This is a genomic window from Dictyoglomus thermophilum H-6-12 (assembly GCF_000020965.1).
In the GTDB taxonomy this organism is placed as follows: Bacteria; Dictyoglomota; Dictyoglomia; order Dictyoglomales; family Dictyoglomaceae; genus Dictyoglomus; species Dictyoglomus thermophilum.
Genome location: NC_011297.1, coordinates 1,384,117 through 1,441,787, shown reverse-complemented (window position 1 = coordinate 1,441,787; position 57,671 = coordinate 1,384,117). Strand labels below are relative to the sequence as shown.

General features: G+C 34.0%; 48 protein-coding genes and 1 tRNA gene (2 of these 49 only partly in view). 37 read left to right on the top strand and 12 right to left on the bottom strand.

Annotated elements, in window-relative coordinates; genetic code table 11:
• The 7 genes in view from DICTH_RS07230 to recJ are tightly spaced (at most 24 nt apart) and all read left to right on the top strand, a layout consistent with a single transcriptional unit that may run on beyond the window.
• Nucleotides 1-906: the 3' portion of a SpoIID/LytB domain-containing protein gene (locus DICTH_RS07230; RefSeq protein WP_012548008.1), read on the top strand. Its footprint begins 186 nt before the window's first position; the window shows 906 of its 1,092 coding nt (coding positions 187-1,092); the start codon falls outside the window, past its left edge; the stop codon is at nucleotides 904-906.
• On the top strand, nucleotides 897-1,916 hold the full coding sequence (gene queA, locus DICTH_RS07225; protein WP_012548608.1) for a tRNA preQ1(34) S-adenosylmethionine ribosyltransferase-isomerase QueA: 1,020 nt from the start codon (nucleotides 897-899) through the stop codon (nucleotides 1,914-1,916). The genes DICTH_RS07230 and queA overlap by 10 nt, the downstream gene beginning before the upstream one ends.
• Before the next feature lie 8 nt (nucleotides 1,917-1,924).
• Nucleotides 1,925-3,091 carry a tRNA guanosine(34) transglycosylase Tgt gene (gene tgt / locus DICTH_RS07220; protein ID WP_012547762.1) on the top strand — a complete coding sequence of 389 codons (1,167 nt, stop codon included), beginning with the start codon at nucleotides 1,925-1,927 and terminating at the stop codon, nucleotides 3,089-3,091.
• Nucleotides 3,070-3,348: a preprotein translocase subunit YajC gene (yajC, locus tag DICTH_RS07215; protein WP_012548322.1), complete on the top strand. Its 279-nt coding sequence runs from the start codon at nucleotides 3,070-3,072 to the stop codon at nucleotides 3,346-3,348. The genes tgt and yajC overlap by 22 nt, the downstream gene beginning before the upstream one ends.
• Nucleotides 3,349-3,372: 24 nt before the next feature.
• Nucleotides 3,373-4,572: a protein translocase subunit SecD gene (gene secD / locus DICTH_RS07210; protein WP_012547569.1), complete on the top strand. Its 1,200-nt coding sequence runs from the start codon at nucleotides 3,373-3,375 to the stop codon at nucleotides 4,570-4,572.
• Nucleotides 4,573-4,589: 17 nt separating this feature from the next.
• Nucleotides 4,590-5,462 (top strand): protein translocase subunit SecF, encoded by an 873-nt coding sequence (gene secF, locus DICTH_RS07205; protein ID WP_012547233.1) that lies wholly within the window; start codon nucleotides 4,590-4,592, stop codon nucleotides 5,460-5,462.
• Between the two features lie 3 nt (nucleotides 5,463-5,465).
• Nucleotides 5,466-7,940 (top strand): single-stranded-DNA-specific exonuclease RecJ, encoded by a 2,475-nt coding sequence (gene recJ / locus DICTH_RS07200; RefSeq protein ID WP_012548309.1) that lies wholly within the window; start codon nucleotides 5,466-5,468, stop codon nucleotides 7,938-7,940.
• On the opposite strand, the gene DICTH_RS07195 is transcribed toward recJ, so the two are convergent.
• The 3 genes from DICTH_RS07195 to DICTH_RS07185 are packed head-to-tail and all read right to left on the bottom strand — an operon-like array spanning nucleotide 7,867 to nucleotide 11,218.
• Entirely contained in the window at nucleotides 7,867-8,721 is an 855-nt protein-coding gene (locus DICTH_RS07195; protein ID WP_041723296.1) for a tRNA (adenine-N1)-methyltransferase, read from the bottom strand. The genes recJ and DICTH_RS07195 overlap by 74 nt on opposite strands.
• The gene (gene polX, locus DICTH_RS07190; protein ID WP_012547901.1) at nucleotides 8,718-10,460 is read right to left on the bottom strand and encodes a DNA polymerase/3'-5' exonuclease PolX; all 1,743 of its coding nucleotides are present in this window, start codon (nucleotides 10,458-10,460) and stop codon (nucleotides 8,718-8,720) included. The genes DICTH_RS07195 and polX overlap by 4 nt, the downstream gene beginning before the upstream one ends.
• A 26-nt stretch (nucleotides 10,461-10,486) precedes the next feature.
• Nucleotides 10,487-11,218 carry an MBL fold metallo-hydrolase gene (locus DICTH_RS07185; protein ID WP_012546993.1) on the bottom strand — a complete coding sequence of 244 codons (732 nt, stop codon included), beginning with the start codon at nucleotides 11,216-11,218 and terminating at the stop codon, nucleotides 10,487-10,489.
• Nucleotides 11,219-11,338: 120 nt separating this feature from the next.
• Here DICTH_RS07185 and DICTH_RS07180 point away from each other — a divergent pair, with 120 nt between their 5' ends.
• Both DICTH_RS07180 and DICTH_RS07175 read left to right on the top strand, forming a co-directional pair.
• Nucleotides 11,339-11,758 (top strand): Clp protease N-terminal domain-containing protein, encoded by a 420-nt coding sequence (locus DICTH_RS07180; RefSeq protein ID WP_012548081.1) that lies wholly within the window; start codon nucleotides 11,339-11,341, stop codon nucleotides 11,756-11,758.
• Nucleotides 11,759-11,800: 42 nt separating this feature from the next.
• Nucleotides 11,801-11,895: transfer RNA gene (locus tag DICTH_RS07175), tRNA-Ser, on the top strand.
• Nucleotides 11,896-11,898: 3 nt separating this feature from the next.
• On the opposite strand, the gene DICTH_RS07170 is transcribed toward DICTH_RS07175, so the two are convergent.
• Nucleotides 11,899-12,519 carry a histidine phosphatase family protein gene (locus DICTH_RS07170; RefSeq protein ID WP_012547655.1) on the bottom strand — a complete coding sequence of 207 codons (621 nt, stop codon included), beginning with the start codon at nucleotides 12,517-12,519 and terminating at the stop codon, nucleotides 11,899-11,901.
• Between the two features lie 51 nt (nucleotides 12,520-12,570).
• On the opposite strand from DICTH_RS07170, the gene DICTH_RS07165 reads away from it, so the two are divergent.
• From DICTH_RS07165 to DICTH_RS07110, 12 genes are all read left to right on the top strand, one after another.
• Nucleotides 12,571-13,434 (top strand): AraC family transcriptional regulator, encoded by an 864-nt coding sequence (locus tag DICTH_RS07165; protein ID WP_012547678.1) that lies wholly within the window; start codon nucleotides 12,571-12,573, stop codon nucleotides 13,432-13,434.
• Nucleotides 13,435-13,574: 140 nt separating this feature from the next.
• On the top strand, nucleotides 13,575-14,897 hold the full coding sequence (locus DICTH_RS07160; protein ID WP_012548756.1) for an ABC transporter substrate-binding protein: 1,323 nt from the start codon (nucleotides 13,575-13,577) through the stop codon (nucleotides 14,895-14,897).
• Between the two features lie 189 nt (nucleotides 14,898-15,086).
• Nucleotides 15,087-17,975 (top strand): extracellular solute-binding protein, encoded by a 2,889-nt coding sequence (locus DICTH_RS07155; RefSeq protein ID WP_012547460.1) that lies wholly within the window; start codon nucleotides 15,087-15,089, stop codon nucleotides 17,973-17,975.
• Nucleotides 17,976-17,995: 20 nt separating this feature from the next.
• Complete coding sequence (locus DICTH_RS07150) at nucleotides 17,996-18,895, top strand: carbohydrate ABC transporter permease (protein WP_012548688.1); 900 nt, start codon at nucleotides 17,996-17,998, stop codon at nucleotides 18,893-18,895.
• Nucleotides 18,896-18,918: 23 nt separating this feature from the next.
• Entirely contained in the window at nucleotides 18,919-19,767 is an 849-nt protein-coding gene (locus DICTH_RS07145) for a carbohydrate ABC transporter permease (protein ID WP_012547083.1), read from the top strand.
• Between the two features lie 5 nt (nucleotides 19,768-19,772).
• Nucleotides 19,773-21,839 (top strand): YIP1 family protein, encoded by a 2,067-nt coding sequence (locus DICTH_RS07140; protein ID WP_012547683.1) that lies wholly within the window; start codon nucleotides 19,773-19,775, stop codon nucleotides 21,837-21,839.
• A 13-nt stretch (nucleotides 21,840-21,852) separates the two neighbouring features.
• A complete protein-coding gene (locus DICTH_RS07135; RefSeq protein WP_012547545.1) occupies nucleotides 21,853-24,045 on the top strand; it encodes a DUF5696 domain-containing protein in 2,193 nt (730 codons plus the stop codon).
• Nucleotides 24,046-24,061: 16 nt separating this feature from the next.
• Nucleotides 24,062-24,979 (top strand): carbohydrate ABC transporter permease, encoded by a 918-nt coding sequence (locus DICTH_RS07130; protein WP_012548393.1) that lies wholly within the window; start codon nucleotides 24,062-24,064, stop codon nucleotides 24,977-24,979.
• Nucleotides 24,980-24,993: 14 nt separating this feature from the next.
• Complete coding sequence (locus DICTH_RS07125) at nucleotides 24,994-25,956, top strand: carbohydrate ABC transporter permease (RefSeq protein WP_012548392.1); 963 nt, start codon at nucleotides 24,994-24,996, stop codon at nucleotides 25,954-25,956.
• A gap of 25 nt (nucleotides 25,957-25,981) precedes the next feature.
• On the top strand, nucleotides 25,982-26,563 hold the full coding sequence (locus DICTH_RS07120) for a hypothetical protein (RefSeq protein ID WP_012547830.1): 582 nt from the start codon (nucleotides 25,982-25,984) through the stop codon (nucleotides 26,561-26,563).
• Nucleotides 26,550-28,211, top strand: coding sequence for a cellulase family glycosylhydrolase (locus DICTH_RS07115; protein WP_236608258.1), 1,662 nt, complete (start codon nucleotides 26,550-26,552; stop codon nucleotides 28,209-28,211). Before DICTH_RS07120 ends, DICTH_RS07115 begins: the two co-directional genes overlap by 14 nt.
• Nucleotides 28,212-28,318: 107 nt before the next feature.
• Nucleotides 28,319-29,647 (top strand): extracellular solute-binding protein, encoded by a 1,329-nt coding sequence (locus DICTH_RS07110; protein WP_012547854.1) that lies wholly within the window; start codon nucleotides 28,319-28,321, stop codon nucleotides 29,645-29,647.
• 37 nt (nucleotides 29,648-29,684) lie between these two features.
• Here the strand turns inward: DICTH_RS07110 and DICTH_RS07105 are convergent, their stop codons facing one another.
• Entirely contained in the window at nucleotides 29,685-31,037 is a 1,353-nt protein-coding gene (locus DICTH_RS07105) for an FGGY-family carbohydrate kinase (protein ID WP_012547447.1), read from the bottom strand.
• Between DICTH_RS07105 and DICTH_RS07100 the strand changes: the two genes are divergently transcribed.
• The 3 genes from DICTH_RS07100 to DICTH_RS09845 all read left to right on the top strand — a co-directional run bounded on the left by DICTH_RS07100 (nucleotide 31,020) and on the right by DICTH_RS09845 (nucleotide 34,212).
• Nucleotides 31,020-31,604 (top strand): nucleoside-triphosphatase, encoded by a 585-nt coding sequence (locus tag DICTH_RS07100; protein ID WP_316246436.1) that lies wholly within the window; start codon nucleotides 31,020-31,022, stop codon nucleotides 31,602-31,604. The two genes, DICTH_RS07105 and DICTH_RS07100, sit on opposite strands and share 18 nt — an antisense overlap.
• 61 nt (nucleotides 31,605-31,665) lie before the next feature.
• On the top strand, nucleotides 31,666-34,050 hold the full coding sequence (locus DICTH_RS07095; RefSeq protein ID WP_012547220.1) for a heavy metal translocating P-type ATPase: 2,385 nt from the start codon (nucleotides 31,666-31,668) through the stop codon (nucleotides 34,048-34,050).
• 15 nt (nucleotides 34,051-34,065) lie between these two features.
• On the top strand, nucleotides 34,066-34,212 hold the full coding sequence (locus tag DICTH_RS09845) for a YHS domain-containing protein (RefSeq protein ID WP_081428034.1): 147 nt from the start codon (nucleotides 34,066-34,068) through the stop codon (nucleotides 34,210-34,212).
• Nucleotides 34,213-34,258: 46 nt separating this feature from the next.
• Here DICTH_RS09845 and DICTH_RS07090 read toward each other — a convergent pair whose 3' ends face one another.
• On the bottom strand, nucleotides 34,259-35,029 hold the full coding sequence (locus DICTH_RS07090; RefSeq protein ID WP_012548346.1) for an alpha/beta hydrolase family protein: 771 nt from the start codon (nucleotides 35,027-35,029) through the stop codon (nucleotides 34,259-34,261).
• Nucleotides 35,030-35,081: 52 nt separating this feature from the next.
• Here DICTH_RS07090 and trmB point away from each other — a divergent pair, with 52 nt between their 5' ends.
• From trmB to pyrF, 7 genes are all read left to right on the top strand, one after another.
• The gene (gene trmB / locus DICTH_RS07085) at nucleotides 35,082-36,119 is read left to right on the top strand and encodes a tRNA (guanosine(46)-N7)-methyltransferase TrmB (RefSeq protein WP_012547439.1); all 1,038 of its coding nucleotides are present in this window, start codon (nucleotides 35,082-35,084) and stop codon (nucleotides 36,117-36,119) included.
• A 164-nt stretch (nucleotides 36,120-36,283) separates the two neighbouring features.
• Nucleotides 36,284-36,835 carry a bifunctional pyr operon transcriptional regulator/uracil phosphoribosyltransferase PyrR gene (pyrR, locus tag DICTH_RS07080; protein ID WP_012548078.1) on the top strand — a complete coding sequence of 184 codons (552 nt, stop codon included), beginning with the start codon at nucleotides 36,284-36,286 and terminating at the stop codon, nucleotides 36,833-36,835.
• Nucleotides 36,836-36,837: 2 nt separating this feature from the next.
• Entirely contained in the window at nucleotides 36,838-37,773 is a 936-nt protein-coding gene (locus DICTH_RS07075) for an aspartate carbamoyltransferase catalytic subunit (protein WP_012547696.1), read from the top strand.
• Nucleotides 37,757-39,055, top strand: coding sequence for a dihydroorotase (locus DICTH_RS07070; RefSeq protein WP_012548254.1), 1,299 nt, complete (start codon nucleotides 37,757-37,759; stop codon nucleotides 39,053-39,055). The genes DICTH_RS07075 and DICTH_RS07070 overlap by 17 nt, the downstream gene beginning before the upstream one ends.
• Nucleotides 39,049-39,807 carry an iron-sulfur cluster-binding protein gene (locus tag DICTH_RS07065; protein ID WP_012546897.1) on the top strand — a complete coding sequence of 253 codons (759 nt, stop codon included), beginning with the start codon at nucleotides 39,049-39,051 and terminating at the stop codon, nucleotides 39,805-39,807. Before DICTH_RS07070 ends, DICTH_RS07065 begins: the two co-directional genes overlap by 7 nt.
• Nucleotides 39,800-40,720, top strand: a complete 921-nt coding sequence (locus tag DICTH_RS07060; protein ID WP_012547957.1) for a dihydroorotate dehydrogenase — start codon at nucleotides 39,800-39,802, stop codon at nucleotides 40,718-40,720. Before DICTH_RS07065 ends, DICTH_RS07060 begins: the two co-directional genes overlap by 8 nt.
• The gene (gene pyrF, locus DICTH_RS07055) at nucleotides 40,720-41,454 is read left to right on the top strand and encodes an orotidine-5'-phosphate decarboxylase (RefSeq protein ID WP_012547010.1); all 735 of its coding nucleotides are present in this window, start codon (nucleotides 40,720-40,722) and stop codon (nucleotides 41,452-41,454) included. Before DICTH_RS07060 ends, pyrF begins: the two co-directional genes overlap by 1 nt.
• A 187-nt stretch (nucleotides 41,455-41,641) precedes the next feature.
• Here pyrF and feoB read toward each other — a convergent pair whose 3' ends face one another.
• The 3 genes from feoB to DICTH_RS07040 are packed head-to-tail and all read right to left on the bottom strand — an operon-like array spanning nucleotide 41,642 to nucleotide 44,278.
• The gene (gene feoB / locus DICTH_RS07050; protein ID WP_012548142.1) at nucleotides 41,642-43,621 is read right to left on the bottom strand and encodes a ferrous iron transport protein B; all 1,980 of its coding nucleotides are present in this window, start codon (nucleotides 43,619-43,621) and stop codon (nucleotides 41,642-41,644) included.
• Nucleotides 43,608-43,847, bottom strand: a complete 240-nt coding sequence (locus DICTH_RS07045; RefSeq protein WP_012547334.1) for a FeoA family protein — start codon at nucleotides 43,845-43,847, stop codon at nucleotides 43,608-43,610. Before DICTH_RS07045 ends, feoB begins: the two co-directional genes overlap by 14 nt.
• Entirely contained in the window at nucleotides 43,844-44,278 is a 435-nt protein-coding gene (locus DICTH_RS07040; protein WP_236608257.1) for a Fur family transcriptional regulator, read from the bottom strand. The genes DICTH_RS07045 and DICTH_RS07040 overlap by 4 nt, the downstream gene beginning before the upstream one ends.
• Nucleotides 44,279-44,494: 216 nt before the next feature.
• On the opposite strand from DICTH_RS07040, the gene DICTH_RS07035 reads away from it, so the two are divergent.
• From DICTH_RS07035 to gap, 5 genes are all read left to right on the top strand, one after another.
• Nucleotides 44,495-45,217: an ABC transporter ATP-binding protein gene (locus DICTH_RS07035; protein WP_012548154.1), complete on the top strand. Its 723-nt coding sequence runs from the start codon at nucleotides 44,495-44,497 to the stop codon at nucleotides 45,215-45,217.
• Complete coding sequence (locus DICTH_RS07030) at nucleotides 45,214-46,518, top strand: ABC transporter permease (RefSeq protein WP_012548695.1); 1,305 nt, start codon at nucleotides 45,214-45,216, stop codon at nucleotides 46,516-46,518. Before DICTH_RS07035 ends, DICTH_RS07030 begins: the two co-directional genes overlap by 4 nt.
• Nucleotides 46,515-49,283, top strand: coding sequence for a M1 family aminopeptidase (locus DICTH_RS07025; RefSeq protein ID WP_012547384.1), 2,769 nt, complete (start codon nucleotides 46,515-46,517; stop codon nucleotides 49,281-49,283). The genes DICTH_RS07030 and DICTH_RS07025 overlap by 4 nt, the downstream gene beginning before the upstream one ends.
• A gap of 149 nt (nucleotides 49,284-49,432) precedes the next feature.
• On the top strand, nucleotides 49,433-51,865 hold the full coding sequence (leuS, locus tag DICTH_RS07020) for a leucine--tRNA ligase (RefSeq protein ID WP_041723288.1): 2,433 nt from the start codon (nucleotides 49,433-49,435) through the stop codon (nucleotides 51,863-51,865).
• 101 nt (nucleotides 51,866-51,966) lie between these two features.
• Nucleotides 51,967-52,980, top strand: coding sequence for a type I glyceraldehyde-3-phosphate dehydrogenase (gene gap, locus DICTH_RS07015; protein ID WP_012548715.1), 1,014 nt, complete (start codon nucleotides 51,967-51,969; stop codon nucleotides 52,978-52,980).
• Between the two features lie 62 nt (nucleotides 52,981-53,042).
• Here gap and DICTH_RS07010 read toward each other — a convergent pair whose 3' ends face one another.
• Genes DICTH_RS07010 through DICTH_RS07000 form a run of 3 tightly spaced genes read right to left on the bottom strand, consistent with a single transcriptional unit; the run spans nucleotide 53,043 to nucleotide 56,911 of the window.
• Complete coding sequence (locus DICTH_RS07010) at nucleotides 53,043-54,152, bottom strand: baeRF10 domain-containing protein (RefSeq protein ID WP_012548230.1); 1,110 nt, start codon at nucleotides 54,150-54,152, stop codon at nucleotides 53,043-53,045.
• Nucleotides 54,118-56,496, bottom strand: a complete 2,379-nt coding sequence (lon, locus tag DICTH_RS07005) for an endopeptidase La (RefSeq protein ID WP_012546944.1) — start codon at nucleotides 56,494-56,496, stop codon at nucleotides 54,118-54,120. The genes DICTH_RS07010 and lon overlap by 35 nt, the downstream gene beginning before the upstream one ends.
• Before the next feature lie 16 nt (nucleotides 56,497-56,512).
• Nucleotides 56,513-56,911: an Hsp20/alpha crystallin family protein gene (locus DICTH_RS07000; protein WP_012547284.1), complete on the bottom strand. Its 399-nt coding sequence runs from the start codon at nucleotides 56,909-56,911 to the stop codon at nucleotides 56,513-56,515.
• A gap of 154 nt (nucleotides 56,912-57,065) precedes the next feature.
• On the opposite strand from DICTH_RS07000, the gene DICTH_RS06995 reads away from it, so the two are divergent.
• On the top strand, nucleotides 57,066-57,671 hold the 5' portion of the coding sequence (locus DICTH_RS06995) for a hypothetical protein (RefSeq protein WP_041723580.1). The gene runs 603 nt beyond the window's last position; the window shows 606 of its 1,209 coding nt (coding positions 1-606); the start codon lies at nucleotides 57,066-57,068; its stop codon lies beyond the right edge, outside the window.

Sequence of the window (57,671 nt, the reverse complement as noted above, 5' to 3'; positions counted from 1 at the left end):
GTTAAGATTAAAGTGAAGAATGGATCTGGTTTTATAGAGACAAATAATGGGATTTTAGGAGTAACTTTACCTTTGAGAATTTATCCTGATGGCTATTATGTAAACTATAATTCCAATTATTATAGAGGATATTTTGAGATTCTTCCTTCAGGGTGGCTAGTAAATGTTTTGAACATAGAAGAATATCTAATGTCGGTAGTTCCTTCAGAAATGCCAGCATCTTATCCTTTAGAGGCTTTAAAAGCCCAGGCAGTAGCATCTAGAACTTATGCTTTAGTGAATAAAAGGAAGCATGGAGAATTTGATCTTTGTAACACTACCCATTGTCAAGTTTATAAAGGGATGAGGGTGGAAAATGAGAGAAGTACCAGAGCTGTTATGGAAACTATAGGTGAAGTAGTTGTTTATAATAATCAACCTATAAAGGCTTTTTTTCATTCTTCTTCTGGGGGATTCACAGAAGATTGCAAATACGTTTGGGGAGAAGATCTTCCTTATCTAAAGGGTGTTAAGGACTCCGAGGAATTACTGAATGATACTTGGAGTAGGACGGTAAATTTCTCTGAATTTATTAATAAGTTAAGTTCTGCGGATATAAACATTGGTGGAAATTTTTCTATAGAGCTTGAAAAGACAAGCTCAGGTAGGATATATATGATGTACTTTAAGAGTAGCGAAGGAATTTATTACATTAAGGGAACAACTTTTAGAAATTTATTTAACCTTCCCAGTACTTTATTTGATATAGTGATAAATGGTGATTACATAATCTTTTCAGGTAGAGGAAATGGTCATGGGGTAGGTCTTTCTCAAAAGGGAGCAAAATTTCTTGCGGAAAAAGGTTATAATTATAAAGAAATCTTAAAGTTTTATTATCAGGGAGTAGGGGTGGCAAAATGGTACTAAAATTGTCAGATTATGATTACTACTTACCAGAGGAATTAATTGCTCAGGAACCTGCTGAGCCAAGGGATACATCGCGTTTGATGTTGGTAAACCGGAAAACTGGTGAAATCAATATTACCATATTTAGGGAGATTAAAAATTATTTGAAGGCTGGAGATGTACTGGTTTTAAATAACACAAAGGTAATACCTGCAAGGCTTTATGGAAAAAAGGAGACAGGGGCGAAGATAGAGGTCTTACTTCTCAAAAAGATAGGAGAAGGAAAATATGAGGCCTTATTAAAGCCTGGCAAAAGAGCGAAGATTGGTACGAAAATACATTTCCTTGAGGATATTTATGCTGAGGTTGTAGAGAGGAATGAGGAAGGGATTTTTGTACTGAAGTTTTCTCAGGAAGATTTAGATAAGATTCTTCCAGAAATTGGGAATATACCTCTCCCTCCCTACATAAAAAAGCCTATTGATGATCCTAATAAATATCAAACTGTTTATGCTCAAAAGGAAGGTGCTGTTGCAGCTCCTACTGCTGGTCTTCACTTTACTGAAGAGCTTTTAAAAACTTTAGGGGAAATGGGTGTTGAAATTTTGTATATTACTCTCCATGTAGGGCTTGGAACTTTTAGGCCTGTAGTAGTGGAGGATATCACTAAACATAAATTAGATCCTGAGTATTTTGAGGTAAGTGACGAGGTGGCAGAAAGAATAAATAAAGCAAAAGAAGAAAGAAGAAGAGTTATAGCTGTAGGAACAACGGTAACAAGAGTGTTAGAGGCTCAAGGAAGATCTGGTAAGGTAGAACCTGGATCTGGTCTTGTAGATCTTTTTATATATCCCGGATTTGAGTTTAAGATAATAGATGGATTGATAACTAACTTTCATCTTCCTAAGTCCACTTTACTTATGCTTGTGGCTGCCTTTATGGGGTATGATCTTATGAAAAAGGCTTATAACAAAGCTATTGAGGAGAGAATGAGATTTTATAGTTTTGGGGATGCTATGTTTATCTATTGAGGTGGAAAATGAGTTTTGAAGTTATCCAAAGAGATAAAAATACAAGAGCAAGATTAGGTAGACTTAAGACTTTTCATGGAGAAGTTAATACTCCTGTTTTTATGCCTGTAGGCACCCAAGGAGCAGTAAAAACCCTTTCTCCAGAGGAAGTAGAAGAGGTTGGGGCAGAAATAATCCTTTCTAATACATATCATCTTTTCTTAAGACCAGGTCAAGAGATTATTAAAAAGGGTGGTGGACTTCATAGATTTATAGGTTGGGATAAACCCATTCTTACCGATAGTGGAGGATATCAGGTATTTAGTCTTGCAAGATTAAGAAAGATTGAAGAGGATGGTATATATTTTAACTCTCACATTGATGGAAGTCAGTATTTTTTTACCCCTGAACTTGTTATGGAGGTGCAGAAGGCTCTTGGGTCTGATATTATAATGCCTTTAGATATATGTCTAGGATACGGAGCTTCTTATTGGGAAACCAAAGAGGCTCTTGAGATTACTCTGAGATGGCTTAAAAGGAGTATAGATTACAAAAAGAATAATAATATGGAGACTCAACTCCTTTTTGGAATTATTCAAGGTGGATTTTATAGAGAGTTGAGAAAAGAGGCAGTTGAAAGAATGCTTGATATGGAACTTCCAGGTTTTGCTCTTGGGGGAATAAGCGTAGGAGAACCAAAAGATAAAATGTATGAGATAACAGATTATACAGTGAGTTTGCTTCCTGAAGAAAAACCAAGATATCTCATGGGAGTTGGAGCTCCAGAGGATTTAGTGATGGGAGTTTCTATGGGGATAGATATGTTTGATTGTGTCTTACCTACAAGACTTGCGAGGCATGGTGTTTTTTACACTAAAACAGGGAGAAGGAATATAAAAAATGCACAATATAAAGAGGATTTTTCTCCTCTTGAGGAAGATTGTGATTGTTATACGTGTAGGAGATTCACTAAGGCCTACATTAGGCATTTATTTTTGCAGCATGAGACTTTTTCTTATAGACTTTTAACTATTCATAATCTAAGATTTCTTTTTAGATTAATGGAGGATGTTAGAAGAAGTATTAGGGAAGGGAGGTTGGAGGAATTTAAGAAAGAGTTTTTAACTCAGTACTTGGCAAATGATCGAGAAAATAGATTGGAGAAGGAGGAAGTATGGAACAGGCTGTTAATCTAATAAGTATAATTTTGGTTTGGGGAGTATTTTTAGCTGTTTTTTATTTTATTCTAGTTATTCCTCAAAAGAGAGAGGCAAAAAGAAGACAAGAAATGCTCGACTCTTTGAAGGTTGGAGATAAGATTGTTACAAAGGGGGGATTGATAGGGCAGATAGTTGCAATTAATAAGCAGAAAAAAACTATACAAGTTGCTTTTGCAAAAGGTGTTGTTTTTGAGATGCTTCTCGAAGGTGTTGCTTATCCTTTGAAAGATTAAAGAGAAAGGAGAGATGGAAGATTTATGAATATAAGACCAGAAATTAAAACAGCCTTTATAGTAGTTCTCTTAGGAATTGCTATATGGGTGCTTCTTACTGTCCCATTTAGATATGGTTTGGATATAAGAGGCGGTATAAGGGTAACTTTACAGTGTCAAAAGGCTGAAGGAGTAGAAATTACTGATGATGCTGTAAGAAGGACTATAGAGGTTATAAGAAATCGTATAGATCAGTTGGGAGTTACCGAACCTTCCATATATAAAGAAGGAAGTGACAAAATTGTAGTGGAGCTTCCTGGTATAAAAGATCCAGAAAGGGCTCTTGAAATTATAGGACAGACTGCTCTTTTAGAATTTAAGGATGAAACAGGAAAGACTATTCTTACAGGTTCTGCCCTTAAAAGCGCTAAGGTTGAGTTTGATCAAGTAGGGCAACCTATGGTAAGGGTAGAAATGAATCCTGAAGGAGCAAAAATTTTTGCAGATTTTACCTCCAAGAATGTAGGAAAACAGGTATTTATAGTACTTGATGGAAAAGTGATATCAAATCCTGTAATTAAAGAACCTATAACTGAAGGAACAGGAGTAATTACAGGTAGATTTACTATTGATGAGGCTCAGAAGCTTGCAATTCTTTTGAGAGCAGGTGCTCTTCCTGTACCTGTAAAAGTGATAGAAAATAGGACTATTGATCCTACTCTTGGTAAAGATACTATGGAGGCTGCATATAAGGCAGGAGTTATTGGAGCTATTCTTGTAGTAATATTTATGATACTCGTATTTAGATTTTTAGGTTTAGTAGCGGATATAGCATTATTGATTTATGTGATTCTTGATCTTGCTGTGTTGAAGTTACTGAATGCTACTTTGACTCTTCCTGGTATTGCAGGAATTATCCTCTCAATCGGTATGGCCGTTGATGCAAATTGTCTAATATTTACAAGAATGAGAGAAGAATATGCACAGAAGAAGACTCCTATGGCTTCTCTTGATGCTGGTTTTAGAAATGCCTTGAGAGCTATTATTGATAGTAACGTAACTACTATACTTGCGGCGTTGATTTTATTCTATTTTGGGACGGGTCCTATAAGAGGTTTTGCTGTGACATTATCTCTTGGTGTAGCTCTTTCAATGTTCACTCAGATAGTTGTGACACGTACTCTTCTTGAAAATTTGTTGTCTTTACCTGTTTTTAAGAAGGCTACGAAGTTTTTGGGCTTATAAGGAAGGGAGGAAGATTTGTGAAAAAAGAAATTAATTTTTTGGGTAAAAAGGTAAGAAGAACATTTATGTTATTATCCCTTATCTTCATCATTGTTGGAATATACTTCTTCTTTACTAAGGGTTTAAATTATAGTATTGATTTCCAAAGTGGTAGTGTAGTTTACTATAAACTCTCATCTCCTTTGAGCACTTCTCAAATTTCAACCTTGAGAGACATTGCTAAAAGGTTCTATGATAAATCTACCATCCAAACTGGATCAAATGGAAAAGAAGTATGGATAAGAACTAAGTTTTTGGAAGAAGATGAGCTTAAGAAGTTAACTTCTGAAGTAGAGAGAGTAGTTGGTAAGTATGAAGGCAGAGAAATAACCACTATTGAGCCTACTATAAGTAAAGAGCTAAGGGAAAAAGCTATTTTGGCTTCGGTTCTTGCAATAATAGTTATGCTGGTTTACATAACTATAAGATTTAGATTTGATTTTGCTATTTCTGCTATTATAAATGAAGCTTTTGTTTTACTTGCTACTATTTCCATTTTTGCTATATCTCAGTGGGAAGTTAGCCCGTCTTTTATTGCTGCAATTCTTACCTTACTTGGATATGCCATTAATGATAACATAATAGTCTTTGACAGGATAAGAGAAAATCTTAAAAAATATCCTAAAGAAGATTTTACAGTTCTTGCTAATAGAAGTATTAACCAGACCTTAGCAAGAACTATATATACGATATTAACTACATTGCTTGCAATTACTCCTCTCTTATTCTGGGGCGGTGTAGTCTTAAGACCTTTTATTCTTGCTATATATCTTGGGATAATAATTGGAACTTACTCTACTATTTATATTGCTTCTGCTATACTTTGTGAGTGGAGAGAGCTACAGAAATAGAATATGAGAAGGTGGATTCTCCTTTTTGAGGAAAACAAAGGGCAAGAGGAGGTTTTTGCAAAAGAAATTGGAGTATCACCTCTTCTTGCCCGTCTCCTTTTGAATAGGGGAATAAAAGATTCTTTACAGGCAAAGAGATTCTTAAATCCTAAGATAGAGGACTTATATGACCCATTTTTATACTTTCCTGATTTAGAAAAAGCAATGAATTTTCTTGTCAAGCTTAGAGATTCAAAAAGAAAAGTACTTATATTTGGAGATTACGATGTAGATGGTATAACGGCTACAACTATAATGTATAGAGTTTTATCTAATTGGGGATGGGATGTAAGTTTTTATATACCTCACAGGTTGGAAGAGGGTTATGGATTAAAGGAGAAAAGTATTAAGAAAGCTCTTTCTCAAAATGAGTTTGTAAGTCTTTTAATTACTGTGGATTGTGGAATTAAAAGCAGAAAAGAGATTGAATATTTAAGGAAAAATGGTGTAGAGGTTATTGTGACGGATCACCATATACCTGAGGAAGGAAACATCCCAGAAGCCCTACTTGTATTTAATCCTTATTTAAATAATTACCCTTATCCATATATGGCAGGTGTTGGGGTTGCCTTTAAATTCTTAAAAGCTTTAGGAGATTTTATAGGTAAAGATATTTATGAAGAAAAGGGTATATTGGAGTTGGTAACCTTAGGAACCTTAGGAGATTTAATGGAACTTAAAGATGAAAATAGAATCTTAGTTAAATTTGGTCTTGAAAAATTCTTAAATCCCGACTTAGTAGGGATCAAAACTCTCATCAGAAAGGTAGGGCTTGATAAAAATACTATTATAAATACAAAGGATGTCATCTTTAATATAACGCCGAGAATAAATTCCATAGGTAGGTTTAAAGAGGTAGAAGAAGCAATTAGACTGCTCCTTACAGATAATGTAGAAGAGGCAGAAATACTTTGTGAAAAGCTTGATGAATTTAACAGGAAGAGGAGAGAAGAGGTAGAGAGGGTTTATGAAATAGCAAAGGAAATGTTGAGAGAGGAAGAGATAGAGAATAATAAGGCAGTATTTTTATATAATCCTTTGTGGGGAAGGGATGTGGGAGGGGTAATGGGAATTGTTGCTTCTATGCTTGTGGAGGAATATAACGTACCCTTCTTTCTGGGTAGGAAGGAAGGAGATTTTGTCGTTTTTTCTGGAAGAGGAGTAGAAGATGTAAATTTATTTGACTTTATATCTAATTTGTCAAGCTACTTGGTAAATTTTGGTGGACACAGAGGCGCAGTTGGTTTTTCCCTATTCGAAAAAGATTATGAAATTTTTAAGATTAATGCAATAAAGCTTGCAAATGAACTTTGGAAAGACGTGGATTTTACTCCAAAAGTTAAAATAGATGCTGAGATATCTTTGGATAAGATTAAAAGTGAGAATATTGGTAAATTTCTCTCTGAACTTGATTTACTTCCTCCCTTTGGACCGGGCAATGAGGAGCCAAGGTTTAAGATAAGTTCAACAGTTATTGCTTATTTTGAAAAAATGGGTAATGGGGGAAGATATAAGATTAAAATTGGGGATATCTCTGGGAAAGTTTTATCAACTCCTATTTTCTCTATTGGTATTGAGGAAGATGCTTTTAAGGAATCTCCTCAAACGTTAGATATTATTTTGAGAATAGAGAAGGAAGGATATCAGGGAAGAGAGTATTTTAACTTCTACTTAGAAGAGTGGAGAGAGGCTGAAAAAGCAATAAAGGAAACTAAAAGAGAAAAAACAAAGGCAATTCTCTATTTCCTCGAAAATGAATCCGAAAAGGACTTTCTTATAGATGAAGTTAAAAAGAGAGGCAAAGAGTATATTATTGTCTCTCCTGGGTGGAATAGATTTTATTGGAACGAAGAGACTATATCTCCTTGGGAGCTTAAAACAAAGCCTCTGGAAAAAGATAAGATTGTTATATGGGATGATGCAGAATGGTTTTTAGATGAGAAATTTTCCACAGAGTTTTTAAAATTAGTAAAGACTATAAATAATCCTACTATTTTCCTCTCTAACCTTAAAAAGGAGGATAGAAGACTAAGTTTGTCAGATTTGCTTGGTATTAAAAATTTAAGAATTCCTAAAAGATCTTTTAATCCTGCTTTTGTTGATGCACGCTTTTCTAAGAGTAGGGAAAAAGATCTACAGTTTTTTGAAGGAAAAGATGTATATTTTTATCCCGATAAGATGCCATTAAGAGTATATAAGTATTTAATCTTTCTTAAGCCACCGTTAATGGAAGTTGAATTTTTAAAGTGGTCAAAGTTTGGACAAAATATAATTCTTTTATTTGGAAAAGAAGATTTTGTGTATAGTTACAAAAAAGTTCAAGAGATTGCAATGGATCTTTTAAAAGAAGAGAGGAATTTCTTTATTACTCAATCTCATAATTTTCTTCTATTTCTTCAGAAGGCAAAACCATCGGAGATATACTCTCTTCTTGTGTAATTATTTTTCTTGCTATTGTCAAAAATGCAGTATGAGCTACCATTCTGTGAAAAGGCCTTACAGATAAACCCTCAATTTGCCATGGCCTAAGGAGAGTTTCAATGGTTTCTATTAATACAAAAGATTTTGTGGTCTTTAGAGCTTCAACGGTTTTTTGAGCTTGAATTATGGTAGGGGTATAGGCTAAGAATATTCCTCCTGGTCTTAAAGCCTTTAAGACTTTATCAATAGCTCTCCATGGTTCTGGTAAGTCCAAAATTATCCTGTCTATATTTTCGTCTTCAATTTCCTCATAAATGTCTTTCAATCTTAATATATGGTTTTCTCTTCTTCCTAAAAAATTTTCTATATTAGCTAAGGCTCTCTTAGCAAAATCTTCTCTTATCTCGTAAGATATTACCGTACCTGTTTCACCTACAGCTTGGAGAAGAGCAATAGTTAGAGCTCCTGATCCGATTCCTGCCTCAAGAACTCTTGCTCCAGGATAGATATCTGCAAAGACTAATATGGTTGCTATGTCTTTAGGATAAATTATTTGAGCACCACGAGGCATCTCAAGAATAAAATCTGAGTAAGTAGGTCTTAGTACAAGAAGGTTTGCCCCTTGAGAGGATTTTACAATGCTTCCCTCTTCTATTCCTATGATATCCTCATGTTTTATATATCCTTTGTGAAAATGAAATACTTTTTCTCTCTCAACTTGTATTAGGTATCTTTTTTTGTTATCTAAGAGGATAATCCATTCGCCTTCTGAGATTTTTCCTTTTCTCCGTATTTTCATTTCTGGTTTTTATATCTCTTTAGTTTAGTTTTTGCCTCTTCCCAGGGATAGGTATTTATAACATCTTCTTTTTTGAGCCAGGCTCTTCTTGCCACAGCTATTCCATATTTTATTAGTGAATAACTTCTAATATCATGGCTGTCAGTGCCAATTGAAAGATATATTCCGTATTTTTCTCTTGCTATTTTGGCATCTATGTCACAAAGATCAAGTCTATCAGGTTGGGCATTTATTTCTAAAACTGTTCCTGTTTCTTTTGCCCAGTAGAGAATAGCTGGCAAGTCTACTTCATAAGCAGGTCTTTTATTTATCAATCTTCCTGTAGGGTGGCTTATAATATCAACCCATGGATTTTTAATAGCAGAAATAAGTCTTTCTGTAATCTTTTCTTTGGGTTGTTTAAAGCCTGAATGGAGTCCTGCAATAACAAGATCAAATTTTTTTAGTACTTCTTCGGGAAGATCAATAGCACCATCACTTAATATATTTGCCTCAATACTATGGAGAATTTTGAAATCTCTATATTTTTTATTCAATTCTTGAATTCTTAGTCTTTGTTTTTCAATCTGTTCAGGAGTTAAGCCTCCTGCAACTCCTAAAGCTTGGCTATGATCTGAAATTACCACATATTTATATCCAAGTCTATAGGCAGTTTCCACCATTTCTTCAAGGGTATTAGCTCCATCACTCCAATCAGTATGTACATGCATATCTCCTAAGATGTCTTTTTCTTCTATGAGTTCTGGCAGTTTTCCTTCCATCGCAGCTTCGATCTCACCTTGATCTTCTCTTAATTCTGGAGGTATATATTGAAGACCAAGGATCTCATATACCTCTTCTTCTTTTTCTCCTCCTATTTTTCTGTTGTCACTTATTCTAAAAACTCCATATTCGTTTATCTTTAATCCTTTCTTTATAGCTAATTCTCTTAATTTTATATTGTGCTGTTTTGAGCCTGTAAAATATTGCAATGCGGCTCCAAAAGAACTTTTGTCTACCACTCTAAAATCAACTTGAATTCCTGGTTCGACAATGATACTAGTTTTAGTGGTTCCTGCAGCAAGGATATTTCTTAGAATTGGAAGATTCTTTAAAACCTGATTTACTTTATCCATGTCTGAGGTTGTGATCAATATATCTATATCACCTATGGTTTCTTTTCTTCTTCTTAAACTTCCAGCAGGGACTATATTTTCTATGAAGGGATATTGGGATAAATAATTTACAATTTCTTCAGTAAGTGGTAGAGCTACTCCTAAAGGTATTCTTTCAGGCACATTTTGTTTTTCTCTATATTCTTTTATAGCTTCTAAGATGTTTTGCTCAACTTTAGGTCCTAACCTAGGTAATAATCTTATTTTCCCTTCTCTTGCTGCTTTTTCCAGAGAATCAATGTCTTTTATTCCAAGCTCAGTATATAATCTATAAGCAAGTTTAGGACCAATGCCAGGTATTTTTAGAAGTTCAAGAATTTCTGGTGGAATTTCTCTTCTTAATTCTTCTAAATATGTTACTTTACCTGTAGTAAGATATTCCTTGATTTTTTGTCCAATGCTTTCTCCAATGCCTTTGATTTGATATAACTTGCCTTGTTTAAATAATTTTTCTATATCTTCGGGAAGATTTTCTATTCTTCTTGCAGCCTCCTGATAGGCTGCAATTTTATATTTATTCTCTCCTTTTATTTCAAGGAGAGTTGCTATTTCATCTAAAATTTGAGCAACTTCCTTATTTTTCATGGCTTTATTATACCATAACAGTAAAGCTATTTATAATTTAATATCCAGATCTCTGTTTTATTAGGTAAATCTCTTGGAGATAGCTTGATGTTGTTGGTGTTTAGGCTTACGATTTTAAAATCTTTTTCTGCTTCTTTCAGGAAATTAGAAAGGGGTAGTATTGGCCAGTCTTTTGTATATTCTGTTTTATAGTGTATAGGTATTACTACTTTAGGGCTTATCTCTTTTATTGTCGTAATTACATCTTTTATATCTAAAGTAAAAAATCCTCCTACAGGAATGAATAAGAGGTCTACATTTTTGAGTTTTGATAGCTCCTCTTTGTTCAGAAGGTGCCCTATATCTCCCATATGAACTATTTTTAACCCATCTCCTTCTATAACGATGATACTGTTTTTACCTCTTTGAGAACCCTTCGAGTTGTCATGATATACAGGAATATTCCAGATTTTGATCCCTTTGGTCTCCCTATTTATTATATTCCAGTCCTTTCCATTATTTTTAGTTCCTACGATTATCTCAACTTTTTTGTTTAAAAAATTTGGATTAAAATGGTCTGGATGCTCATGAGTACTTATTATCAAATCTGCGTCAGTGGAGGAGATAGGATAGTTTGAAGAGAAGGGATCTATTATTATGGAATATTGATTTTCGAAAGACAATTTTATGCATGCATGTCCATAATAGTTAATTTCTAAGGCTAAGCTAATGCTGTATAGGATACTTAAAATCAAAAATATAAAAACTATCTTCTTCATTATTCCTTCCCCCCTAATAGTTTTTTTATTATTATATACCTAATTCACATATACTTGTAATTATTTTCAAAATATTATAAAATAATCCAAAACTTGATGGGTTGAGGGGAGGATATTTCCATGAAGACTCTTAAATTTAGGTCTGAGTCTATTATTTCAAGTGCTGAAGAATTAGTACTGAGTTTTAGTTCTCCTTCTATGGATGCAGAGCATTTACTTCTTAGTATAATTAACGATAAAAACAATGGGGCATGTAAGATTCTGAAGAAGATTGGAATTGATCTGGGAAGGATAAAAGCAGAATTGGAAAGGGAACTAAAAGCTCAAAAAACTAATCAATATGACCTTTCTCCTATAAGTCAAAAAGTCTTTAAAATTCTTGATTATGCACAGAGTTTTGCAAAAGAAATGGGAAAGGAAATAATTGATGCAGAGCATCTTCTTTTAGGAATACTTAAAGAGAGTACCTCTTTTGCCTCAAAACTACTCCTTGATAACGGTGTAAGCATCGAGAAGGTATTAAAAGAAATAAAAAGTTGATATTGCTTATAAATTAATTCCTTGGTATAATTTTTTTTGCTTGGAGAGGTGGCCGAGTCGGTTTAAGGCAGCCGCCTGCTAAGCGGTTGTACGGGCTAAAACCCGTACCGTGGGTTCGAATCCCACCCTCTCCGCCATCATCAAAAGTATGAAAAAATCTCATCAGGATATAGATAATTGAGTCTCACAAGTATAAATCTATTATCTTTGATCTTGAAGTGAGTTATAGAACATGAACTTATGGTGATCTTTCCAAATCCCAAGTGGGGAAGATCTAAAAAGACGTATAGTGCTGCTCTTATTATCGCTCCATGGGTAAAGATTGCTATTTTATGATCTTTGTGATGTTCTAAGATATACTTTTTCTCAATGGATAACCTTTCGTAAGCTTCTTTGAAGCTTTCGCCTTTTGGAATTTTTCCCTTTTCAGTATGATAAAGCCATAGATCTCTTTCTATAGGATATTTTTCATGTACTTCTTTTACAGTTAGGCCTTCCCATTCACCAAAATTAAATTCTATCCAGTTTTCTCGAATTAAGATTTCTTTATTTAGCTTTTTAGATAGGGGAATCGCCGTTTCAATAGCTCTTTTTAGGGGACTTGAATATATATAGTCAAAATTTTCTTTAGCAAGATATTTTGATAATAATTCGGCTTGGTTTTTCCCCTTGGAATTTAGGGGAATATCAGTTCTACCTTGAAATTTAGCCTCTTTATTCCAATCTGTTTCTCCATGTCTTATTAAGTATATTTCACCCATGTCGTATTAATTTTAGCAAAATAATTTTAAATTTTTGTTATAATTTTAATTATGAGAGTAAGAAAGAAAGAATTAATAGAATCGGATGTATCTCACGGAACTCCAGATTTTCCATTATTTGTTCATGAGGACATTTTCGTATATAGAAATGGAGTTGTAAATCCTCATTGGCATAATGAATTTGAGATTTTATATATGGAGAGGGGAATAGGTAAGTTTTATGTAGATGGGTATGAGTACAAATTGAATGAGGGAGAGTATCTTTTTGTAAATTCAGGCTCAATACATTCAGGTTTGGAGATGATTAAAAGGAGCATAGGGTACGCTATCGTGTTTGATTTAAGGCTGCTTTATTCGGAGGAACCTGATTATTGTAAACATGAGTATTTTTTACCTCTTATAAATAAGAGATATCATATTCCTTCAAATCTTAATGATGAACATATAAGAAATGATATTTGTAGAATAATAGAAGTTTTTAAGGAAAAGAGTTATGGATATGAGCTTTATATAAAGAGTCTCTTATTTGACATATTCTGGAGAGTTTTTAAGTATTATGCTGAAAGACGAAATCAAGATGGAAGGCTTGGATATAAGATTGAGAGGATTAAAGATGTTCTTAACTATATAAATCAAAATTACAACAAAAACTTATCTCTTGATGAGCTTAGCAGACAGGTTGATATGAGTAAATTTTATTTGTGTAGACTTTTTAAAGAATCTTTGAGGATGAGTCCAGTGGAGTATATAAATAAAGTGAGAGTTGATAAAGCCATGGAGCTTCTTATAAATACCGATATGAGTGTTTCGGAGATAGCTTTTGAATGCGGATTTGATAATATAAGTTATTTTATAAAGGTTTTTAAAAAATATATGCATACAACTCCCTTAAAATTTAGAAAACAAAATCTTTAATTTGACTCTCTTTTAAATCGAGCAAGATTTTTTTATTTTTAACCAAAATAATATTAGATTTTAAAGTTTTATTAAGACTACAATATAAGTGAAGTTCTACGATTCTTTAAGGTAATAAGTAAAAGAAAGGGGGCAAATAAATGAAAAAGATTTTGCTATCCTTGATTTTAATTTCTCTTTTTGTTTTGACATCTATAATTCCCTCCTTCGCACAAAAAATATATACCTTTAAAGTAGGAAAATACACATTTAATATCGATACCCAAAAGTATAGAGGCAAAACCATATATGTATGGCAATTCTGGCCTGAGGATGACACAGCTTTACCAGGTACTCGATCTCCAAAACAGGTGAGAGAAGAGTTTGAAAAGATTACAGGAGCAAAGGTAAAAATAGTTTATACTACTTGGGAAAATTATAGACCGAAATTGAGCGCAGCTATTCTTTCTGGTTCTGGAGCTGACGTAGTATACATAGGAGCAGGAGAAAAACCTACTTGGATGATGAAGAAGATGCTTCTTCCATTAGATAGATATATTGATTTTAAGAATAAAGATCTTTGGGAAACAGTTGGTTTCAGAGAAAGTACGTTATCTTTTTATAAATGGAGAGGGCAGATTTATGCGGTAACAAACATTTACAATGATAATGTATTTCCCTACATACTTTATTACAACAAAGAGAAATTTGAGATGGCAGGACTTCCTGATCCTCTCGAGTTATATAAGCAAGGGAAGTGGACCTGGGAGACCTTTTTCAACTTAGGCAAGCAACTTACACAAGATACCAATGGTGATGGAAAGATAGACCAATATGCTTATGCTACTTGGGCGGTAGTACAGCCCTTCTTGTATACTAATGATGTGCAGGTGGTTAAGTATATAGGTGGTAAGCCTGTTTTTGCTATGGATGATCCGAAAGCCTATAAAGCATTTCAGGCTGTGTATGAGATGGATGCAAAATATAAGATGAGACCTTCTGATTGGTGGAATGATCCTCAAGGGAGATTCCAAAAAGGTATTACCTGTATGGATTATTGGGGACCTTGGGAGCTTTCTGGGATGAGAAATGCTCTTGGTAAAAAATTAGGGATAGTCCCATTCCCTAAAGGTCCTGATAGCAAGAAGAAGAGTGCAGATATGGCCGATGACGGTGCTTGGGCTATAGCTTCTTCCTCTAAGGATCCAGAACTTGCTGCTTTGTATCTTTTGTGGATGTTGACACCCACTGATAAAGAAAAAGAAATAATTGTAAAATCGCAGATAGAAAGGGTAGGCGGAAAAGAAATTTATGATATCCTAATGGATGCTGCCACTAGAGCTCAAATAGATCCAATATCTGGTATTCCTGGCTTCTGGGATTTGATTAACCAGATTGATGTGGCAAATCCTGCGAAATCTATAAAGGCATTAAAGCCTAAATTCCAAGCTGCTATTGATGCAATTTTAGAGGGTCTTAAATAATTGAAAAAAATAGGGGAAAGGTTATTGCCTTTCCCCTATTTTTATATTAAAATTGTGTTAAAAATGAATTGAATGGGAGTTAAGATTGGAAAAAGCTATGAAACTGGTTTTAAAAATAATGGAATTTTATTATCTTTTTATGTACTTTTTCTTTAAAATTGCATCAAATTAGAATTGGAGGTTGTTTAAGTGTTAATTTTTGAAAAAATTTTGAAACTAGTTTTAAGGTTTATTTCTCTATTACTCTTTATATTGTTATTAATTACAAACCTAAACTTCGCTCAAAATTCTCTGGTTAATTTGAATGTTATCTTTGAACTTATAAGTAAGGAGAATTCATATGAGACTTATATCTCAAGATTCTATGACAAGAAAAGACCAAATCTAACTTTAATTATTAATGCAATAAATTACTCTAATTTTTCTAAAGATATGGATCTTAAAAAACTTACAAATTTAACTCAGGATAAGCATCCAGTCTTATATACAGGGGAAAATGGTTTTGTAGAATGGACCTTTAATATCGAAGAAGAGGGATTGTACAACATTGCTGTGAAATACTATCCCATAACTGGGAAAAACTCAGCTATAGAAAGAGAAATCATGATTGATGGCAAAAGGCCTTTTAACGAAGTAAGGATTGTAAGATTTGAAAGAATATGGAAGGATGCTGGAGATCCATTAAAAGATAATAGAGGAAATGAGTTAAGACCATTACAGATAGAGTCTCCCATGTGGGTTGAAAAGGTTATCGATGATGCTGAAGGCTTATATTCTGAACCTTTTCTTTTCTATTTTACAAAAGGGAAGCATACTTTGAGATTTATTTCAGTAAAAGAGCCAATGGTTATAGATTATATTAAGATTTTCAATCTCAAAGATATTCCGTCTTATAGTGAAATAATTAGTACTTACAACAAAGAAGATCTAAAAAGGAGTGTAAAAAATATAATTGTGAAGATTCAGGGAGAGAAAGCCTATTTAAAGTCTGAGCCCACTCTCTATCCCATATACGATATGAGTAATCCTCTTAATGAACCTTATAGTTCTCGAAATAAACTTTTGAACATAATAGGAGGGTATAATTGGCGATCTTCTGGACAGTGGATTGAGTGGAAATTTACCGTTCCAGAGGATGGTTTTTATAAAATTGGTTTTAAATTTAGGCAAAATGCAAATCCTGGAATACCTTCTGAGAGGACTCTTTATATAGATGGAAGGATTCCTTTTAAGGAAGTAAGGAATATAAAATTCAAATATGATACTAAATGGCAGTTTAAGTATCTAGGAAATGGGAAGGACGAATATCTTTTTTATTTAACAAAGGGTGAACATACTCTTAGGCTTAAAGTTACTTATGAGAGCATAGCAGAAGTTATAAGAAATATTCTACAATGCTCTATAGATTTGTCTCAATTGTATACTAAGATTGTAATGATCACTTCTCCTAATCCTGATCCCTACAGAGATTATCTTTTAGAGCAAAGTATTCCAGATCTTATTCCTACTTTAGAGAGAAATGCAAAGATATTGAAGGAAAATGCTGAAAAATTAAAGATTATTGGAGGGGAGAAAGTTAGTGAAGCAGCAACTCTTGAGAGAGTTGCTATTCAACTTGAGGGAATGGCTAAGGAGCCAGAGACTATTGCTCAGAGATTACAACGATATAGAGATAACCTATCTGCCCTTTCTGCGTGGGTACTTGCCATTAGAGAACAACCTTTAGACATTGATTATATAATCGTGGCTTCTCCTGATGCAAGGTCTCCTAGAGTAAATCCAAATATTTTTGAAGGAATTTGGGATGGAGTAAAAAAGTTTTTCTATTCTTTCTTAGAAGACTACAACATGATAGGTACAGTATATGAGAAGGATAAGGCAATAAATGTATGGGTTCAGATGGGTAGAGATCAGGCAGAAACTTTAAAAATGCTTATAGATACTGATTTTACTCCTAAAACAGGAATAGGGGTTAACCTAAACATTATAACTACCGAAGCAGCTTTACTTTTTTCTGTGGCCTCAAGGGAAAATCCTCCTGATGTAGCTTTAAATGTACCGAGGGGACTTGCTGTAGATTATGGTATAAGAGGAGCTCTTGTGGATATTTCAAAGTTGCCTGGCTTTGAGAATGTGAAGAAGTGTTTTGCCCCTTATGCTCTTGTCCCTTATAGCTTTGGAGGAAAGGTTTATGGTTTACCTATGACTCAAGATTTTCCTATAATGTTTTACAGAGCTGATATATTAGGCCGTTTGAATATTGAGGTTCCGAATACTTGGGATGAATTATATAAGACTATTGCAAAATTACAAAGTTATAATCTGCAGTTTGCAGCTGGGACGGGTGGTACAAGCTTTGACATATTCAATATGCTTCTTCTTCAAAGGGGTGGAAGATACTATACTGAAGATGGCAAAAGGTGCATCCTTAATAATGAAGAAGGGGTAACAGCTTTCAAAGAATGGACCAATTTATATGTACTTTATGGAATTCCCCTTTATTATGATTTCTTCAACCGTTTTAGAACAGGAGAGATGCCTTTAGGAATTGGACCTTATACTATGTATAACCAATTTAAAGTTGCTGCTCCTGAGATAAGTGGGCTTTGGGGGATTGCTCCTGTTCCAGGAAGAAGGAAGAGTGATGGCTCTATTGATAGAAGTGTAGCTGGTGGGGGTAATGCTATCTTAATCTTTTCTCAGACAAAAAAGTTGAAAGAGGCTTGGGAGTTTGTAAAATGGTGGGTTTCAACAGATGTTCAGGCAAGATTTGGCAGAGAGCTTGAGGCGGTTTTGGGGGCTGGTGCAAGGTATAATACCGCTAACATAGAAGCTATGAGTTATCTGCCCTGGCCTTCTTCAGATTACAAAATACTTTCAACCCAATGGAGATATCTAAAGGAGATTCCTAATGTTCCTGGAAGTTATTATGTATCGAGGCATTTAGATAATGCTTTCAGAGAAGTAGTTATGCTTGGTGAAATTCCAAGAGAAGCTATAGAGAAATATACTAGAGAGATTAATAAAGAAATTGATAGGAAGAGAGAAGAATTTGGTTTAGAACTTGCAAAAGAATGATTTTTGGGGGAAGGTATAAAATGAAGGAGAAAATTAGAAATCTATGGAAAGAGGTAAAAAAGAATAAAGAATCTTACTTTTTGCTTTTACCATATTTTATCTTGTTTTTTACTTTTGTTGTCATTCCTGTAATAGTAGGAATTATTTTGAGTTTTACAAATTACAATATTATCCAAGCACCAAGATTTGTTGGTTGGAATAACTACAAAAGATTATTCTTAGAGGACGATGTATTTCTTATTGCCCTTCAGAATACTTTTAAGTTTGCCCTTATAACGGGACCTTTAAGTTATTTTGCATGTCTCTTTTTTGCATGGTTGATAAATGAACTTCCACCTAAGATTAGATCTGTTTTAACTCTTTTGTATTATGCTCCTGCTCTATCTTCTGCGATATTTTTTATCTGGACATACATCTTTTCAGGAGATGTTTATGGACTTTTAAACGGATTTTTGATGAATCTGGGGATAATAAAAGAACCAATTTATTGGCTTCAAGATTCTAGAATTAATTTATATGTTTTGATGGTAGTACAATTGTGGATGAGTCTTGGCACAAGCTTTCTTGCTTTTATAGCTGGGTTTCAGACCATAGATAGGTCTTTATATGAGGCTGCTGCTGTAGATGGCATAAGAAATAGATGGCAAGAACTTTGGTATATTACTCTTCCTTCCATGAAACCTCAGCTTATTTTTGGAGCTATAATGCAAGTTACTTCATCTTTTGCAGTGGCAGATATTTCAGCACAACTTATAGGTTTTCCAAGTCCTCTTTATTCTGCTCATACTATCGTGCTTCACATGTGGGATTATGGAAGTATAAGGTATGAAATGGGATATGCTTCTGCTATCGCTGTAATTTTGTTCCTAATTACGGTAGGTATTAACCAAGGAGTCAGAAGAATAATAAGACCTGACTGATATGAGGAGGTTTTGTTTGTAATATGAAGAGAATAAACAGATCTATTTGGGGGAATATTATTGTAATAATTGTGTTAACAATAGTAGCAATATTTATGGCTTTACCCCTAGTTTATTCTATTATGAATGCTTTCAAGCCTCTTGACGAACTTTTCTTATTTCCTCCAAGGCTTTTTGTGAGGAGACCAACTCTTAAGAATTTTACTGACTTATTTTATTTAATGAGTAATTCCTTTGTTCCTTTTTCCAGGTATCTTTTTAATAGTATATTCATTAGTCTTGTAAGTACCTTTGGACATGTGATGATAGCATCTATGGCAGCATATCCCTTAGCCAAACATAGATTTCCAGGTAGTAGGTTCTTATTTAACTTAGTTGTCTTTTCTTTGATGTTTTCGGGATATGTAACTAACATACCGAGATTTATAATTATGGCTAAGCTAAGGCTTTTAGATACTTATTTTTCTCTAATTCTGCCTTATATAGGTGCAACTTTAGGATTATTTTTGATGAAGCAATTTATGGAACAGATTCCTGATTCGTATATAGAGTCTGCAAGGATAGATGGTGCTAATGAGTTTAAGATATGGTGGTATGTAGTTATGCCAAATGTAAAGCCTGCTTGGCTTACTCTTATTCTTTTTGCCTTTAGAGATACTTGGAATGATACTTATACTCCTGCCTTGTATTTACATAATGAAGCCATGAAGCCATTTTCTTTAGCGTTGACTTATATACAACAGGGAGGATTTGTGAGGGCTGGTGCTGCGGCAGCTGCTGCAATTCTTATGATGCTTCCTTCATTAATAATTTTTATTTTGACCCAAAGCAATGTGGTGGAGACTATGAAGTCTGCTGGTATTAAGGAGTAAAGAGTATGAGAAGGGCAAGGATAATTGCAAAACTTCTATTTATATTGTTTTTGATAAATATTGCTTTTGCGGGAATTCCCTATTACACATATATCTATAATGAAAGAAGGAGGCCTGTACCTTCTCTTCCAGGATTTGAGCCCGAGCTTATAATTTCAGGTGAAACTATAAAGCCTAATCTATCCTTCTCAGCCCCTGAAGATCTTTTTATAGATAAAAGTAATGGCGATATTTATGTAGCAGATACTGGTAATAACAGAATTGTAGTGATAGGTAAAGATTATAAATTGAAAGAGATTATTGATGGCTTTATAAATAATGGAGAGAAGGATCTTTTTAAAGCTCCAACAGGGCTTTTTGTTACCCGTGATGGGAGGCTATATATTGCTGACTCTAAAAATTCTAGAATCGTAGTTTTGAATAAGGACAGAAGTCTTTATATGATCATAGGAAAGCCTGTTGGAGATGTGATAAAGGTTAATTTTGAATATATTCCAAAGAAGGTTGCGGTAGATAATTTGGGAAGAGTATATGTGGTAGCTGAAAATGTTGTAGAAGGTTTAATTCAGTTTAGTCCAAAGGGAAATTTTGAGAGATTTTTTGGTAGTAATAGGGTTGAGGTAAATCCTATAGAACTTTTCTGGAGAAGGGTTCTTACGAGAAAACAAAGATCTCAATTGATGCTTTTTATACCCATTGAATATAGGAATGTGACTGTGGATAAAGATGGGTTTATTTATGGATGTGTAAGAGCTTGGTATGACCAGATTAAAAGGTTAAATGCTCTTGGAGATAACATAATAAAGCAGGAAGGTCGCACTGGCAATATGTATGGGGATCTTTATTTTGGTTTTACGGTGAGAGGGGAGATTGCAGATATCGCTGTAGATGATTCAGAAAACCTTTATGTTCTTGATGGTAGAGTAGGAAGGTTCTTTGTATATAACAATCTTGGAGATTTTCTATTTGTGTCAGGGGATATAGGGAATCAAAAGGGAACTTTTCAATTTCCTACAGCGATAGATCTTTATGATGGGAAAGTGTTTGTCCTTGATGAGAATAAGGGTACTATAACTGTGTTTAAACCTACTTATTTTGGAAGTCTTGTTCTTAAAGCAAATTCCTTTTATGTAGACGGATATTATGGAAAGGCAGCAGAAGTTTGGAAAGATGTTGTAAAAATGGATACTAATTATGATCTTGCTTATATAGGGCTTGGAAAAAACTTCTTGCATGAGGAAAAATATAAGGAAGCTATGGTGAATTTCAGACTTGGCTTTTATCCTGAAGGATATTCTAAGGCTCTTAGGGGTTTCAGAATAGAATACATGAGAAGAAATTTTTCTAAGATAATGAACCTATTCATATTATTTTTATTAATCATTTACTTGGTAAAGAGATTTTTAGGAGGAAAAATAGCCTTTTATTATAGGAGTTATGCTCAAAAGCATCCATTGTTTGATACCGTAATGTTTGTTTTTTATGTGATACTGCATCCTTTTGATGGATTTTATGAACTTAAGAGAAGAAAAGAATCTTTTAAGGCATCATTGATCCTCCTGATTTTTATCATCCTTGCATTTATTATCAGAAGAATTATGACTGCCTTTCATTTTAATCCCTATAGGCCGGAGGAGTTGAACATACTTCTTGAAGTAGGGAGAGTTTTGCTTCCTATTCTTGCTTGGGTGACTATAAACTGGGCAGTTACCACCATAATGGATGGAAAGGCAAAAATGAGGGAAATATTTATAATGACAGTTTATAGTCTATTTCCATTGGTGCTTATTTATCTACCTCAAACTTTGTTAAGTCATGTATTTACTTTGGAGGAAGCTGCTTTTTATTACTTTTTCGATACTATCGGAAGTATATGGGTTTTATGGATACTTTTTGCGGGTATGATGGAACTTCAGGAATACTCTTTGAGTAAGGTTTTTGGAACTTCCCTTATAACTATCGCAGGTATAATTTTTGCTATGTTTATAGGAATGGTGTTCTTTGCAACTTTTCAGCAGTTTGTGAGGTTTATCTACATGGTGTACTTAGAAATTAAGTATATGATTGGTTAAAAGAGGTGGAAAGATGCGTATAAAATTGCTGATTTTGATTTCTATCGTAGTTTTAGTTATTCCTCTCTATGGGCAAAACGGGGAATATAAAGTTATAGCAGAAAATAATAAATTCGTTATGTTGTTTAACGAAAAAACAGCAGAAGTGGCCATTAAAGATAAGGCTACAGGAAAAATATTTAACCAGTTCCCAAAAGATTGGGAAGGAGATTTTTCAATGGGCATAACAAAATTCACTATTCCTTCCCACTTAGTTCTTGAAATGGCTGATGATGAAGCAAGAGTCTCTCTTTACAATACCTATGCCCTTGGAGTTATGAGAGGGAATTTTAAGTATAAAAATATTAGGGATGGTATTAGGATAGATTATGAATTTTCTACCCAAGGTGTTAGCATTTCTATTGAATTTATACTGACTGAAACAGGCTTTAAGGTAAGAGTACCTATTGATTCTATAAAAGAAGAAGGAGATCTTAAAATAAACAGAATATGGATTCTTCCGTACTTTATCTATGGAAGTAAAAAAGACAATGGATATCTTATAGTGCCTGACGGATCTGGAGCTCTTGTAAGATTTGATCATAAGGCTGGTAATGAAAGGGGTTTTGAACTTCCTGTATATGGTTATGATTTTGGTATGCCTCTTTACGATATGCCTCCTAAAACTGAAGGAATTAGGCTTCCCATATTTGGTGTTAAAAGAAATGATCTTGGGATCTTGGGGATAATAGAATCAGGAGATTTTGACTCAAATATAGCTTGTTATATGGCGGGTAATTCTACCTCATATTTCAGGATTTATCCTGTTTTTGAGTATAGGAGGATTCATAAATTTTTACTTTATGAAAGAGAGGCCTCTACAGGACAGGCTGGAGAAGTTGTAGATGTTCTGGTTAATAAGTTTTCTCCATATACGATTAAAAAGGATATAGTAATAAACTATCTATTATTTACAGGAAAAGATGTTGATTACTCATCTATGATCAGATCTTATAGAGATTACCTTGTAAAGAATGGTTATCTTTATAAAAAAGCTACTAAAGTTTCCGAAGTGCCTTTTAATCTTGTAATTATCAACAGCATAAATATAAGAACTACGAAAGCAGGTGTTCCTGTAGTAGATTTGTTTCCTCTTACTACCTTTGATGAAACTATCAAAATACTTGATGAGTTTAGAAGTAGAGGAATTAAAAATATAAACCTAATACTTAAAGGTTATCAGTCTGGTGGATATATGAATAAGATAACGAATGGGATAAGGTTAGAATCTAAAATTGGTGGAAATGGGGGATTTAGAAAATTAATTGAATATTGTAACAGTAATAATATTAACTTAATTTTAACTGCTGAAGTTATAGAGGTACATAACGCAGGTAATGGCTTTTCTCCATCTCGTGATGCTAATAGATATCTAAACAATGGACTTGCTTTTATGTATAAATGGGATCCTGTCATAAAAAAGAAGAACAGAGATTATGATCCTTGGTTTACAGTATTACCCGAAAGGGTTCCTGTATACCTTAATAATTTTTTGAGAGATCTGGAGAGGTTTAATCTTAGAAATGTCTTAATAGAGAAAATGGGAGATTATATATCATCTCAGAATAAAAGATCTAAACTTCTTTCAAGAGAAGAAGTTGCATCTTTGTGGAAAGAAAGTTTAAGTAATCATATAAATAAGTTTAATTTTATCTTTAGCTCAGGTAATTTTTATGTTTTACCCTATAGTTCGCTAATTTTGGAGGCTCCTCTTGATTCAAGCAACTTTGCTATCGAGTCAGAAAGTGTGCCTATCCTTCAGATTTTACTTCATGGATATGTTCCATATAGTGGAAGACCGGGAAATTTGAGGGAAAGTCAGAGAATGGAGTTTCTAAAAATGGTAGAGTATGGAGCTTTACCTTATTATGCATTGATTTTTAAAGATTCTTCATATTTTAAGAAAAGTATCTTCAATGAAATGGTTAGTTCTAATTATAAGGATTGGATTGATCAAGCGGTAAAAGAATACAACTTGTTAAGAGATTTATACATAAATATTTATGATGTGCCTATAAGGACTCATACAAAGATAAGTAATGGAGTATACAAGGTACAGTATGAGAATGACACAGAAGTAGTTGTTAACTACACCTCCAAACCGTTTAAGTATAAAGGAAAGATAATAAAGGGAGAAGATTTTGTTTTCTTTTTAGGAAAGAATTAGGGAGGCATTGAGAGTTATGAAAAATAGAAAAAGACTGAAGACTTTATCTCAAAGGCAGGCAAGAGTTGGAAGGCTGTTTGTGTATCCTTGGCTTTTAGGGTTTTTAATATTTTTTGCTTGGCCTTTTATTCAATCTATTATTTTTGCTTTTAGTCAATTAGATGTCTCCCCTGAAGGGTATAATTTGATCTTTGTAGGTTTTAGAAATTTTATAAAGGCTCTTAGGGAGGATCCCAATTTTATTAGATATTTAACCACCGAAGTAGGAAACATGCTTGTTAATATCCCTTTAATAATAATGTTTTCTCTTTTTGTAGCTATTCTTTTAAACCAAAAATTCAGAGGGAGAACTTTAGTGAGGGCCATATTCTTTTTGCCTGTAGTAGTAATGTCTGGTGCTTTACTTTATGTGCTTGAGAGTAATTCTATAGAACAGTTCGCAATGGGGGCTCAAGCTGGAATGGCTCTTTCTAACTCTCCTTTCTTAAGGGGCATAGATTTTAGGCTTTTCTTGATAAGAATAACGGGAAACATACCTTTCTTAATGCCAATAATCAATGCCATTGATCGAATATATGAAATTATATGGAAATCAGGAGTACAGATTTTAATATTTCTTGCTGGTTTGCAGTCTATTCCTTCTTCTTTTTACGAAGTGGCTCGTGTGGAAGGAGCCACAACATGGGAAACCTTTTGGAAGGTTACTTTGCCAATGATCTCGCCGATTGTTTTAGTTAACGTGATTTATACTGTGATTGATTCCTTTACTGATTATAGTAATGATGTTCTTAGGTATATTCTTGAGGTTGCATTTAAGCAACTAAACCATGGTTATAGTGCCGCAATAGCTTGGCTTTACTTTATTATCATTGGTTTAGTTCTTTTGTTGCTTATGTGGGTAATTTCAAAGCGGGTTTTCTATATGAATGAATAAGGGAGGCAGTTTTAATGATTAAATACAAGAATTATACAAAAGAAGATATAATTTTAATATTTAAAAATAAGATATACCAATGGTTTATTACTCTTGTTAAAATAATTCTCTTTATTGGACTTTCTTATGTACTTTTGAGACCTGTACTATTTATGCTAAGTACTGCTATAAAGAGTAGAGAAGATCTTATTGATCCTACAGTTGTGTGGATACCTAAACATCCGACTATTGAAAATTTCAAAAAGGCTTTTGTTTCTCTCAATTATTTTAATGCTTTTAAAAATAGCTTAATTGTTTCTATAATTCCTGCAATATTTAATGTTATTTCTTGCTCTATGATTGGATATGGACTTGCAAGGTTTAAGTTTAAAGAAAGAGAGTTCATTTTTGCATTAATATTATTTACTTTAATAGTTCCACCCCAAGTTTTGCTAATTCCTCTTTATGTTTTTTATCAAAAATTTGATATTTTAGGAATATTTAAGCTTATAAGAGGAGAGCCTTTTAATCTTTTAAATACTTACTATCCTATTATTCTTCCAACCATATTAGGGGGTGGTCTGAGGAGTGGACTTTTTATCTACATATTCAGGCAGTTCTTTAGAGGTATGTCTAAGGAATTAGAGGAGGCAGCTTATGTAGATGGCGCTTCACCATTTCAAACTTATTTAAGAATTTTTATTCCTAACTCTGTTCCTGCCATAGTAACAGTTTTCTTATTCTCTTTAGTATGGCATTGGAATGATGTTTTTGAACCATCGGTATTTATTGGAGATTTTGATAAATATACTTTATCTCTTAATTTAGCAAATATCAGGGCTATAATAACTGGGGGAACGCAGATTTTTGATCCCTTATTAATACTTCCTCCTCAATATGCTGGTGCTATTCTTGTTATTTTACCAATGTTGATCTTTTATATTTTCACGCAAAGATTCTTTGTAGAAAGTGTAGAGAGGACAGGAATTGTTGGATAAAAATTTTTCTTTAGGAGGTGTCTTTATGAAAAAGGTAATCTTAATGGGTTTGATTTTATTCCTCTTTTTGGGTATTTCTTTTTCTCAAAGTGTAAAGGAAATTTTGATTTATGATGGGGAATCGGAGAATACTAATCTTTCAGCCTTAGGGTATTGGGTTGCTCCAGAGGGCTGTAAAGTAGAAGAGGTAGAAGGTGTAGCTTATTCTGGTAAGAAGTGTTTGAAAATAAATTTTGTATGGAATAGTTGGTGGGCTGGAATGGGTATAAATTTTGCTAAGTGGAATTTTAATGCTAAGGATAAGATTTTAGACCTTTCTAATTATAAGGCTCTGGAGTTCTATATAAGGGCTGAGAAGGCTGGTGATTACAATCTTTTGGTAACCATTGTTGAGGCTCCAGCTCAAAAGGATGGTAAAGAATTTTATTCTGAAAAGTATACCATAACTGGTGGTGTACCTACTCAATGGACAAAGATTTCTGTTCCTCTAAAATCCTTTGTTACTGTAGATAAGAAAAGAATTTGGGGTATGAGTATTGAGGTGACAGGAGTACCCGAAGGAAATACAACCCTCTATGTAGATGAGGTTAAGTTTGTCAAAGATTGAGGTGGATGAGATGAGAGAAATTTTTATATTATCTCTTTTAATTTTTCTCGGTCTTATATCGGGAAAAATATATGCTACTTCTTATAAGGGGAATTTTAATTATGTAGATCCCTATAAAGCGGTTGAGGATATGGATCCAGGCTGGAATCTTGGTAATGCGTTAGATGCTATACCTGATGAAACATCTTGGGGGAATCCAAAAACTGAAGAGTATGTTTTTGAGGATATAAAGAGAATGGGATTTAGGAGTGTAAGGATTCCTGTTACTTGGGTTGATCACATGGGACCTGCACCAGATTATAAAGTTGATAAAGAATGGATGGATAGAGTAGAAGAGGTAGTTAATATGGCTCTAAAAAAAGACTTATATGTGATAATCAATGTGCATCATGACTCTTGGAGATGGTTAAGCAAAGAAATGAAGTTGGATAAAGAAGGAACTATAAATAAGCTTGAAAAATTATGGCTTCAGATAGCAGATAGATTTAAGGATTATTCAGAGAAATTGATTTTTGAAATCATTAATGAACCTACATATGAAGGATTTTCGGAGCAAGAGGCAGGTGCTCTGCAGAATGAGGTAAATGAGAGGATTTTGAGGGTTATAAGAAATTCTGGAGGATATAATGACAGAAGACTTGTGGTTGTTCCTCCATTATGGACCGACACTTATAAGGCAGAAAAGTATTTTGTACCTCCAAAAGACCCTAACATAATAATAGGTGTGCATTATTATTCTCCTTGGGACTTTACTGCTAATTGGTGGGGAAGAAAGAGTTGGGGAACTGATAGAGATAAAGAGCAGATGGACAAGGACATAAGGATTGTAAGAGAAAAATTTCCTTCCTATGCCTTTATTATTGGAGAGTATGGGCTATTTAATGGAAATAAGCCAGCCGAATGGTACTATTTTGATAATCTTATTAGGGTTGCTAAGAAGTATAAGATGGCTACATTTTACTGGGATAATGGAGAAAATTATGATCGTCGAAACAGAGTTTGGCGAGATGAACAGGCTATAAAGATTATTATTAATGCTTCCTATGGTAAAAGGAATGCCTTCTTAAATCCAGGAGTTTTGTATATCAAAGAGAATAAGGTGAAGGATGAGAGTGTAGAGATAGAGTTAAACGGTAACTCTTTTGTAGGAATATACTTGAATGGAAAGGGTTTAATCCAGGGTAAAGATTATGTACAAGAATCTCCAAACAGGTTAATACTTAAGAAGGAATTCTTAAAGAATATTTTAACTCCTCAAAGTTATGGGGTAGTGGCCAGATTAAACTTTAAGTTTACAGAAAGTGTGGATTACCCATTGGATATAGTGCAGTATAAAGATCCTGTACTTCTTGATAAACCCTTTAACATCATAAGTGGAGTTCCTACGGACTTAAAATTTATTATAGCTTTTAATGGGGCTAGACTTTGTGCAATTAAAGTCTTTGATGCAAAAACAGGAAGACCTATAAGGGATTCTTGGACACCATATCTAAGAGGATGGGATGATTTTTCCGTCATTGATTCTCAGGTGGTAATAAAGAAGCATGTATTTGAGAATCTCTCAAAATATCAGAATATAGATAGTCTCAAAATAATTTTTGAATTTCTTTCGGGAGAGATTATTGAGACCACTCTTAAGGTGATTTGAAATGCCTTATAAGGTTTATAAAGAAAGGGGGGATAAGGAAATTTACATTCCAGAAAGAAGGAGAGAAAGTCTGATTCTAAATAATTTTTTAGAGGGGAGGGCTCTAAATGAATAAAAGAAAGGTTTTTGTTCTGTTTTTCTTAATGTTTTTTGCTTTCTTAACTTTTGTCCCTGGATTTGGGCAGAGGGTATATCAGTATAAGGTTGGAAACTATGTATTAAATATTGATACTCAAAAGTATAGAGGTAAAACAATTTACGTTTGGCAACATTGGCCCGAGGAAGAAAAAAGTAATATTCCTGGTGTGAGATCACCAAAACAAGCAAGGGAAGAGTTTGAAAAGATTACAGGAGCAAAAGTTAAGATAGTTTATGTGACTTGGGAAACCAAAGTCGAGAAACAAACGGCAGCAATACTTTCTGGTTCTGGTTGTGATATTGTTTACATTGATAGTAGACAAAAACCTACTTGGATGATGAAGAAGATGCTTCTTCCATTAGATAGATATATTGATTTTAAGAATAAAGATCTCTATAATGTTGTAGGTTTTAGAAAACCTATTCTTGATTACTTTACTTGGAGAGGGCAGATTTATGCAGTAACAAACATTTACAATGATAATGTATTTCCCTACATACTTTATTACAATAAAGAGAAATTTGAGATGGCAGGACTTCCTGATCCTCTTGAGTTATATAAGCAAGGGAAGTGGACCTGGGAGACCTTTTTCAACTTAGGCAAGCAACTTACACAAGATACCAATGGTGATGGAAAGATAGACCAATATGCTTATGCAAGTTGGAGGACATATGCTCCATTCTTATGGACCAACGATGTTATGCCTATAAAATATATTGGTGGAAGACCAGTGTTTAATCTTGATAATCCTAAGGCCTATAAAGCATTTCAGGCTGTGTATGAGATGGACGCAAAATATAAGATGAGACCTGCTGACTGGTGGACAGATCCTCAAGGAAGATTTCAAAAGGGTATTACCTGTATGGATTATTGGGGACCTTGGGATATTTCTACTATGAGAAATGCCCTTGGTAAAAAATTAGGTATGGTTCCATTCCCTAAGGGGCCAGATACTAATAAGAAGAGTGCCGATGAAGGTGATGATTCTGCTTGGGCTATAGCTTCTTCCTCTAAGGATCCAGAACTTGCTGCCCTATATCTTTTATGGATGTTGATGCCAACAGATAAGGAGAAAGAGCTTATTGTTAAGGACCAGATTGAGAGGGTAGGTGGCAAAGAAGTTTATGATATTTTAATAGATGCGTCAACAAGGACTGTTATAAATCCTGCTGCTGGAATTCCAGGATTTACTGAATTGATGGATCAGATTGATGTGGCAAATCCTGCAAAATCTATAAAGGCATTAAGACCTAAGTTTGAGGCGGCTATAAATGCTGTTTTAGAAGGACTAAAGTAATTAAAAATTAGTTAAGCCTTCATAGGCCTGCTGGAGGTTATAGTCCCAGCAGGCCTTTTATTTTTTTATACTCTAAGTAAGCTTTTTCAAATTGCTCAGTGTTATTTTGGGGGTAAATGATTAGAAAATTTTTCTCCTTGAAACTTTCTATTGTTTTGTTTAATGCTTTTGCAATCAAAAAAGCCAAACCTTTTGAGGTTAACTCTCTTTCCTCTGATATGTTAAGTGGCATGTCTAAGATGTTAGCTTTTAATTGTAAAAGAGACTTATACTTTGTCATTCCTCCCGAAATTATAATTTTCTCAAACTCAAAATTTTCCTTTAAGCTTTCAACGATACTCTTAGTCTCGTAGAATACTCCTTCCCATATAGATTGTTCTATATCTCTTAGAGATGTATTTATATCTAATCCATACAAAAATGCTTTTACAATTTCTGAGTCTTTATTTTCCTTTCCCATCAAATAGGGAAAGAAAAGAATTCCTGAGGTTTTTGTTGGGTTGATCTTAAGTTCAAATCCCAATTTTTCTTTTATCCATTTAACTATTCCTCCAGAATAGGGTATGCCTGCTATTACGTAATACAGCCCCTCTCCAATACAACCTACGGAATAGCCTAATCTTCTTATATATTCTGTGAGCATCGGTTTACTTGTATGTATTAATAAGGCTTCTGCAGTTCCCCAAGAATCATAAAGACCTTTAGAAAGATCAAGGGTTATGCTACCTATAGGATGATCATGGCCACCTAATACGTATGCATACTCTTTTTCCTCTATAATACTCCCTGCTGGTCTGATTTCAGGCAGTTTTTCCATAGGTATCTCACATAAATTTAGAATCTCCTCCGCCCATTCTTTATTTCTTATATCAAAAAGTAGCATTCTGCTTGCAAGGGAGAAATCTGTTACAGCTCTTCCAGTGAAGTGATAGTTTATAAAATCTACAGCATTTAGCCATTTATAGGAATCTTTCCATAAATTTTTATGATGCTTTTTGATCCATAAAATTTTTGCCAGTGAATATTTAGGATTGATTTTTAATCCTGTAATCTCAAAGATTTTTTCTTTTCCTATTTTTTGAAGGATTATTAGTTCTTCTTCTCCTCTATTATCAAGCCAAGTGTAAATTGGAGTTAAAGGATTACCATTTTTGTCGATGAGTAATCCTGACTCTGCCATTCCTCCTACAGATATTCCTAATATTTCGTTTCTGTATTTTCTTTCAAAATTTTCAATGATCTCTTTTATTATTTCTATTAATTTTAAAGGATTTATAGTCTTATCTTTTTCCATAGGAGTATGAATGGACCTTTTGGCTATAATTTGTCCATCACTACTCCATAGGACAAACTTTATGTTAGTTGTTCCGAGATCAATAGTAATATACATAGTTGTTTTTATGATATAATACAAAAATTTAAAGATTCAATGGAGAATCAAATAAAAATGAAAATATTTATTACAGGACAGCCAGGAGTAGGAAAAACTACTTTGCTCAGAAGAGTATATAACTTTTGTAGAGATAAAGGGATACTCGTTTGTGGTTTTATTACTGAGGAAGTAAGAGATGGTAGGTTTAGAGTTGGTTTTGAGCTCGTAATTTTAGGAGATAATCAGAGATTGAATTTTGCTTCTATCTACAAAGAAACACCTCATAAGTTTGGTAAGTATTTTCTTGATATAAACTCTCTGGAGAGTGCTGTGGATAAAATCTTCTGTTTGGATTCAGATTTATATATAATTGATGAGATTGGCAAGATGGAATTTTATTCTGATAAGTTTCGAGAGAAAATTCACGAAGTTATGAAAAATGACAGATTTAAAATTATTGCCTCTTTACATAGAGATTTTGTGCAAGAATTTAAAAAGTATGGAAAGGTTTACTATTTGACTCAGGAAAATAGAGATGTGGTTTTTGAAGAGATAAAGCAAGAAATTTTAATGTTGAAAAGATAATTTTTTGTTAGAAATTTATACTAAAATAGTATAAAATAAAAAAGAAAGGAGGTAATTGAAAGTGGAAAAAATTGAGCTACCTATTTTGGGAATGAGTTGTGCTGGTTGTGCTTTAAGAATTGAGAATACATTAAAAGAAATTGATGGAATAGAAGATGTGAGTGTAAATTTCTCTTTAGAGAGGGCTGAACTAATTTTAGATAAAAAAATTAGCTTAAAATATGTAAAAGAGAAGATCGAAGAAATAGGGTATGGAATAGTAACCTCGAAAGTTAATTTTCCTGTTTTAGGAATGACTTGTATAAATTGTGCAAAGAGAATAGAACAAGAGTTGTCTAAAGTTTTAGGAGTGGTAGATGTAAATGTTGATTTTGCTCAGGAAAAGTTGTTTTTAGAGTATGTGCCTACTTTGGTTAGCGTTAAAGACATTAAGAGGGTGATAGATAATCTTGGTTATGAACTTTTATTAGAGAACAAAGAGATTGAAGATGTAGTTAAAGAAGCAAGAGAAAAAGAATTAAAGGACATTAAGAGGAGGTTTCTAATAAGTTTAATCTTGGCTATTCCAGTGTTTTTAGGAAGTATGTTTTTTAAATTTAATCCTGTTTTTTTATTCCTTTTAACAACTCCAATTCAATTTTATGGGGGTTATCCTTTTTATAAAAGTGCTTATTCTGCAATTAAGCACAGATTTTTTGATATGAATACTTTAGTTTCCTTAGGTACTACTTCCTCCTATATTTATAGTGTGCTAAGTACTTTCTTTCCTTCAGTCTTTAGTGGTACTAATGTGAGACCTGAAGTTTACTATGATAGTTCTGCAATAATTATAACTTTTGTTCTTTTAGGTAGGTTTTTAGAAAAGAAGGCTAAAAGTAAAACCTCGCAGGCTATCAATAAGTTACTTTCACTAAAACCTGAGACAGCTTTTGTTAAAAGAGGAGATGATTTTGTTGAGATTCCAGTAGAAGAGATTTTTAAAGGGGACATAATTTTGATAAAACCCTCTGTAAGAATTCCGGTAGATGGAGAAATAATAGATGGCATTTCCTACATTGATGAGTCTATGTTAACAGGAGAAAGTTTGCCCAAAGAGAAAAGAGTGGGTGATAAAGTTTATGAAGGCACTATAAACATGAGTGGTGTGATAAAAATAAGAGCCGAGAAAGTGGGACAGGAAACTTTACTTTCCAGAATAATAAGAAAGGTAGAGGAGGCTCAGAACACAAAATCTTCAGTTCAAAGGCTTGTGGATAGGATAGCCAACGTTTTTGTCCCAATTGTTTTGGCAATTGCTTTTTTAACTTCTGTAGTTTGGTATATTTGGGGACCTTCACCATCATATAAATATGCTTTATTCTCTTTTGTATCAGTTCTTGTTATTGCTTGTCCTTGTGCCTTAGGGTTAGCAACTCCAACTGCTTTAGTTGTGGGCATAGGTAAAGGAAGTGAGATGGGAATATTGATAAATGGAGCAGAGGTGCTTGAGAAGGTGGAAAAGATAGATACTGTTATTTTTGATAAAACAGGGACTTTAACTTATGGAAAATTAAAGGTTAAGGATGTTTTAAGTCTTAAGGAATATGATAAAGAAAAGTTGCTAAAGATTGCAGGATCCCTTGAGAGGTTCTCAGAGCATCCCATTGCAAAGTCGATACTTGAAGAATTAAAAATTCAAGATCTTTTAGATTTTTATGAGGTGAGAAATTTAAGAGAACAGCCAGGATATGGAATTGAAGGCTACATTGGTGAAGATAAGTATTTTATTGGAAGAATTGAGGATTATTTAAGAGAAGATTATAAGAATTTTAATTTAGACTTTGCTATCTCAAATTTGGTGGGTATTTATAAAAATGGTGAACTTGTAGGAATCATTGTATTACAAGATCAGCTTAGAGAAGATGCAAAGTTTGTTGTTGAGAGGTTGATGGATAAAGGCTATAAAGTGGGAATGTTAACAGGGGATAAGAAAGAAGTTGCTGAGGAAGTTTCAAAAAATTTGGGTCTTTCTTTTTATATTTCTGAGGTTTTGCCTGAGGAAAAAGCCGAGAAGATTTTAGAATTACAAAAAGAAGGTAAAAAAGTAGCTATGATTGGTGATGGAATTAATGATGCCGTTGCGCTTGCTCAAGCAGATCTTGGAATTGCCATGGGCAATGGTACTGATATTGCCATTGAATCGGGTGATATTGTTCTCGTGAATAGCGATTTAAAAGGGGTTTTAAGAGCATTAGAACTTTCTGAGAAAATTTTTAAAACTATTAAATGGAATTTGTTCTGGGCTTTTATCTACAATGTCATTGGTATTCCTATAGCAAGTGGACTACTTTATCCTTTCTTTGGAATTTTGTTAAATCCTATGTTTGCGGGTATGGCAATGGCTTTTAGTTCTGTTTTTGTGGTAACCAACTCATTGAGATTGGGAAGATTCAAGACATCAGTTTAAGAGGAGGTGATTAAAGTGGCAAAGGATCCTGTATGTGGGATGGAAGTAGATGAAATTAAATCTCCTTTTGTTTCGGAATATAAAGGTAAAAAGTACTATTTTTGTAGTAAGGCGTGCAAAATTGAATTTGACAAAAACCCAGAAAAGTATTTAAAAGAATGAAAATCCAGAAGCGGGAAAGCAAAAAACTTTCCCGCTTTTTATAGCTTTATAATGTTTCTTTAAACCAATTTACAGTCTTCTCAATTACTTTTTCTTCCCATTCAATAGAATTGAAAGTATGATCTGCTCCTTCTATGATTTCAAGTTTTACTTTATGGGTATCCTTTAAACCGTTGAAATAGTCATATGCGTGTTGGATGGGTACTACCATATCTCCGCTTCCATGGATTATAAGGACAGGTATACTTCTTTTCTTAATCTCCTCAAGAGGTTTTATATTTACTATTTCGCTTAAAAATTTCTTTCCTACAGGATTTCCTCCGAGGTCAATAAAATCTCCATAATCTTTAATTCTCGACACTTCTTCGGGAGATCTATTGAAGAAGATATCAAAATGACATACTGCAGACCAAAGTACGCAAGATTTAATTAGAGGATTTCTTCCTGATGTTATACTTGCCACTGCGCCTCCCATAGAAAGCCCAAGAATTCCTATTTTTTCTTTATCAACTAAATTATTTTGTGATAAATATTCAATGGCTACCATGGCATCTGAGACCTCTCCTTCTACTGTCATATCTTTAAATGAACCTTCGCTATCTCCAGATCCTCTAAAATCTATGCGTAGAGCTCCTATTCCTTCTTTAGCTAATGCTTCTGCGGTTTTTACGAATATTCTATGAGGTTCAATTTTTGTTCCTGTAAAACCATGGCAAAAAAGTACAAAAGGAGCAGGAGTTTTTTCAGGTATGTGTATTACACCAAAGATTTTTTGCCCCTGATTTTTTAATACTACTGGTTCTCTATTTTCAGTCATAAAAACACCTCCATTTTAAATCTATACAAGATATTATAAAATAGATTTTCAAATGGATGATTTGATAATTTCGAATAATAAGGCAAATTATTTCTTAGATTTAAGGGACATCTTTCAAAATGAGAATCCCATCTTTCTTGAGATAGGGATGGGAAATGGTGAATTTATTGTCCATATGGCTAAGGAGAATCCAAATGCTAATTTTATAGGGATAGATGTCTCTAAGGAGATATTTAGAAAAGCTTTAAGTAGAGTAAAAAAATCAGGGCTTAAAAACATCAGAATTATGAGGATTGAAGGAAGTGAATTTCTTTGTAAATTTGTAAGATCTAAAACTCTTTCTGGAGTATATATTAATTTCCCTGATCCATGGTCTAAAAAATCTCGCAAAGAGAGAAGATTGGTAAATGAGCCCTTTATTTATTTAATCTCCGATAGACTGAAAGAGGGTGGTGTTTTTATCTTTGTGTCTGATGATGAGGATTATGCTATGACTGTATGGGAACTTTTGAAAAAATTTACCAATTTTTCCCCCATGTGGGATGATGGTTTAAGGACAGACTTTCCTGAGTATTATAAAACTAAGTATGCAAGAAAATGGCTTTCTTTAGGGCTTACAATTTACTATATTGGATTCAGAAAGGAAAGGGATGTAGATCTTCCAGAACATGTGAAGAAGTATTATCCTCTCTTAAATTTATCAAAGGAGGATCTTTTTATGCCTTTAATTGAATTTAAAATTAAAAAGACTCTCAATAATGAATTTATTAAAGAGGTATTATCTATTTTACCGAGAGATGTGATTTATAGAGATGAAAATACTTTGATTAAAATTTTGGATGTTTATCATAACGAAAGAAGTATACTTGTAGATGTTTTATGTGTGGAAGGATATTACCAACAAAGGTTTTTTGTTGATATAAATGACATAAAAAAAGATATTTTAAAAATAGCTATTCATGACTCTGATGATCCTGATCCAACTCTTGGAGTTCATAGAGCATTGGCAATTTTGGCCTCCATTTTGAAGGAAAATTTTCCTGAATTAGAACTGGTCCAAAATACTACAAAGGTTAAAAATTTGACATAAGCCTTTTATACATTTATAATACTATGGTTCCTTTAATTTAGCCCAGTGAGGCTAAAAAGGAGGAAAATTGAGTAAAAATAATATTTTTAAACAGAATAAAACGGGTATGTCCACAAAAAGTGGATATACCCGTTTTTTTTATGCCTAAGAAGGGAGGAAAATTTATGTATTTTCAAGAGAAAGCCAAAATAATGGATAAAGAAGCAATAAAAAGGGCTCTAAGAAGAATTGCTCATGAGATAGTAGAGAGAAATAAAGGCATTGGAAATGTGGTTCTTATTGGAATAAGAAGAAGAGGAGTTCCTCTTGCTCAAAGACTTCAAAAGATTTTGAAAGAAATTGAGGGTGTAGAAGTACCTGTGGGAAGTCTGGATATTACTCTTTATAGAGATGATCTTAATCTTCGTCTTGATCAACCTCAAGTAGGAAAAACCGATATAAATTTTTCTATTGAGAATAAAGATGTAGTCCTGGTAGATGATGTGCTTTATACGGGAAGGACTGTAAGATCTGCTCTTGATGCCCTGATGGATATAGGGAGGCCTAAAACAGTTCAACTTGCTGTTTTAATTGATAGAGGACATAGAGAACTTCCTATAAGGGCAGATTATGTAGGAAAAAATGTTCCCACTTCTCGTAAGGAACAGATCGAGGTAAGACTTGAAGAAATAGATGGGGTAGATGAGGTAGTTATTGGAGAGTGGAAGGAGGATTAATTATGTGGAAAAAGAAAGATCTTATAGGTATAGAGGAGCTTTCAAAGGAAGAGATTGAATTAATAGTTGAGACCGCTGTTAATATGAAAGACATTTTAAAAAGGCCAATTAAAAAGGTACCTACCTTAAGAGGAAGGACTATTTGTACTCTTTTTTATGAGCCGAGCACAAGGACTAGATCGTCTTTTGAGCTTGCTGCAAAGTATTTAAGTGCAGATACCATAAGTATTGCTACTTCTACAAGTAGTGTACAAAAGGGAGAAACTCTTCTTGATACTGTTAAGACATTAGAAGCTATGGGAATTGATTTGTTTATTATTAGGCACAGTGCGTCGGGGGTTCCTTCCTTTATTGCAAAGAATGTAAGGGCTGGGGTTATTAATGCAGGAGATGGGATGCATGAACATCCTACTCAAGCTCTTTTGGATGTTTTTTCAGTGTATGAGAAAAAGGGAAGGCTTGATGGTTTAAAAATAGCTATAATTGGAGATATATTCCATAGTAGGGTGGCAAGATCAAATATTTATGCTTGGAATAAATTAGGAAGTGAAGTAATAGTTTGTGGTCCTCCCACCTTAATACCTCCCTATATAGAGTCCCTTAATGTTAAAGTTACCTATAACTTAGATGAAGCTATTGAAGATGCTGATGTAATTTACGTATTAAGGCTTCAATTAGAGAGGCAGAAAAAAGGACTATTTCCTACTTTGCGGGAGTACCATATGCTTTATGGTGTTAACTCGGAAAGAATAGAAAAAGCCAAAAAAGATGTCCTTGTGATGCACCCTGGTCCAATGAATAGAGGAGTGGAGATATCTTCTGAAGTGGCTGATAGTCTTATTTCGGTTATAAATGAACAGGTTACAAATGGGGTTGCTGTTAGAATGGCTCTTCTTTACCTTATGTTGGGAGGGAAAGGCGATGAAGATACTGTTTAAAAATGTGACTCTTATTTATCCCGAGAAGGATATGGAAGAGACTGGAGATCTTTATGTGGAGAATGGGGTAATTAAAAAGATTGGAAAGAATTTAGATATTAATGGAGATGTGGAGATTATAGAGGGACAAAATAAAGTTTTGGCTCCAACTCTTGTGGATATGCATGTACATCTTAGAGAACCTGGATATGAATGGAAGGAAGATATAGAGTCTGGATGCAAAGCAGCTGTGGCTGGAGGTTTTACTGCTGTTTGCTGTATGCCTAATACTAACCCACCTATTGATAATAAAGAGATAGTAAGATTCATTTATGAAAAATCAGATATCATTGGACTTTCGAGAGTTTATCCCATAGGCACTATTACAAAAGGTAGAGAAGGGAAAGAGATATCTGAAATGGGAGATATGTATATGGCAGGAGCTAAAGCATTTTCCGATGATGGAAATTGTGTGATGAATAGTGAGGTTTTAAGATATGCTCTTGAGTATTCAAAAATATTTGATGTTCCGATTATTGAACATGCAGAGGACATAAATCTTACATTAGATGGAAATGTAAACTTTGGGAAAATATCTACATTACTTGGTTTTAAAGGGATGCCATGGGTGGCTGAGGCAAGTATAGTAGCAAGGGATGTTTTTCTTTCAGCTCTCACAGGAGGAAAACTACATGTTGCTCATATTTCCTGTTGGCAGAGTTTAGATATGATAAGGTGGGGAAAGGAACATGGTGTAAATGTAACTTGTGAGGTAACCCCTCATCATTTGGTACTCACCGAAGATGCTGTAAAAGAACTGGATTATGATCCAAATACTAAAATGAATCCTCCTTTGAGAACTAAAGAAGATCAAGAAGCTTTATGGGAAGGTATAAAAAATGATCTCATAGATGTGATAGCTACTGATCATGCTCCCCATCATTTAGATGATAAAATGGTGGAGTATGGTCTTGCGGAATACGGGATATCAGGTTTGGAGACAGCTATTCCTTTGATCCTAACTTATGGTTATTATGAAAGAAAGATTCCTCTTCATAAGATTTTCAAAAAAATGAGTTATAACCCCTGTAAAATCTTGAATCTACCTTATATTCCTCTTGAAGAAAATGTTCCTGCCAATTTTACTGTTATAGATCTTTCTCTTGAAAAGGAAGTTGATAAGGAGAAATTCTTTTCAAAAGGTAAAAACACTCCTTTTCATGGTTGGAAATTGAAAGGCTGGCCTATTATGACTTTTGTTGAGGGACGTTTAGTTTATAGAGAAGGGAAGATTTTATGGTAAAGGATATTACAGGAAAAGTGATTTTGAATAATAACGTGGGAAATAATATTTTTCTTCTATGTTTGGAGGCAGAGGAAGTAGAAGAAGTTTATCCAGGGCAATTTGCCATGCTAAGTGTTGGAGATGAGTATGATCCATTTTTGAGAAGACCTATGAGTATTTTTAAAAGAGATAAAAATAGATACTACTTTTTATATCAAGTAGTAGGTAGGGGTACGCATCTTTTAAGTAAGAAAAGAAATAAAGAAGAGATAAAAGTCTTGTTACCTTTAGGAAATTCATTCCCTAATCTTAATAAAAAAGAGAATGTTCTTGTTGTTGGAGGAGGAGTTGGAATAGCTCCTTTGAATTTTCTTGTAGATTATTATAAAGATCAAGTTAATTTCTATACTTTTATTGGTTTTTCCTCTTTTGTTTCTGAAGAAGTTTACTTAGACCTTAAGAAATATAGTAGAGAATTTGTTATATCTTCCGAAGATGGCTCTATAGGATATAAAGGAAAAATTTTGGACTTTATTCCTAAAGATCTGAATACTTTTGACAAGATAATATCTTGTGGCCCTTCTCAAATGTTGAAACTTTTGGTGAAGAGAGTAGAGGATAAAGATAGAGTTTATCTTTCTTTAGAAGAGAGGATGGGATGTGGTTTTGGTATATGTCTTTCTTGTGCTATTAAGAGTAAAGATAAAGTATTGCATGTTTGTAAGGAGGGGCCTGTCTTTTGTGGAACGGAGGTAATTTGGGATGAATAATTTGGAGGTGAGAATTGGAAGTTTGATTTTTAAAAATCCTATTCTTCTTGCCTCGGGAACTTGTGGTAATGGGAGAGAAATAAATAAGTTCTATGATATTAATGGGTTAGGAGGATTTGTAACAAAAAGTATTACACTAAATCCAAGAGAGGGGAATCCTCCCCCACGAATTTGGGAAAGCTATGCGGGAATTTTAAACTCCATAGGGCTTGAAAACGTAGGATTACAAAAATTTCTTGAAGAGGAGATGCCCTTTCTCGAAAGGCTTAGTACTAATGTTATAGTGAGTATCGCTGGGGAGAAGAAAGAAGAGTACTATGAAATTGCTAGAAACTTAAGAGGGTGTAAAATCTCTGGGGTTGAACTTAATTTGTCTTGTCCTAATGTAGAGGGTGGAGGAATGCTCTTTGGAATTGATAAAGAGATGGTAAAAGAGATAACTAAAAAGGTTGTAAAAGAGATTGGTAAACCAGTATGGGTAAAATTAACTCCTCAAGCAAAGGATATAGTAGAGATTGTGAAGGCTGTAAAAGATGCAGGCGGAGAAGCTGTTGTGTTATTTAATACCTTTTTAGGCCTTGCCATCGATTGGAAGAAAAGAAAGCCAGTTTTTAAAAGGATTTTTGCAGGATACTCTGGCCCAGCCGTAAAACCTCTGGTTTTGAGGTATGTTTGGGAGGTGTATGAGGAGAACCTTCTTCCTATTGTTGGTTGTGGTGGGATTGTGAGTTTTAGCGATGTTCTGGAGTATATTTTTGCAGGTGCTTCGCTCGTTCAAATCGGATCTGCAAATTTTAGAGATCCATGGATTGGTGAAAGGCTGGTGAAAGAAGCATTCAAATACTTTGAAAAAGAAAGAGTTATGGATCTAATTGGAATTGCTCATAAAAATTATAAGGAGGTTGAGGAGTGATGAGGAAGTATGATCCTATCATAGTTGCACTGGATTTTCCTGAAGAGAGGAAGGCTTTAGAGGTTGCGGAGAAGATAATTCCATATGTAAAGAATTTTAAGGTGGGATTGGAGCTTTTTTCTGTAGCAGGTCCTCATATAGTAAAGGCTCTGAAAGAGATGGGTACAAACGTATTTATAGATTTGAAACTCTTTGATATACCCAATACTGTGGTAAGGACCCTTGATAGACTCCTGACTCTTGATCCTTTTATGGTTACTCTACATATTCTTGGTGGAGAAGAGATGCTCAGAGAATCAGTTAAACTTGTATCCCAATATAAAGAATCAAATAAAACTGAATATCCTTACCTTCTTGGAGTGACCGTCCTTACCAGTTTCAATGAAGAAACTTTGAGAAGAAGTTGGGGAATTTCTAGGTCGTTACCTGAGCAGGTACTTTTTCTTGCTCAACTTGCTCAGGAGACAGGTTTGGATGGTGTAATAGCCTCACCTTGGGAGATTGAACTTTTGAGAAATAATTTGAGAAGACCTATGTTAATTGTTACTCCTGGAATTAGACTTACTAAGGATAAAACCGATGATCAACAGAGAATTATGACTCCAAGAGAGGCATTAGAGAGAGGCTCCGATTATCTTGTGATAGGGCGTCCTATTACTCAGAGTTCTGATCCTTATGAGGTAATTCGAAATATAAGATCTCAGATTGAAGACATTGTTGAGAGCAGACTCTAATATAAGGGCAGTTTTTACACTTGTTGGGACTTAGTTTATTGATTTCTTTAATATAACCTAAGTCTTTAAGTTGAAGAAGGATTAAGTCCCATTCTTCATCGGAGAGGGACAGGTCCTTCTTCAATTTTTTTACATCTACGATATTATTTTTATTTTTCAAATATTCTATTACTTTTTCTATCATCTCTTAAACTACTCCTAAAATAGATAAAATTTGATAAAGGATAAAGGTAAAAATATACGCATAGGTTAGAGAGTAAATCATGGAGAAAATAGTCCATTTGAGAGATTTAGTTTCTTGATATATGGTTGCTACTGTAGCGGCGCATGGAATGTATAGAAGTTGAAAAACTACAAAGCTAAAGGCTGTTTTTGTAGTAATGATTTTAAGTAGGAGGGATCCAAGTTCATTACTGCTTACTCCATAAATAGCGCTTAAGGTAGAGAGGGCTGCTTCTTTTGCTACAAAGCCAGACAGTAGTCCTACAGTAAGCTCCCAGTTGAATCCCATCGGTTTCATAAATATAGAAAAGAATTTACCAATCTGAGCCAAGATAGAATTTTGGATATCTCCTGTAGGATAGTGAGACAAGATCCATATGATGCCAGAAAGTAAGGCCATTATGGTTCCTGCTCTTTCCAAAAAATGTTTTAGTTTATCCCAGAGATATAGTAGGACTAATTTGGGATTTGGGATTTTATATATAGGAAGTTCCATAAGTAGAGGATTAAAAGTGCTCTTTAAAACCCTTCTTCTTAGGATTTTTCCATTAATAAATATAGAGAAGAAGCTTATGAAATATAAGAAAATAAGTAAGAAAAATGCTTGTCTTGGAAAAAAGATGCTTAGGAAAAAGGATGCTACAAGAATTCTTGGCACACATGGTATGAAAGAATCAAGTATTATTAGTAGTATTCTATCTTTCTCATCTTCTAAGGTTCTTGTAGCCATAACTCCTGGCACATTACAGCCAAAACTTATTACTAGAGGAATTAAAGATTTTCCATGAAGCCCTAATTTATGCATCAGTCCATCGGATACAAAAGCTAAACGGGCTAAGTATCCTGAACCTTCCATAAGGGCAAGAAAAAAGAAGAAGATAGTAATTAAAGGAGTAAAGGATAAAATGGTAGCAACTCCCTGCCATACTCCCTCTATAAGTAATTCTCTCCACCAATTGGGTATAAAGAATAAGAGAGAAGAGAGTTTATCTCCAATAAGGCTTAAAAGTCCATCAACAGGCTCTGATAAAAGGTCGTTTAGAGTAAAGGAAAGATAGAAGATCAACGTAACAATTAATATGGCGAAAATACTACCCCAAAAGGGATGAGTAAGATATTCATCTAATTTTTCAGTCCAAGATATTGCTTGCTTTTCTGGCTTTTCTAAGACTCCTTCTAATACTTTTTTAATGAAGTTATATCTTGCAGTGGCAACTTTTATGGGATTATTTTCATTTTTCTCGAATATTTCTTTTATTTTTTCCCAATCTTCTTTTGATAGATTGTTTTTGCAAAGATCAATTATTATTGGATCATTCTCAAGAAGTTTTAGGGCTATCCATCTTTTAGGGTAACCTTCTAGGTTTTCGGGTAGTATTTCCTCAATTTTTTTGATATCCTCTTCTAAGTCTCCATAGTGTATCCCTATAGGGTTTAAATTGTCTTCCTCATATACTTCAATAACTTTATTTACAAGTTCATCAAGTCCTATACCTTTTGAAGCAATCGTTGGAATAATAGGAATTTTTAACCTCTCTTCTAATTTTTTTATATCTAACTTGTATTTTTTCATTTTTAAAATATCAATCATATTAAGACCTATAATGATATTAGGTGTAAGTTCTCTTAATTGTGATAAAAGATAAAGATTTCTTTCTAAACCTGAAGCATCAACGATAAGTATTACGATGTCAGGCTTTTCTTTTATAATAAATTCTCTTGATATGACTTCTTCTAAGCTATTTGCAGTTAAACTATATATGCCAGGGAGGTCAGTAATCTCTAATATATATTTATCTTTATTTACATATCCAATCTTCTTTTCTACGGTTTTTCCAGGCCAGTTTCCCGTATGTTGATTAAGTCCTGTCAACTGATTAAATACTGTACTCTTTCCTACATTTGGATTTCCTACAAGAGCAACTCGTATTTTAATTCTTTCCATTATCGCTCACCTCTACTAAGATGGTTTCAGCAAGTCCTTTCCCCAGGGCAAGGTTTGTGTCCTTAACCCTAATTATTACAGGACCAAATGATTTTTGAATTAAAACTATCTCCTCTCCAGGAGTTATTCCCATCTCTGCAAGTCTTAAGATTTTACCCCTTCCTCCGTGTATGCTGATTACTCTTCCCTTTTCTCCTTTATTCATTTCTATCAACTTTTTAATCACTTTTGATCCTCCTCTTTTTTCAGTTTTTCCTGACATTCGCTACATATTCCTAAAATGCTTATGTTGCCGGAGGTGATGATATATCCACTCTCATTTATAGGTAGCATCTTTAATATCTCGTTCCAATTGTCTAGTTCTTTCTCTTCTACTTTCCCGCAATAAATACATTGAATATGAAAGTGAGGCTTTAAGTTACATTCGTAATGAATATGTCTTTCTTCAAAGGTAATAGCTCTCAAATATCCAAGCCTTTCAAGGAGTTTACAAGTTCTATAAACCGATGTAAAAGATATGTTTTTATTCTGTCTTTTTAGACTCTCATAAATCTCGTTTATAGAGAAATGTCCTGAGGGATTGTTTTCGAAAAATTCAAGGACCATAAGCCTTGGCTTACTTAATCTTATTCCTTTTTCTTTTAAATTTTTTTTCATATTCATGGCCTTTTACCTGCAAAAATTTTTCAATTAGGATTCTAGTTTTAAAAATATCATATTTGCAAAATTTTTTCAACTATATTTTTATTTGACATAGTCTTTGTCATATTGTATTATATATGTAGTACAGTAAGACAATATAGTTATTAAAATAGGCTTAAAATTTTATTGATATAATGAAATAAAAAATTTAGATTATGGGGGTGATTTATTTTGGAGACCATCCTACGTGTTGACAATCTCAGAAAATCTTATGGTAAGATCGAAGCTTTAAAAGGAGTAAGTTTTGAGGTTAAAAAAGGTGAGGTTTTTGCTCTTATAGGTCCTAATGGGGCTGGAAAATCAACTACTTTAAGGATTATTGCTACTCTTCTTACCTCTTATGAGGGTAATGTACTTTTTATGGGAAAGAATCTTAAAGAGAATCCTGATTTTGTACGAGAGAATATTTCCTATCTCCCTGAAGAGGCTGGAGCATATAGAAATATGAAGGGGATTGAATATTTAAAGTTTATGGCAAACTTTTATGCAAAGAAAGAAGAGGATGTAGAGATCTTTGTGGAGAGAGCTAAAGAGATAAGTGGACTTTCTGACAGATTAAATGATAAGATTGGGACTTACAGTAAAGGTATGACGAGAAAGCTTCTCCTTGCAAGGGCTTTGATGACAAAGCCTGTTTTGGCTATTCTTGATGAGCCTACTTCAGGACTTGATGTTATAAATGCCCTTGAGATTAGGGAGATAATTAGGGAGTACGTTAAAGAAGGTACCTCAGTTTTGCTTTCTTCGCACAATATGCTTGAGATTGAATTTTTATCTGATAGGGTTGCATTGATTGATAAGGGTAGGATTCTTGAGATGGGAACAGCGGAGGAGCTAAAGGAAAAACATTCCGCAAAAAATTTAGAAGAAGTATTTAGGAGGGTAGTACAATGAAGAAGTTTACAAATCTTCTTAAGAAGGAAATTAGGGAGCTTGTTACTTGGCAATTGATAATTTCTCTTGCTTTCACCCTTGTTCTTTTTAACTTTCTCGGGAATATAACCAAAAGTGAGATAAAGAAGGCAGTCCAGCTAAGAGATGTATATGTATTGGATTTAGATAGGAGTAATTTTTCTAAGGATCTTTTAAACAATCTATCTTTTGGGGGATTTAGAGTCAATCTTATAAATAAAGATCTACAAAAAGAAGACAAAGATACTGCTATTGATTATGCTAAAAAGAGAGGGCTAAATTTTCTTTTGATAATTCCAAATGGGTTTGGAGAAAGAGTTTCTAATTTTGAATCTGCCGAAGTTGAGTTTTATTCCTTTATAAAAAGTTTTTCCATGGGGAGTACTGCTGGAAGTGCTGTAGTTAATAACATAATAGATGCTATAAATAACTATGTATCTAATAACTTTTTAAAAGCTAAATTTCCCAACTTAGATCCTGAAAATATTAAAAAGCCCATAAAGAGTAGAGAATTTGTAATTATAAAAGATAAAATAGCAGAGGCCTCTTCTGCCCAAGTGATGAATTTTGTCTATTCTCAATCCATTTTTATCCCAATTGTTCTAATGATAGTTATAATGTATGCGTCCCAAATGGTTCTTTCTGCTATTGCTCTTGAGAAACAAGATAAGACCCTTGAAACTCTCCTTACAGTACCTGTGAGTAGAAAGTATATTGTGGTAGCCAAAATGGCTGGAGCTGGAATAGTAGGATTAATTTCTGCAGGTGTATACATGTTAGGATATAGGTCCTTCTTTTCAGGTATAACAGGAGGTGTAGATATAAATAACTTGAGTAATGAGATTATTACTAAACTTGGGCTCTCCTTTAATTCTTATGGTTATTTCCTTCTTGGATTATCTCTATTTTTAGCTATTCTTAATGCCTTAGCTCTGTCTACAATTCTGGGGGTTTTAGCGGAGGATTTAAGAAGTGCACAAAGTTTATCATTTCCCATTATTATTCTTATAATGATACCTTATTTCCTTTCTCTTTTTACGGATATAAATTCCTTGTCTCTACCTGTGAAGCTCTTGGTTTATGCTATTCCTTTTAGTCATCCTTTTATTGCTTCTTCAAGTATACTTCTTGGAAATTATAGCATAGTATATTATGGAGTAATTTATATGTTAGCAGTGTTCATAATTTTGATTCTTGTTGCTGCAAGAATATTCTCTACCGACAAGGTTATCACAATGAAATTAAGTTTTGGAAAGAAAGCTAAGGGGAGTGTAAGCTTATGAAAAAGATCATCCTGCTGATTTTTTTAATCTTAGTTTTTGTTTCCAACACCATATGGGCAGAATCAAGCTATAAGGTCTATGCTCAACTTTCTCCAAGGGAAAAGATAATAAGTGGAAGAGTAGAAGTAGAATATGAAAATAATACTCAGATTAATTTAAATGAGATTTACTTTTATCTTCCTATGAACCTTTATAGGGAGAAAAATCCATATCTTAGCAATGTACTACAGGATTCTTCCTATGTAAATGGTTTTGATCCTGGCTATACAAAGATAAATAGAGTGGAAGATGAAAATGGAAAAATGTTAGAATATACCCTTGAGAAAGGGAAAGTATTATCTCAGAATTATTCTTTAAAAGACAATTATTTAAAGGTAAAACTTCCCAATCCTATTTATCCCAAAGAAAGATTTAAACTAATTATATATTTTCAAACAAAGTTTCCTGAAGCCTATTTTGGAGATATGGCATATGCAAATGATGCTTTTTTATGTAGGTTTGGGTGGTTTCCTTATGAGCTTTCTTACACTAAAGATGGATGGGATAAGGGTGGAATTTTAGTTTCAAGCAATTTTTATTTAGAGCTTTTGATACCTAAAGATTACCAAGTAGCTTTGGGAATGGATAAAGTTCAAGAGGAGGTTGCCGGAGACTGGAAGAGAATTATAGGGGAGAATACAAGTCCAAGAAGAACTCTTCCTATAGCTATTAGTAATAAATATAGGGTTTACAAGCTTTTGGATGACAAATACCCAGGGATATACATATATCATTACCCAGGAAGGGAATATAAAGCAAGAATTTTAGCAAGCTATGTTCGAGAGATTTATGAATATTATTCTAAATTATATGGGTCTACAGATCATAAAAGAATAAGCATAGTTGAAGGACAGACTTATGGATTTTACGGTATGACTTCTGATGGTTTAATTATATTAGGAAAAAGTGTATTTAATTCTTCCGATTTGGTTATTCCCTTTATTTTAGAAAGATTAAATGAGTGGTTACTTTCTCATGAGATTGCTCACCTTTGGTGGGGTATAGGCGTAGGTATAGACTTTGATAAAGAAAATTGGATTTCAGAAGGTTTTGCTAATTACCTATCTATCACTTATTTTGAGAGAAAATATGGGGCAAAAGGAGGAAATCTTTTCCCTGATCTTGGAGATGATTATTTCCTAAACTTTTTAAAAGAATCTTTGTTGGGAGACCTGAACTTAAGAGAAGTTCAGGTAGAACTCCCTTATTTATATTATTTAAAGGATGGCTGGGATGAGGAAATAATTAAAGAGTATTGGGAAAGCAATGCTAATGGTTACAGTGATAAAGTATATAATAAGGCTTATTTAGTCTTGAGGGCTTTATCCTTTGAATTAGGTGAAGAGAATTTTGACGAATATATCAAAAGTTTGCATGGTGAATATAAAGGAAAGGTTATTACTACAGATGAAGTTAAGGATAAACTTGAGAAGTATAGTGGGAAGAGTTTAGGAGAATTTTTTAAGAATTGGTTCTATTCTAAAGGGAAGGTAGATTATGAGATTACAAATGTGGCAATTTCTTATAATAATGGAAAGTATGTGAGTAAGATCTATATAAGAAATAATGGCAACATCTCCTTACCTGTAGAGGTAAAAGTGATAGCTCAAAATGGAGAAGAGAAGAAGGTAATATATGATGGAGAAAAAGGATACATAGAAATAGAGACAGAGAACTTTCCCGAAAGAGTAGTGTTAGATCCAGATTCCAAAATACCAGATGCTAATAGGATTAATAACTGGTATCCTAGAAAAATAATCACCACTTCTAAAAGAGAAGTTCCTTTGGATGCTTATGTTTTTCTTTATCAAGATTTGCCATCGTTGAGTATAGATCTTTCTACAGGAGAAGTTAATTATGTTTCTTATTCTGTTGAATTTTATGATCCTATTAATTTCCATCTACTTTTTGAGAGTTTTTATCAAGAAGGATATAAAGGATTGAATTTTGTATATCAACGTAATCTTCCTAAGGATGACAACTTTGTATTGCAGCTTATTGCTATGGAACCTGATATTTTTATGGGGAAACTCTCCTTTACGAAGAATATTTGGAGAAAATTTGATCTTGGTATAAGTGGAAACTATTGGGATAAAGCTTATACAATGAATTTCTCTTTGTCCTATAACGAACTCTTAAATAACAAGCTATATTTCGATTTTGTGCTAACTAGATTTACAGACTATTATAAAAAGGCATTATTAAGTCAACTTTCATTGAGAATTGGATATTCCAATTTAGGTTTTGAGGTATATAGGGTTGATGGAATTTTAAGCAAAGATTTCTTAGTTTTTCCTCAAAGTAAGCTCAATATAAATTTTGAAGTTGGATATGTGGGTGGTAATCCTCTACAAGAGGAAAAGGTTAATCTTTCTGATTTTAAATCTCTAACTTCTGAGTATTATGGAAATGTAAAACTTGCTTCTTTTGTTAATTGGAATATTCCTGTAGCTAAAGATTTGGAAATGAAATTCTTCAATCTGCTCATTTTAAGAAGACTCGAAACAAATGTTTATTTGGAATTTGGAGGAGTATGGGAAGATGTAAATTCTATTGATAAAGCTGGACTAAACTTAGGACTTGGATTTGAAAGTGTTTGGAAATTTATAACCTTTTTAGATATACCTTTAAATCTTTACATGGGATATGCTTTCCCTATATGGCAAGGAACTCCTAATCCTAATGAGACGGGTAGAGCTTATTCTTATCTCACTTTAGGCTTCTAAATACAGTATATTCTTCAGTAATATTTAAAGAGGGCTGAGTTTATAAGAACTCAGCCCTCTTTTGGTTGTATGTAAATTATTGTCCTTGAATAAATACTTTTATATAATTGGAGTTAAGAAAATTTTTGAAAAAGGAGAGGGATAGAAGGATGAAGAGATATAATCCACAGGAGATAGAACCTAAATGGCAAAAGAAGTGGAATGAGGACAAACTATATCATGTGACAGAGAGGTCTGATAAACCAAAATATTATACCCTTGTCATGTTCCCTTATCCTTCTGGAGATCTCCATATGGGACATATGAGAAATTATACCATTGGAGATGTAGTGGCAAGATATTACACCATGAAGGGTTACAATGTATTAAACCCTATGGGTTGGGATGCCTTTGGTCAGCCTGCTGAGAATGCTGCTATAAAGCATAAGGTTCATCCCAAGGAGTGGACTTATAAAAATATTGCAAGAATGAAGGAACAACTTTTTAAGATGGGCGTAGTCTATGATTGGGATAGGGAAGTAACGGCCTGTGCTCCAGATTATTATAAGTGGACTCAATGGATATTCCTAAAACTTTATGAAAGAGGACTTGCTTATAGAAAAAAGGCTCCTGCTAACTGGTGCCCTACTTGTAAAACGGTACTTGCTAATGAAGAGGTAATAGATGGAAAATGTTGGAGATGTAAGAGTCCTGTTGAGAGAAGAGAGTTTGAACAGTGGTTCTTTAAGATTACAGAGTATGCAGAGGATCTTTTAAAAGATCTCGATACTTTAGAGCACTGGCCTGAAAAAGTGAAACTGATGCAAAAAAATTGGATAGGAAAGTCGGAAGGTCTTGAATTTTATTTTGAAGTTGAGGGTAGTGATGAAAAGATCTATGTTTATACTACAAGGCCTGATACTATTTATGGTGTAACTTTCGTGGTTCTTGCTCCAGAGCATCCCTTGGTGGAGAAGATAACCAAACCAGAATATCTAAATGAAGTAATGGAATATGTAAGGCAGGCTAAAAATAAGAGTGAGCTTGAGAGACTTACGTCTGAAAAAGAGAAAACTGGAGTTTTTACAGGAAGTTATGCTATTCATCCCTTGACAAAACAACCTGTTCCTATATATGTGGCAGATTATGTTCTTGCTACCTATGGTACTGGAGCTATAATGGCTGTTCCTGCTCATGACTCAAGAGATTATGATTTTGCAGTTAAATTTAATCTTCCTATCATACCTGTAATTACTCCTGATCCTGATAAGCTGCCTGAACTTCCCTATGAAGAAGAAGGAGTAATGATAAATTCTGGTGAATACAATGGAATGAAGAGCTCTGATTTTTGGAAATTAATTGTGGAAAAATTTGAGAGTTTAGGAATTGGTAAAAAGAAAGTTCAATATAGGTTGAGGGATTGGCTTATCTCAAGACAGAGATACTGGGGAGCTCCTATTCCTATAATATATTGTCCTAATTGTGGGATTGTGCCAGTACCTTATGAAGATCTTCCTGTGGAGCTTCCTGAACTTTCCGATTTTGAACCTACAGGGACAGGAGAAAGTCCTCTGGCCAAGGTGCCAGAATTTGTAAATACAAAATGTCCTAAGTGTGGTGCTCCTGCAAGGAGAGAAACGGATACTCTTGCTACTTTTGTAGATTCGTCTTGGTATTACTTTAGATATACTGATCCCCATAATGATAAAGAGCCTTTCTCCAGAGAAAAAGCAGAATATTGGATGCCTGTAGATCAATATACAGGTGGAATTGAGCATGCCGTTCTACATCTTTTGTATTCTCGTTTTATAACTAAGGTTTTATATGATGCTGGATATAGTCCAGTAAGAGAGCCCTTTAAGAGGTTGTTTACTCAGGGTATGGTTTACAAAGATGGTCAGATCATGTCTAAGTCGTTAGGAAATATTGTCTCTGTGGATTACATGGTAGAAAACTATGGTGCAGATACAGCAAGACTTTTTATACTTTTTGTGGCACCTCCCGAGGTGGATATTGAATGGAGCGATGAAGGAGTGGAAGGTGCTAATAGATTTTTGAATAGATTCTGGAGGCTTGTATTAGATGATGCTGAGGTAGAACCCAAAGTGGATGAGGAACAAGAGAAATTAATAAGAAGAAAGCTTCATAAAACTATTAAAAAGGTCACTGAGGATATTGAGAATTTCAAATTTAATACAGCAATAGCAGCAATTATGGAACTTACTAATCTTCTGTTTGATCATAAGAGAAACTTTGGAAGAACGCCTGCTTTTGAAGAAGCAATTAAAACTTCTATCCTACTGCTTTCTCCTTTTGTTCCTCATATAACTGAAGAATTGTGGAGCGAGTTAGGTAATGAATATAGTGTACATATGCAGAAATGGCCGTCTTATGACCCCGAGATGATAAAGGAAGAAATTGTCACTGTAGTTATACAAATAAATGGTAGGGTAAGAGATAGAATTGATGTAAATGCTGATGCTACTCAAGAAGAAGTTTTAAGACTTGCCCTTGATAGAGAAAATGTTAAGAAATACTTGGATAATAAGGAAATCAAAAAAGTAGTTTATGTTCCAGGAAAGATATTAAGTTTGTATGTGTAGAAGGATTGTTTTAAAAAGATTTTAACAAAATTAAAAAAATATAAGTGATATAATGTAGATTGAAATTAAAGAAAAATTTAACGATTTCAGGAGGTGTTCTTATGGCAGTTAAAGTTGGTATTAATGGGTTTGGGAGAATAGGAAGACAGGTTTTAAAAGCTCTTTTTGAAAGACACGATGGTAAAGTAGAAGTAGTGGCTGTCAATGATATTACCGATACTAAAACTCTTGCTCACTTATTTAAATACGATTCCAACTATGGAGTCTATAAGGGAGAGGTTAAATACACTGATAAGTCTATAATTATCGATGGAAAAGAGATTAGAGTTTTTGCTGAGAAAGACCCTGCTAATTTACCTTGGAAGGATTTAGGAGTGGATATAGTTATTGAGTCTACAGGACTATTTACTGATGCTGAAAAGGCAAAGGTACACATTACTTCTGGTGGGGCAAAGAAGGTTATAATCTCTGCTCCAGCTAAAGGTGAAGATATTACTATCGTTTTGGGTGTTAATGAGGAGAAATATGACCCTGAGAAGCATCATATAATTTCTAATGCATCTTGTACTACAAATAGTTTAGCTCCTGTAGCAAAAGTACTCCTTGATAATTTTGGTATTGAAAAAGGATTAATGACCACTGTCCATTCTTATACTAATGACCAGAGAATTTTAGATCTTCCTCATAAAGATCTAAGAAGAGCAAGAGCTGCTGCTTTAAACATTATCCCCACATCTACTGGTGCAGCAAAAGCTATTGGAAGAGTTATTCCAGAACTTGATGGAAAGATGCATGGTGTAGCATTGAGGGTTCCAACTCCTACCGTATCAGTTACCGACTTAGTATGTATATTACAAAAGAATGTTACTGTTGAGGAAGTTAATGAGGCATTTAAGAAGGCTGCAGAGGGTAGGATGAAGGGAATTCTTGGAGTTACCGAAGAAGAGCTTGTATCTATGGACTTCAAAGGTACCACATATTCTACAGTAGTAGATCTTCCATCCACTATAGTAATTGGAAATAACTTAGTGAAAGTATTTGCCTGGTACGATAACGAATGGGGTTATGCTTGCAGATTAGCTGATTTAACAGCATATGTAGCAGAGAGAATGTAATTAATTTATACTGGGTAATTTTATTTAGAAGGGGAGGAAAAATCCTCCCCTTCTATTTTTTCTTAGAACCTTAAGAAAGCTCCAATATTTTCAATTTTTTCTGAGAGCTCTTTGTTTTTAATAAATAATAACTCTGACTTCTCAATAATTGCTTCTTCTAATAATTCATCCACAATGTCTGCTCTTTTTTCCATCTTAATGTTGCAATAAGGACAATTTTCTAAATAGGGACTTATGAAAGAACAAGAAGGGCATTGAAATCCAGGTTGTTCGAATTGATCATCTACTAAAACCATTCTTACTCTTTTTTGGTGAACTGCATGAGCTACATTTTCAAGTCCTATTGTTGCTTCTTTTCCTTTTGCGCTCAGGACGATTAGTTGATCTATCAGTTCTCTCATTTTATTTTCTTCGTAGTTCTCTATCAAATCATGAGTCTTTTCAAGGATCTCTTTTATAGGAGAATCGAGTTCTATTGGTATCTCGCCTATGATCCTTTCGTGTAATCTTTTAGGCAGTACCTCAAGAAATTCAGCCGTATTTTTAGGGGACGTAGTTCCAAGCACTATTTTTTCTTCTCCTTGAACTTTTTTATCTAAAAATTCAGCTACTTCTTTGAAATGCCATATTACATGGGTTTCATGCCATCTTTGCCAATCTGCAGCTTCCCATCCACCTTGTTTATGTCTTTTAGGAATTTCCTCTTTAATCTCTCCCTCTTCTTTTATTTCTCCAAGGAAGTATTTGAAAACCCTAGCGTTGCCTTTAGAAAGAATCACCAAGTAATAAGGCTTGTTAGCAATCATGAGATGGGAGAGAGGACGGGTGTATGGATCTTTATCTATAACTAACTTATTTTTTAGTGTAGGGTAAAGAGGAATCTGATATGTCCAGTTTTGGGCTGAGCAACTCATAATTATAATAGTATTTGCAGAACCAAAGGAAACTTGATCAACTATATTTTCTATATATTCTAAGTCAGATAAAACTGATTTTTTAACATCTCCCTCTAAATTCAGCGAATCAAGAAGGTTTTTCTTCATATCTTTCCAAATAATTTTGTACTCTCCTTTTGGATTTTTCAAAGGAGAAACATTCAGATATAAGGTGGTTACCAGGTAGGGCTGAAAGGAAAGATTACCCAATTCTTTCAGGATTTCTCTGCTCAGCACTCTCTTTCACCTCCAGGAGGGCAAGGTTTAGGACCTCATCAGCATGTTCCACAAAGTAGAAGGTTATCTCTTTCTTTACTTCTTCGGGAATCTCTTCTAAATCTTTCTTATTTTCTTTTGGCATAATTACTGCAGTAAGTCCTGCTCTATGGGCAGCAAGTACTTTTTCTCTTATTCCTCCTACAGGAAGTACTTTTCCTCTTAGAGTTATTTCACCAGTCATTCCAATATCTTTTTTGACGGGTCTTCTAGTAAGGGCAGATGCTATGGCTGTGGCTATAGTTACCCCAGCTGAAGGTCCATCTTTGGGAATTGCACCTGAGGGAACATGCACATGAATATCTGCTTTTTCTAATAACTCATAACTTACATTTAAGTCCTTTAGTTTAGATCTTACATAAGATAGGGCAGTTTTTGCTGATTCCTGCATTACCTCTCCTAATTTTCCTGTTAGTATAAGGTTTCCTTTTCCTTCTACAACTAATGCTTCTACAAATAATATATCGCCTCCTGCTTCTGTCCATGCAAGGCCTGTGGCAACACCCACTTCGTCCTTTTCTCCCTTCATACCATAGGTATATTTCTCTGGACCTAAGTATTTTGGAACATCCTCTACTTTTACTATAACTTTTTCAGTTATACTTCCTTCTGCTATTCCTTTTGCTACCTTTCTAATTATGCTAGCTATCTCTCTCTCTAAGTTTCTTACTCCTGCCTCACGGGTGTATTCTCTTATAATCTTTCTTATGGCATCATCGCTAAATTCTATTTGTTCCTTTTCTAATCCGTGTTCTTTAAGTTGTCTTGGTATGAGAAAGCCTTTGGCTATTCCCATCTTTTGATATTCGGTATAACCAGGGAGCTCTATAACCTCCATTCTGTCAAGTAGGGCTGGTGGTATGGTATAAAGCACATTAGCCGTTGCTATAAACATTACTTTTGATAAATCAAAGGGTACCCCTAAATAATTATCCACAAAGGCATTATTCTGTTCAGGATCTAATACCTCTAATAAGGCTGCAGCAGGATCTCCTCTAAAGTCAGAGCCTAACTTATCTATCTCGTCAAGCATAAATACTGGGTTGTTTGATTCTGCTTTTCTTATTCCTTGAATAATCCTTCCAGGAAGAGCTCCCACATAAGTTCTTCTATGTCCTCTTATTTCTGCTTCATCTCTTATTCCTCCAAGAGAAATTCTTACGAATTTTCTCCCAAGGGCTCGAGCAATAGATTTTCCAAGGGAGGTTTTACCAACTCCTGGAGGACCTACAAAACATAATATTGGTCCCTTCATGTCACTCTTTAATTTCCTTACCGCTAAGTACTCTAATATTCTCTCTTTTACTTTTTCTAAGTCATAGTGATCTTCATTTAATATTTCTTCTGCCCTTTTTATATCTAAATTATCTTCTGTAGAAATTGCCCACGGTAAGCTTATGAGCCAGTCAAGATAAGTCCTCGTTACTGTATACTCTGCAGATCCAGGCGGCATTAAGGAGAGTCTTTCTAATTCTCTTTCTGCCTCCTTCATAGCTTCAGGTGGAAGTTTTGCTTCTTGAAGCTTTTGCCGTAGTTCATTGATTTCCATCTCTCTAGGATCTATTTCTCCAAGTTCTTTTTGTATTGCCTTCATCTGTTGTCTTAAGAAGTATTCTTTTTGACTCTTTTCTATCTCGTTTTTTACCTCATTTTGGATTTTGTTTGCTATCTCCAGTATTTCTAACTCTCTTGTGAGATAATATGTGACCTTTTGTAACCTTTCTTTAACATCTATAGTCTCAAGAATCTCTTGTTTTTCATTAATATTGAGATTGGTGTTGAAGGCTATAAAGTCTGCAAGTCTTCCAGGCTCCTGAATATTCATAGCATTGATCAATAACTCTTCAGGGAATTGGGGTATCAAGGATGCCATTTTCTGAAACAAATTAAGAAGGTTTCTCATCATTCCTTCTATTTCAACAGTTTTTTCTACTTTTTCTTCTATGACTTCAACCTTTGCTTTAAAATAAGGCTCTGTTTCTAAAAATTCTATAACCCTTATTCTTTGTAGTCCTTGTACAAAAAGCCTTAAGGTATTGTCTGGAAATCTTAAACTTCTAACAATAATACCTACTGTTCCTATTCTATAGATATCATCAGGAGTAGGATCTTCTACTGGGGTCTTTTGCATACACATTCCAATCAATTTATTACCAGAGAGGGCATCTTCTACAAGCCTAATACTCTTTTCTCTTCCTACGATAAGTGGGATGAGCATTTGTGGATAAACTACTGTTTCTCTTAGTGGAAGTATGGGAAGAACTTCTGGTATATCTTGAGTTTGGTTGAGTTCTCTTTCTTCCATATTTTCCCTCCTTTCTTTACTTTTTAGGAAGAATAATCTCCAAAAAGCCATCTTTATACACCGCCTCTGCTTTTTCAGCATCCACATCGGTAGGTAGTGGTATTATCCTCTCAAAGGGTCCAAAGTTTATCTCCATTTGGTAGTAGATTGCGGGGTCTGAACTATAATGTTCTTGTCTTGTTCCTCTTAGTATTAATTTACCTTCATGGAATGTCAAATCTATATCCTCTTTTTTTACTCCTGCTATTTCTACTAATACCACAATTTTATCATCGGTTTCATATACATCTACTCTAGGTACCCATGCTCCCCATTGCATGGAGAATCTTGAACCTTCTCGATAGAAGCAATCTACTATTCTAAATATATGACTTTCAAAGGGGTTATTCCCTCGCATGTATATTCTTCTCTCCATAGTCTTCCTCCAAGGTTTAATAAATATGTTGTTTTCTTTTAAGTCCATTATATCATAAAAAAAAGGTGATATAGATCACTTTTTTATTTTAGCTATAAGGTTTATAATGAGATTGGTAAGAAGATCAAAATTTAAAGTGCGAGGTGAGAGGTTTATGAAAAGAAGTTTGATTCTTTTAATGATTCTTTTGATTTCCCTTGTGGGGATTTCTTACGCCGCAAGCACAACTTTTGCTTATAAGGATCTTTTATATGATCCAAGGGCAATGGGAATGGCTGGTGCTATGACAGCTCTTGCAGATTCTCCTACTTCTGCAATTTACAATCCTGCTTTAATGGGAGAATACTCAAAATTGACATTAAAACTTGGTTTAGGAGTTGCTCCACTTGATAAGGAGAATAGGGATAAACTTAATACTTTTGTGGAATATTTAAAGGCTTTACAAAGTGATAGTGAGACTCCAAATGGAGAACTTTCTGCTGTACTATCTACGGGAGGATATTTGCATCTTGGCATAAGCAAGCTTGGGTTGACTTTATTTGGAAATGGAGATTTAAATGCTTATTATTACAAATATACCACTAATGATTCTTCATCCGATCTCCAATTAGAAGGAAATGTCAATCTTAACTCTAATTTGAGAGCCAATTGTGCTCTTACAGTAGCGATTCCTGCTATTGACCTTCTTGGCTTAAAAGTAAACCTTGGTGCTAATGTTAGATTGGTGAATGAGTATTATGTAAATACTTCTGTACAGGCA

Coding starts and splice junctions, on each gene's coding strand:
- queA (WP_012548608.1), top strand. CDS start 897: ATGGTACTAAAATTGTCAGATTATGATTACTACTTACCAGAGGAATTA.
- tgt (WP_012547762.1), top strand. CDS start 1,925: ATGAGTTTTGAAGTTATCCAAAGAGATAAAAATACAAGAGCAAGATTA.
- yajC (WP_012548322.1), top strand. CDS start 3,070: ATGGAACAGGCTGTTAATCTAATAAGTATAATTTTGGTTTGGGGAGTA.
- secD (WP_012547569.1), top strand. CDS start 3,373: ATGAATATAAGACCAGAAATTAAAACAGCCTTTATAGTAGTTCTCTTA.
- recJ (WP_012548309.1), top strand. CDS start 5,466: ATGAGAAGGTGGATTCTCCTTTTTGAGGAAAACAAAGGGCAAGAGGAG.
- DICTH_RS07195 (WP_041723296.1), bottom strand. CDS start 8,721: ATGAAAATACGGAGAAAAGGAAAAATCTCAGAAGGCGAATGGATTATC.
- polX (WP_012547901.1), bottom strand. CDS start 10,460: ATGAAAAATAAGGAAGTTGCTCAAATTTTAGATGAAATAGCAACTCTC.
- DICTH_RS07185 (WP_012546993.1), bottom strand. CDS start 11,218: ATGAAGAAGATAGTTTTTATATTTTTGATTTTAAGTATCCTATACAGC.
- DICTH_RS07180 (WP_012548081.1), top strand. CDS start 11,339: ATGAAGACTCTTAAATTTAGGTCTGAGTCTATTATTTCAAGTGCTGAA.
- DICTH_RS07170 (WP_012547655.1), bottom strand. CDS start 12,519: ATGGGTGAAATATACTTAATAAGACATGGAGAAACAGATTGGAATAAA.
- DICTH_RS07165 (WP_012547678.1), top strand. CDS start 12,571: ATGAGAGTAAGAAAGAAAGAATTAATAGAATCGGATGTATCTCACGGA.
- DICTH_RS07160 (WP_012548756.1), top strand. CDS start 13,575: ATGAAAAAGATTTTGCTATCCTTGATTTTAATTTCTCTTTTTGTTTTG.
- DICTH_RS07150 (WP_012548688.1), top strand. CDS start 17,996: ATGAAGGAGAAAATTAGAAATCTATGGAAAGAGGTAAAAAAGAATAAA.
- DICTH_RS07145 (WP_012547083.1), top strand. CDS start 18,919: ATGAAGAGAATAAACAGATCTATTTGGGGGAATATTATTGTAATAATT.
- DICTH_RS07140 (WP_012547683.1), top strand. CDS start 19,773: ATGAGAAGGGCAAGGATAATTGCAAAACTTCTATTTATATTGTTTTTG.
- DICTH_RS07135 (WP_012547545.1), top strand. CDS start 21,853: ATGCGTATAAAATTGCTGATTTTGATTTCTATCGTAGTTTTAGTTATT.
- DICTH_RS07130 (WP_012548393.1), top strand. CDS start 24,062: ATGAAAAATAGAAAAAGACTGAAGACTTTATCTCAAAGGCAGGCAAGA.
- DICTH_RS07125 (WP_012548392.1), top strand. CDS start 24,994: ATGATTAAATACAAGAATTATACAAAAGAAGATATAATTTTAATATTT.
- DICTH_RS07120 (WP_012547830.1), top strand. CDS start 25,982: ATGAAAAAGGTAATCTTAATGGGTTTGATTTTATTCCTCTTTTTGGGT.
- DICTH_RS07110 (WP_012547854.1), top strand. CDS start 28,319: ATGAATAAAAGAAAGGTTTTTGTTCTGTTTTTCTTAATGTTTTTTGCT.
- DICTH_RS07105 (WP_012547447.1), bottom strand. CDS start 31,037: ATGTATATTACTATTGATCTCGGAACAACTAACATAAAGTTTGTCCTA.
- DICTH_RS07090 (WP_012548346.1), bottom strand. CDS start 35,029: ATGACTGAAAATAGAGAACCAGTAGTATTAAAAAATCAGGGGCAAAAA.
- trmB (WP_012547439.1), top strand. CDS start 35,082: ATGGATGATTTGATAATTTCGAATAATAAGGCAAATTATTTCTTAGAT.
- pyrR (WP_012548078.1), top strand. CDS start 36,284: ATGTATTTTCAAGAGAAAGCCAAAATAATGGATAAAGAAGCAATAAAA.
- DICTH_RS07075 (WP_012547696.1), top strand. CDS start 36,838: ATGTGGAAAAAGAAAGATCTTATAGGTATAGAGGAGCTTTCAAAGGAA.
- DICTH_RS07070 (WP_012548254.1), top strand. CDS start 37,757: ATGAAGATACTGTTTAAAAATGTGACTCTTATTTATCCCGAGAAGGAT.
- DICTH_RS07065 (WP_012546897.1), top strand. CDS start 39,049: ATGGTAAAGGATATTACAGGAAAAGTGATTTTGAATAATAACGTGGGA.
- DICTH_RS07060 (WP_012547957.1), top strand. CDS start 39,800: ATGAATAATTTGGAGGTGAGAATTGGAAGTTTGATTTTTAAAAATCCT.
- pyrF (WP_012547010.1), top strand. CDS start 40,720: ATGAGGAAGTATGATCCTATCATAGTTGCACTGGATTTTCCTGAAGAG.
- feoB (WP_012548142.1), bottom strand. CDS start 43,621: ATGGAAAGAATTAAAATACGAGTTGCTCTTGTAGGAAATCCAAATGTA.
- DICTH_RS07040 (WP_236608257.1), bottom strand. CDS start 44,278: ATGAAAAAAAATTTAAAAGAAAAAGGAATAAGATTAAGTAAGCCAAGG.
- DICTH_RS07030 (WP_012548695.1), top strand. CDS start 45,214: ATGAAGAAGTTTACAAATCTTCTTAAGAAGGAAATTAGGGAGCTTGTT.
- DICTH_RS07025 (WP_012547384.1), top strand. CDS start 46,515: ATGAAAAAGATCATCCTGCTGATTTTTTTAATCTTAGTTTTTGTTTCC.
- leuS (WP_041723288.1), top strand. CDS start 49,433: ATGAAGAGATATAATCCACAGGAGATAGAACCTAAATGGCAAAAGAAG.
- gap (WP_012548715.1), top strand. CDS start 51,967: ATGGCAGTTAAAGTTGGTATTAATGGGTTTGGGAGAATAGGAAGACAG.
- lon (WP_012546944.1), bottom strand. CDS start 56,496: ATGGAAGAAAGAGAACTCAACCAAACTCAAGATATACCAGAAGTTCTT.
- DICTH_RS07000 (WP_012547284.1), bottom strand. CDS start 56,911: ATGGAGAGAAGAATATACATGCGAGGGAATAACCCCTTTGAAAGTCAT.